The sequence below is a fragment of the Bacillus sp. SDLI1 genome (assembly GCF_001553895.1).
In the GTDB taxonomy this organism is placed as follows: domain Bacteria; phylum Bacillota; class Bacilli; order Bacillales; family Bacillaceae; genus Bacillus; species Bacillus siamensis.
The window spans coordinates 2,866,995-2,924,665 of sequence record NZ_CP013950.1 but is presented as its reverse complement, the minus strand read 5'-3'; the positions used below and the strand labels follow the sequence as shown (position 1 = coordinate 2,924,665).

The window sequence follows — 57,671 nt, the reverse complement described above, 5'->3', positions numbered from 1 at the left end:
TTAGTGCCTGTCGTTTGACCCGGCTGACGGCTGTTCGATTTGAATGAAAAACTCACCATCTAATTCTGCCTCAGCCTTTTTTAATATCCTTAATACATCATCAGCATCCGAACCCAATGCCTTCTGACTGATCTCAAAATTCTTCCACACCAAAGTCAGCGGATATTCGATCCATCCTGTCAGGCAATCCCATAAGGCATTCAGATTTTCACCATAATAGTCCGGGAAATCTAATTTATCTTTTAAGATTCGGTGTAAAGCTTCTGTGCTTGTAATATCTTTTCCGTCTATGATGACAACTATCATTCAAATGGACTCCTTTATTTTCCGGAACACCTTGCCCCATTACCTGGACCCGTTATTATAACTCATCTCACACTTGTTAAGGAAAAATTAACATTCTAGTTATTTACTGTATTATTTATTATTGTTAGAATTTAATTGAATCTTATAAGGAGGGTTATAGATAGATGAAAAAATCTTTTGTTTTTCTATTATCGCTAGTGCTTTTATTTAGCATTTTTCCTATCAGCACTTTAGCCATCACAAAAACGTCAGAAAATGACACGATAACTGTACCAGGAAAAGATGTACAAAACACCGCAGTATTAGTTGATGCTATCAATGAATTAGATGAGAAATTGGATATGAAAAATCTATCATCTAATTCTCCAGAAGAAATAAGTCAACTAAGTTTAGCGGCAAAAAACCTGTATGATACTATTGTAAATTATGAAAATCAAACATCTGCTTCTTTGACAGGAAATGACGCTTTGATCATATTCAAAGAGTATGTTGACGAATTAAATAGAAGTGAAGTTATTAAACCTGTTGAACATATTGTAACAACAATGGGAGTTATAAACTATAAAGAATATAAAATTAGCAACTCACAAATAAAACAATTGAGTGCTGCTGTTGGAATTAATAGTGGATTTTGGGGTACAGCTGCAGCTATAGCTAAAATTTTTGCTAAAAGCCCAACTGCACTTACATTAATGTTAGGTGCGGTACCGCTTCTAGGTATGGGTACTATAAATGCCTGCAATTCTAAAGGAAAAGGCATAATTATTACAAAAATGGGTTCAGGAGCAACGAATACATATAGTTGTAGATCTCAATAAAAAAGTGTGAGCTTTCGGGACTGACCCCCGTTTTTGAGACAGGGATCAAAACACCTTTAAGCAGCCAGCTGTCGGTATGTGACCGGCGGCTGGTTGTTTAGTTTCGTTTGAATACGAATGTTGTTATAATAGTGTATATAGGTTTCGACAGTTTGTTCTACGATGGTCGTCGTAGTGCTTTCCAACCTGTCGAGGTAGAACGTTTCAGACTTTAGTGAGGAATGAAACGATTCGATGGAGGCATTATCAGCGGGCGTCCCTTTGCGGGACATGCTCATGGTAATGCCTTTTGTTTTAACAGCTTTCTGATACTCATAAGATGTATAAACAGAACCTTGGTCACTATGTAACACGCAGTTCTCTGGCAGTGCAGGCAGCTGATCAAGTGTGTGTAAGACAAAGTCTGTGTCCTGTCTATCGCCAATCGTAAAAGCAATCACTTCTCAATTGTATAAATCCAGTATACTGGAAAGATACAATTGTTTCTGCCCATAAGGCAAATATGTGATATCCGTTACTAGCTTTTCCAGAGGGCGATCAGACTGAAAGTTTCGATCCAATATATTCTCGGCCACGGCATATGGCTGCCCATTCTTCTTACGCTTTTTCACCTTAACCCGGCATTGCCACTGATTCTTCTGCATAATGCGCTGAACCGTTTTATGATTCATACGCATTCCCTTTTTTAATATGGCTGTGATTTTCCGATAGCCATATCGATACTTGTGTTCTCGGCACAACGTGCCGATTTGTTTTTCTAAATGGTATTTAGGGTTATCTTTCATCAACTTCTTCTTCCAACGATAATAAGATGCTCGTGAGATACCTAAATGAATACAGATATCCTTTATGGTCATTGTGCCGCGCAATGCTTCTACAAGCTCGACTGGCGTTTCGCTATCAGCTTCCTTTCCAATTCGTTGTACTTTTTTAACACTTCATTCTGTTGTCTCAGATAACGATTTTCTGCCTGCAGTTTCTCTAATTCGGAAGAATACTCTGGACCTTTCCCATAAGAATATTGCTTTCCGACAGGTTGTTCGAATCGATGTGTATCCCCAGCTTTATACCACCTGACCCATGTCTGCACCTGCGTCTTATTCTTTATATTCAATTCCTGCATGATCTCCTTCACAGGCACGCCCGCCAATCTCATTTCTACAGCCTTCTGTTTGACTTCAACCGGATAACTCACTCTTGCCATCATAGAAAAACACCTCCAAGTCTAATTTCGGATAACAACGATCCGTTTTCAAACTTGAAGGTGTTTTTTGTTTGTCTCATATTATGGGGTCAGTCCCTTTCGCTCACACTTTTTTATTTTTTATTTTTCTGATACTTCTTGATATAAATTCACTAACAAAAAAAACTATTAAGCCTGATATTAATAACAAAAGTGAATTTATCTTTAAACCCTTGTTAAAAAAATCAAGGATACTATTTATCAATAAAAAACCTGACCAATAGATGAATGAAGAATAGAAAGCTATATTAGTGCTCTTTTCATCCGTATTTCTACTAGTTTTAAAAAACAATGATCTGCCCTCCCTATTCTTTAATCTTTTCAATCCTTACTATAAATTTTTTCCGCGCTCATCAAAAATACTTATTGGTAGTTAAGTGCTTAATCTTTCGTTTAGGTTGGTACATTGAGCCTTCTTCATCTTACTCATGTCGTCACCTCCCATAAAACAATGATAACATGAATTAATCCTAGTTTATATTGTATGTAATTCCCGAAATAGCTAATACTCTTCACTAACTTCAAGTATAAACCGAAACATTTTCTATGCGGAAAACAATTTCATTTAAAATCTAAACAGAAGAACCATGTACGAGACTGAAGAAAATACTCCGCAATTCAATACTACCTTTCATCTCATTCTGAAAACAGGCAGACAAAGAGCATAGTCATTCTGTTGGCTTTATCTCTATTCTTTACTGTATTTCCTGGACAACTTAATATTTGTCAAAATATGAAAAAGCGGATAATACAAAATGATAAGATAAAGCAAACATACAGCACAGAAAAATCATCTTTTAGATTATCCTTTAAAGTATTGAATAAGTAGTAAGGGAAATTAAAATGTACCGGCAGGAAATTAGATATGAGGAGGTATGGCATTAAAACGAAAGCCATCTTCCTTTCAGCACAAAGGGAGAAAACGAAGAATTTTAAAAAGTGTTGCCAAAATGTTACCGCAGTGCCATCGAAAGCTTTGAAAGCCTTGATAACACTGCGGTTTCGGCGTTATGTATGGAGACGGTGGGAGTCGAACCCACGTCCAGAAACATCGATTACTTAAGCGTCTACGAGCGTAGCCTGCATATTTCGTGTTTCACTCGTCTTCGTGCCTGCGGGCGGGCCTTCCGAGAGCTAGTCTGTCAGTCTCTTCTTACGTTCTCAGACGGGAACGTAAGCGTAGCCTACTTGGATGTGCTCTTCACGGACACATAGGCAATGTCAGGAAGAGCTCGCTGCGTTTATTAGGCAGCTAGTGCTAAGTTTTGGTTAAAACTTTTAGTTTTGCCAGTTATATTTAGGTGCGTGTTAACGAGATCGCCTCTCGGCTCGCAGCTCAAGCTCGATCCATCCCTGTCGAATCCGTAACGTCCCCTTGTTAAGGGTATACGGGAGATTTATCAAGCTCTTGCTCAACTGGCTGTACTGTTATTATATCATGATCACAGACAAATTCAATTGGAAATATCTTCAATAAACAGCCTGTGAATCTGATGTGTGAACAGTATAGCATAGGGCAGTCATCACATCAAGGCTCAGGCATCAGAAGCCTTTTTGTCTGTCTCTGAACGCTCTTTCGATTTCTCTTTTGGCGTCTTTTCGTTTTAAATCTTCGCGTTTATCGTATGTTTTCTTCCCTTTTCCGAGGCCGATTAACACTTTGGCAAAGCCGTTTTTCAAATACAGCTTCAGCGGCACGAGGGAATAGCCTTTTTCTTTCGTCAGGCCGATCAGCTTATTGATTTCTTTCCTGTGCATCAAAAGCTTTCTCGTCCGGAGCGGGTCGTGGTTATAGCGGTTTCCCTGCTCGTACGGGCTGATGTGCATATTGTGGAGGAACACTTCGCCGCGCTCGATTTTCGCAAAGGAATCCTTCATGTTTACGCGGCCGGCGCGGATGGACTTAATCTCCGTCCCCTGCAGCACGATGCCTGTTTCATAGGTTTCTTCTATAAAGTAATCATGGTTTGCTTTTTTGTTTTGTGATAATACTTTGCCTGATCCTTTTGGCATGCCTTATCCTCCTCTCTCCGCAAAAACCGTTCATGTGTGCGATACGCTTTATTTTAGCAAATGGAGCGTTCCGCGACAATGAAAATGCGGCTTGCGAAAGAAAGCAAACAGAGCATTTTGCCCCATTTGCTTTTCGCATTTACTTCTTCTTTTTGCGTTTTTGTTTCGGCGCGTTTTGGAAACCGCGTTTTTTCTTTTTCTTCTTCGGTTTTGTAAACCATTCCCCTTTTTCCTCCGATTTCGGCGGTGAAGCCGGGGTATTGCTGTTTAACACGCGTTTCCGCGCCGGTCTGCCTCGTTTTCTGCGGTCGCCTGTTGTTTCTCTCGGACGGCGGGTGCCTTTCATGCCGACAATTTCAAAGTCGATGTTTCTCTCGTCTTTATTAACGTCGACGACTTTGACCGTGATTTCGTCTCCGATCCGGTAAACGTTGCCCGTGCGTTCGCCGATCATGGCGAAATGCTGCTCGTCAAAACGGTAATAATCATCCGTCATAAAGCTGACGTGCACAAGCCCTTCAATCGTATTCGGCAGCTCGACGAACATTCCGAAGTTCGTGACGGAACTGATCATGCCGTCAAATTCCTCGCCGATTTTATCAAGCATATATTCCGCTTTTTTCAGATCGTCCGTTTCCCGCTCTGCATCAACGGCGCGCCGTTCCATCGTTGACGTATGGTCAGCGATTTCCGGAAGGCGTTCGGCCCACTTTTCCTGAGTCGCTTCGTCCGATTGTCCGTTGATCAAATACGTTCTGATCAGCCTGTGAACGATTAAGTCAGGATAACGGCGGATCGGCGATGTGAAGTGTGTATAAAATTCAGTCGCCAGCCCGAAATGGCCCAAGCTGTGCGGATCGTATTTCGCCTGCTTCATGGAACGGAGCATGACGGTTGAAATCACCGTTTCTTCCGGACGGTCCCGCACTTCGTCAAGAATGCTTTGCAGCGCGCGCGGATGAATGTCTCCGGCTTTCCCTTTGACGATATAACCGAATGTGGTGACGAACTCTAGGAACTTTTGCAGTTTTTCGGCGTTCGGCTCTTCGTGAATCCGGTAAATAAACGGCACGTTCATCCAATGGAAGTGCTCGGCAACCGTTTCGTTTGCCACAAGCATGAATTCTTCAATCAGCTTTTCCGCTACTGAGCGCTCTCTGATGACGACGTCTTTTACGGCGCCTTCCTCATCGACGAGCACCTTCGCCTCTTTGAAATCAAAATCCACGGCGCCGCGGTCCATCCGTTTCGCCCGGAGAATTTCCGCCAGACGTTCCATGTCTTTGAACATCGGGACGAGCGGCTCATACCTTTCTTTCAGCTCGGCGTCGTCTTCTGTGAGAATCCGGTTGACATCTGAATAGGTCATTCTTTCCGTCGTTTTAATGACGCTTTGGAAGATCTCGTGCTCTGTCACCTGTCCCTGCTGGTTGATTGTCATTTCGCAGGAAAGCGTCAGGCGGTCGACCTTCGGATTTAAAGAACAGATTCCGTTAGACAGTCTGTGCGGGATCATCGGAATGACCCGGTCAACCAAGTACACGCTTGTCCCTCTTTCCAGCGCTTCTTTATCAATCGGGGAATTCTCCGTGACGTAATGGCTGACATCGGCAATATGGACGCCGAGCTTGTAGCTGCCGTTATCAAGCTTTGTTACAGTGACGGCGTCATCCAGATCCTTCGCATCCGCCCCGTCAATGGTGACAATGACCTGATCGCGGAGATCACGGCGGTCTTTGATGTCTTTTTCATCGATGGTATCCGGCGTGCTTGTTGCCTGCTCCATCGCTTCAGCCGGAAAATCTCCCGGCAGGCCGTGCTTATGGATGATGGATAAAATATCGATGCCCGGATCATTTTTATGGCCGAGTATTTCAACGATTTCTCCTTCGGCGTTCATTCTGCCTTCAGGGTAGCTTGTCAATTTGACGACGACTTTATGGCCTTCCGCAGCGCCGTTATTGGCATGTTTCGGAATAAAAATATCACTCGTGATTTTCTTATCATCCGGGATGACAAAGCCGAAGCTTTTCGTTTCTGTGTATGTGCCCACAACGCGGTCGATGCTTCTTTCCAGGATGCGGATGACCGTGCCTTCCTGTCTCGATCCGCTTGACTGGGAATTGAGCCGCACCATGACGATATCGCCGTTCATAGCTGTATTCAGCTCATTCGGCGGAATAAACACATCGCTTAAAGAGGTATCCTCCGGCAAGAGAAACGCGAATCCCTTTGCATGCGCGGAAATTTTTCCTTTTACTAAATTCATTTTTTCCGGAAGCCCGTAGCGGTTGCTTCTGGTGCGGACGATCTGTCCGGTCTCCTCGAGCGCCACCAGCGCTTTTACCAGCTCTTTAAATTCTTCGGCTTCCGTGATGTTCAGCATCTCCTCAAGTTCCTGAACGGTAAGGGGCTTGTACGCCTCTTCCTTCATAAACGCGAGAAGACGGTCCATAAACGCTTCTTTTTCCATTATCCGACCTCCTGTTTGTTACCAATCGAGTTTCTCTAAAAATTCGTACACATCCTGATGAACGAGGTCCCGTTCTTTGTCCAGCGTAATGACATGGCCTGACTCTTCATACCATTTCAGCTGTTTGTCGTCCGTTTCCACCTCGTTGTAAATGATGTCTGCACTGTCTGTGTTAATCATATGGTCATGCCGTGCCTGAACCACAAATGTCGGGGAATAGATCATGTCGACGTTTTTGCGCACATCGGCAATCAGCTCCTGAAGCGATTTGAGCGTATTCATCGGCGTTTTTTCAAACTCCTTCATTTCCTTTTCAATCTGCTCCGGCTGTTTTCCTTCGAATTTTTTATAATTGCGCGCGTAGGAGAGAACTCCTTCGTACATAACCTCTTCACTTTTAATGTGCATCGGCGCACACATAGGAACAATTCCCTTTATGGGTACAGTGTAACCCAATTTCAATGAAAAAACCCCGCCAAGCGACAGTCCGCAGGCCGCAATGTTTTCATAGCCTTCAGATTGTAAATATTCATACCCGTCCATGACGTCTTTCCACCAATCTTCAGGCCCCGTATGTACCAGCTCTTCCGGCGGAACGCCGTGCCCTTTATATTGAGGCGCGTGACAAGTGTAGCCGCGCTCATTCAAGTAGCGGCCGAGCATTCTGACGTCTGCCGTATTTCCCGTAAACCCGTGCAGCAGAAGCACCGCCTTGTCTCCGCCTTTAAATGTAAATGGTTTTGGTGTCACAATTTTCATGCTCATAACCCCTTTTTTGCACATTCAATTTAGTTTTCCACAGTTTTGCGAGAAACAAACGCCGTCTCTCAACAAGAAAAAGGCCTGATATTAAATCAGACCTTATACAAACATTGCCTTATACGATATACGCCAGCGAAATCGTCAACACGAAAAACAAGACTGCCAGCACAACGGTTGTGCGGTGAAGAATCAGATCAAGGCCCCTTGCTTTCTGTTTTCCGAAAAGCTGCTCCGCCCCGCCTGAAATCGCACCCGATAAACCGGCGCTTTTGCTGGATTGAAGCAATACGACAATAATAAGTGCAATACTGACGATAACCAATAAGGTAATCAATAAAGTGTGCATCCCATACACCTCCAGACTGACTGGCCTACATTGCTTCTATTTTACATGAAAAGCAAAGGCATGTCACGCCGTATCGGTGCACATCATGTCAGAAAAACGGAAATGCAATTTGAATCTTTCATCACTGTTGACTTTTGTCAACAAAATCGTAGTAAAAAAGATCTTCAAACTTCATGTCAAAGTAATAGAGCATCTTTCCGATGACCAGCTGGCCCGGCCTCCGCTCTCCATTCAGTACACGGCTCAGTGTGGCGGGAGATATTCCGATCTCCAGGGCGAGCTGGTTTAACGAGTAGTCATTATTGACCATATACTGCAGCACATAATCTCTTCTGATCTGTATCTTTTCGACCACTTTCTTCACCTTCCGTTCTGTCAAATACTTTCTTTCTTATACATAAGATACGGCTTTTGTTAACTTTTGTCAATACTTTTCCAGCCTGACTATTCCCTTTAGTCAATAAACATACTAGAATATAAATAGACCGCGGGAGGGGGAGAGACTGTGGAAAGCTTCGGGAAACAATTACGGACATTGCGGGAAAAACGGCATCTGACAGTGAACCAGCTGGCAACGTATTCAGGCGTCAGCGCCGCGGGAATCTCGCGGATTGAAAACGGCAAACGCGGGGTGCCGAAACCTGCAACCATTAAAAAGCTCGCAGATGCGTTAAAAATCCCGTATGAGGAACTGATGCAGACGGCGGGATACATAGAGACCGTTCAGGAAACGAGAGCCCCATACGACACAGGGTGCACCTTGCTGGAAAAAGCCGAAACGTATGAGCTGGATGATTTATCACTTTTGGAGCGGGAGAACTGGCGGCACCTGTCGAAAGAAGACTTGGTTCTGCTTGATAAATACTTTGCGTTCTTGTCAGCTGAAGCCAAAAAAAGAAAAAATGAAGACTCATGACTTTGCACATGTGAGGCGATCTTATTGAATACATTCGGAAAGCAATTAAGAGAGCTGCGCCGCGCCCGGAAGCTTACCGTCAATCAGCTTGCCGTCTATTCCGGCGTCAGCTCGGCGACCATTTCCAGAATTGAAAACGGGCACCGCGGCATTCCTAAACCGGCGACCATCAAGAAATTGGCGGACACATTAAAAATTCCGTACGAAGAGTTAATGGCGCGGGCCGGACACATCAAGGCGTTTCAGGAGGAAATCCGCGAAACATCCGAAAGCTATCAATCCATCCGCGCCATCTATCAGACCGCCGTTGACAGAGGCGCGGAGCATCTGCCGCTGTTTGACAGCAAAAAGTGGCAGCACTTCACAAAGGAAGATATTGAAAGCGTCAGCAAATACTTTGATTTTATCGCGGCTGAAGCGAAAAAGCGCTCCCCGGATTCCTCATCCTCTTTTTGATCCTCCCTCAACTTAACAAGCGCCAGACGTACGTTCCCTCCGATTTTGCGGTATAATAGCAGAAGACGAGGTGAAAAAGCATGAACCAATCAGAAATGTGCCCCAGATTCGAAAAAGCGGTCGACATCCTAAGTAAACGCTGGGTGGCTCTAATCGTCTTTCAGTTATTGAACGGACAGCAGCGATTTAGCGAAATTGAAGCGGCGCTTCCGAATTTAAGCGGAAGAGTCTTGTCAGAACGTCTGAAAGAACTTGAAACAGAAGGTGTCATCAAACGGGATGTTATCCCCGAAACGCCTGTCCGTATTGAGTATTCTTTAACGAAAAAAGGCTGTGCATTAGCCCCTATTTTAGAGGAAATTTCCAAGTGGTCTTCAACATGGATTGATCCTTCCTGATAAACGCTTTTCCGCATAAGCGGCTGATCTCTCAAACGGACAGCCGTTTTTCATTTTGCCTTTCTTAAACAGGAAAACAAGCCCTCATGCCTGCAGGGCTTGTTTTTGTCTGATACCTTCCAGCGGAATTCGGATTTCCGCACGGGCTCCTCCAGACTCTTGATTTTCAAGTATTAATTCGCCGTGGTGAAGATGTACGACATGATGGGCGAATGTAAGCCCCATGCCGTGATGCCCCGCCGAATGTCTGCTTTTATCCTCCGTGTAAAAAAGCTGTGTCGCCCTTTTCAGCGCTTCCTGCGAGAACCCGCTTCCGCTGTCGGATACGGCAATACTGAGTGCGGTATCGGTGCATAGGACGTCCACACGGATTTCTCCTCTTTCCGGCGTATAGTCGACGGCATTCGCCGCGATATTCATAACCGCCCTGCGGAGCAGTTCTTGATCAATCGGCGCTTCTTTTCGGTCAATGCCCCGCTCACTGAGGACGAGGTCAATCTGTTTCGGCCCCGCAAGCGCCGCCGCGTCACGATATATGTTTTGAGCCCACTCTTTGAGATCGGTATACTCCAGATGAACGGCAACTGCCTCCTCCGCTTTAGAAAGCTGAATCAGCTGCCCGACATATTGCTCGATTTTGTTTCCGGCATCAAGGATATACTGCGTGTATTCCGTCTGCTCCTCATCTGGTTCTGTTAACTGAAGCAGCTCGGCATTTCCTTTAATGATCGTTGCCGGAATTTTAATATCATGCGCAAGCGCGCCGATCTGTTCCTTCTTTATCCGCTCCGCCTCCCATTGCGCCGCCAGAGATGCCTGAAGCGCGTCTTTCATTTTCAGCAGAGAGTCAATGACATCGTCAAATTCCTTGATGCGCGGCCTTTTTGGATTGATATTTAAATTCTGTTTTTGAATGCTTGCCGTAATGGAGCTGAGTGTGCTGAAATGCCGTCTCAGCTGATTGGCGAATCGCGTCGTCACGATAAACACGGTTAAAAGAAGCAAAGTGATCAGAACCGCAAGACCCGTCCATTCATAATTCGGCAGATAGCGCCTTAGCAGCGGCGACTGAAATTCCGACCTGAGTGAATATTGAAGAACGCCGTATTCATTTTTCCGATCAACCACCATGAAACCTTTTTGAGCATAATTAAAATACGGCTGGTGCTGGATCTTTTTTCTGGCGTTGGCCGCGTCTTTTTCCGTCATCGTTCCTTTCGTCATCCGCTTTGTTTTTTTATCAAAAACGGCGTATGTCATACCGTCGGGGATCATGTCTTCTGTTATCTTTTCCGCCGATTTCAGGCGGGGCTTGATCTGTTCCGCCTCATGCTCGCTGTAATTTGCCGGCAGGATCGCTCCGGCATTCAGGGCAATGGCATTTAAGGCGACGCATAATGCCGCCACCCCCATCGTGCTCAGACACAGCGTGATGGTAAATTTGACAAGCTCTTTGCGGATGCTGGATTTTCCTTTTGCTATTCCCATTTGTATCCGACACCCCACACCGTTTTGATCGGATCAGCCCCGTGTTCTTTACATTTTTTCCGGATGGTTCTGATAAACTCCGTAATGGTTGAATAGAGCGCATCGCCGTCCAAGCCGTACACTTCCTCGTAAATCTGCTCCCGTGAGAATGTTCTGTTTTTATGCTGTGCCAGAAATTCTACGATTTTATATTCGTTTTTCGTAAGAGGCAGCTTCCGGTCATCAAACCATACTTCTTTATTGTCAAAATCAAACATGAAGCCTGATATCAGACGTTTTGTCTGACGCTTTTCCCGCTGTTCCCTTCTGACATGCGCGTTTACCCTTGCCATCAATTCCTGTACGCCGAACGGCTTTGTGATGTAATCATCAGCGCCTGTCATGAGGCCTTTCACAATGGATTCTTCGTCAGATTTTGCCGTTAAAAACAGGATCGGGCTGTCCACCAGCGGCCGAATCCTCCGGCAGAGTTCAATCCCGTCGGTTCCGGGCATCATGACATCAAGAAGAATCAAATCATAGCCTTGAAAAAAATCCAATGACTGATCTTCCGCTTTTTCCAGAATCGTTACTGTATGCTGATCACGCTGTAAAATGTTTCTGATCAGAACGAGAATATCTTTTTCATCATCTACCGCTAAAATGTTTGCCACCGGCCGAATCGCTCCTTGCCTTTATTCATATGAACGCCGCCCTTCCCATCTTCTGCACCAATGGAGGCCGGCCAGACATAATATCACTATAGAAAAATATAACATTATTTCTCCGAATCTCATATCGTATCTCACATATGGGAGGAACTCTTTTTTGACTTTGTCAAAATGCAGCAGTCCTGCAAGGCCCGACAGCCGCACGCTCCATGCCCACGGGAAAAAACGCCAGATGACATCGCCCAATCCTGTATTCATCAGCGCCGCCATTAATAAACCCGCTCCCCCTAAAAGCCCGGACGGTCCCATGCCGTACTTTATACCGACAAAAAAAGACATCATATAAAGCGGAATACTGCCGGCAATCAGCCACGCCCCTCCCTTTAAAAAGAGAAAGTACGGAAGGTCATTGATGTGAAGAATACATTTCATCCCCGCCAAATAAAGACAGATGGCAAGACCTATCGATAACACATTCAACAGCAGCAATAGAAGCAGCTTGCCCGCAAAACTGACGATTTTCGAATGCGGAACCGCCAGCATCATCTGAAAATAACCCGCCTGTTCCTCGACGGAGGCAGACATGCCGCAGACAATACTGATGATTAAAGGGTATAAAACGGCAATCACGTTGAAGAAGACGCTGTACAGCACATAAGGCTCCTGAATCCTTCCATACATCATATATAACAGGAAAAATCCCGCGCATACGGCCGGCGCTGCAACATGCATCCATATGAACGGCGTGCGCTTCATTTTTAATACATCGGCCCACATATATCGTAAAAGCACGGTCATGACCGGTTTCCCCCTTTTGCAAAAGGCACGGCGGAAATCAAACTTATTGCGATAAAAGAAAGGATAGAAAGAATAATAGCCGGAAAGATCACATTTCCGTTTAATAAGCCGCTGTCTGCGGGAAGCGGAATTCCGTTCGGATGGATCCCGAGAATCGGTGACATCACCCGGACTGACCAGCTCCATGGACTCAGCCACCACAATGAACCGGACGCCGGCACAATACCCAAAACAAAGGCGGCGATCATATTCACGAGAATAACTGCCGTAAACCCGAACTGTCTGGCAATCCATAAGCACAATGGGATTTCCCAAAGCGTCGTCAGCCATAAAAGGGAGCCTGCTTCAACGCCTTTCAGCTGCAGCGCAGCAATTCCCGGAAAAACAAGGCCTAGTAAAAATATGATGATGAAAAAGACGATTTGCGACAGAAGTGAATACAGCGCGATCAAGCTTATTTTTGAGAGCCATATGCTTTTTAAGTCTGCCGGCAATGAGTACACCGCGCGGTCGTTCGCAGATTTTTTCTCTTTTTTAACAGATAAACCGCACATTAGAGCAATCATGAGCGGCATAAAAATAACCGCCCACCAATTGAACGTGCCCGTCATAAAATAGGCCGTATTCAGCAGAAAAGAAAAAGCTGTGTTCAGAAGCGGAATCAGAATGATCAGCTTTCTGATAAATGTTCTTTTAGATGTAAGGTGTTCCGCCTGCATGTACTGAATCATTTTCCTGTCCCCGCTTTCTCCCGTGTTGATTTGACTACCTCCAGAAACAGCTGCTCCAGATCGTCTTCCCGGCTGATTTCTCCTTGATATCCCAAAACACCGTCACTGATGATTCCGATATGGTCTGCGATCTGCTCGACTTCAGATAACAGGTGGCTTGATAAAATCACCGTCATTCCCTGTCCGGGCAGGGAGCGGATAAATTCCCGCAAATCCTGAATCCCCATCGGGTCCAATCCGTTTGTCGGCTCGTCAAGAATTAAGAGCGACGGACGGTTGACTAATGCCAACGCAATGCCGAGACGCTGTTTCATTCCCATGGAAAATTGGCTGGCGCGCTTTTTTCCGGTTCCCGTTAATCCCGTGATTTCCAGCACCTCCGCAATTCTTGAATCAGGAAGCCCGAGCATCACGCAGCGGACTTTCAGATTTTCAGCGGCTGTCAGGTTGCTGTAAAGCGGCGGCGCTTCAATCAGGGAACTGATCTTTTTCAAATCTTCGCGCTTCCATGGATGCCCGTCGAACAAAACCTCGCCGGATGTTTGCTGCAAGATGCCGGTCAATATTTTAAGAGTCGTTGATTTTCCGGCGCCGTTCGGACCGAGCAGGCCGTATATACTGTTGCGCTTAACCGATAGAGACACATCAGCCACTGCCTGTTGTCTGCCGAATGATTTTTGCAGCTGTCTCGTTTCTAAGATGTTGCTCATATGATTACCCCTCTGCTTTGTTATTTGATATGTAAGACTTTACAGCGCAGTTATCAAAATTTAATCAAGAAATCAAAAAAAGCATTCTTCACGCGGAAGAATGCTTTTTTTTATGAGGCTGAGCGTACGATCAGCTTTCTTTTTTGTTTTTTCACAGGGCTGAGGGCTCGTTCCAGCCACGCCATCAGCAGGTCTGCGGCTACCGCCATCAGCGCGGTCGGAATGGCGCCCGAAAGAATAATGGCGGTTCCGTTTGTCGCGTTCGAGCCTCTGACGATCATATCCCCGAGGCCGCCTGCGCCGACGAAGGTGCCGATTGCCGTGATGCCGATCGCAATGACGAGCGCCGTTCGAAGACCCGCCATAATGACGGAAAGCGCAAGCGGCAGCTCCACCATGCGAAGCACTTGATATTTCGTCATGCCCATCGCTTTTCCCGACTCAAGATAAGCGTGCTCAATATTAATAATGCCCGTGTGCGTATTCCTGAGAATCGGCAGCAGTGAATACAGAAACAAAGCCGTGATGACCGTATTGGCGCCAAGTCCCATGACAAGCATCAGGACGGCGAGCATCGCAAGCGCCGGAACGGTTTGAATCACGTTCGCCACAGCAAACACCCAGCTTGAAAGACGCCCGTGCCTCGCTGTCACAATGCCGGCCGGAATGGCGAAAACGGCGGCGAAAACGACGCCGTACGCCGACATGAGAAAATGCCGCCAGCACTCATACAGAACATAGCTGCCGTTTTGAGCGTAATACGTAAACAGCTCTTTCAGCGTGTCCATCCGCATATCTCCTTTCCGTTATTCAAAGTAATGATGCTTTTCTAAAAATTCCTTTGCCACGACGGAAGGCTCTTTTAATTGGCCGTCGACTTCGTAATTCATTTTCTGCATCATCTTTGTATCAATCGCGCCGATCATTTGATTGATCACGCCTTCCAGCTCAGGATGCTCGTTTAATACACGTTTCGGAACGACGGGTGAACAGTCGTACGGAGGAAAGAACCGCTTATCATCCTTCAGTGTTTTCAGTCCGTAAGCAATGATTCTTCCGTCGGTGGAATAAGCGAGCGCGATATCCATCTTTCTGCTTTTCAGCGCGTCGTAAACGAGGCCGATCTGCATCGGATACGTGCCTTCAAATGACATTCCGTATGTGTTCATAAAATCCTGATATCCGTTGCCTCTGAGCTTCATCCAATAGTTATCAACGCCGAATTTCAGATGAGACGCTTCTTTTTTGACATCGGATACCGTTTCTAAATGGTATTTGCGGGCAAGCTGTCCGGAAACGGTAAAGACGTATGTATTATCAAAGCCGTAAGAATCAAACCATTTCATGTCATATCTGTTTTGAAATTCACGCTGAACGAGCCGCAGCGCTTTGTCCGGGTCTTTTTTCGGCTCCATGCGAAGCGTGCCCGTCAGCGCGTCCCCCGTATAGCGCGTCGCGGCGATATCAATATCACCGTTGATCAAGGATTGCTGCTGTACGGCGTTGGAGCCGAGATTTTTAATAACGGTTGTTTTCAAATCGCTGTGATGTTCAATCATCTGTCCGAGCATGCTCGCGATGATTTCTGATTCGGTCATGCTTTGCGCGCCGATTTTGATGGTATCCTCCGATGCAGCGCTCAATCCCGGAAGCGAACAGCCGCCAAGGAGCAGCATGCCGATACAGGCGAATGCGAGCAGCCGTTTTTTGCATCTATTCCCCACGAGAGACCTCCTCCTTATGAAGCGTTTTTTATGTCTTTCAGCCCGTCAGGCGTGACTTTCCGTTCTGTCATCCCGAGCATGCAGTCGACGGCGGCCGCTAACATCGTGACCGGAACGGCGCCGGCGATAATATACTCCGGCTGATAAAGGTTCAAGCCGATAAAAATGTAATCCCCCAGTCCGCCTCCGCCGATAAAGGAGGCAAGCGTCGCCCAGCCGATCAAATAAATCGAAGACGTCCGGATGCCCGCCATGATGACCGGGGCGGCAAGCGGGAGCTCTACAAGCCTGATCTGCTCCCATGCGGTCATGCCGATCCCTTTTCCCGATTCAAGAAGATGCCGGTTGACGCCGAGGATGCCCGTATATGTGTTTCTGAGAATCGGCAGCACGGAATAAAAAAACAGCGCCGCAATGGCCGGGACCTTTCCCACGCCTAAAAGCGGAATGAAAAATGCGAGAATGGCAAGGCTCGGCAAAGTTTGAATGATATTGACGATGCCGATGACTGTGCCGGCGCCTCTTTTCATCCTCGTGAGCAGGACGCCGAGCGGAGCGGAACGGCGGCGAGAATGCCCGCCATGACGGCGATTAATGAGATGTACAAGTGCTCCCATGTTTTATAAAGCAGTTCCGCACCGTTTGTCTGTAAAAATTGCATGGTCTGATTCATATCAATTGAAGCCTCCTCATGACATCACCGCGAGCTCTTTCTCTTCTCCCCAAATGGAGTCATAGACGATGTCAACGAGGCTTGCCCTTGTCACGATTCCCGTTAAACGGCCGGCTTCATCAATGACGGGCACAAATTTCATGCCTCTTTTTAAAATTTTATGGACGGCGTCGCGAAGCAGGGTGCCGCTTCTGACCGTGTATAGATCGCGCTCAAGCACTTCCGCGACGGTTGCCGCCTGTCTTCGTTTGCGGTCAATCATTTCCACATCGACATAACCTTGGAGAATATTCTTCTCATCGATGACGAGCAGCGAATCCACCCGCTCGGCGCGCATCAGCTGAATGGCGGCTGACAACGTTTTCTCAGGTGTTACCGTCACAGGAGCGGAATTCATGATCTGCTCCACCCGTTTAATATCAGGGCTGGATGATTGAATCAGCCGTTCTTTGCCGATAAACTCCTCGACAAATTCATTCGCCGGAAATCTGAGAATGTCATCAGGCGTTCCGGCTTGGACGATTTCTCCCGCTTTCAGAATGACGATTCTGTCCGCAAGTTTGATGGCTTCGTCCATATCATGGGTAACAAATACGATGGTTTTATGTAAGGTTTTTTGCAGTTTTTTAAATTCTTCCTGAAGGGAATCCCTCGTAATCGGGTCAAGCGCCCCGAACGGTTCATCCATTAAGATAAGCGGCGGCTCTGCGGCAAGTGCCCGTAATACACCTATTCGCTGCTGCTGTCCTCCGCTCAGTTCATGAGGGTAACGGTCTAAATATTCAGGCCCCATATCAACGAGCTTTAAAAGCTCCCGCGCCCGTTCCTTCCGTTCTTTTGCAGGATGTTTTAAAAGTTTCGGAACGAGGGTAATGTTCTGCTGAATGGTCATATGCGGAAACAGCCCGATCTGCTGAATGACATAGCCGATGCTTCTTCTGAGTTCCACCGGGTCTTGTTCCATAATGTTTCGGCCCTCTATCAGGATTCTGCCTTCCGTCGGTTCAATTAAGCGGTTGATCATTTTCATCGTCGTCGTTTTCCCGCAGCCGCTCGGTCCGATAAAACAAATAAATTCGCCCTTAGCGATATTCAGGTTGATGCTGTTGACGGCTTTTTTTCCGCCTTTATACGTTTTCGAGACATTTTCTAATGTCAGCAAACACTCACACCTCCATGATTAAGTTTATTCAATTCGTTAAATTTGTATTTAACTTTTCAGACAATTGAATGTTTCCCATTATAAATTAAACTTTATAAATAAAAAAGTTTACAATTTGTCCATATTATATATAAAGGTTGTGTAAGCACTGATTTACCCGTATTGACCGGCAAAGTTCTTCTTATTGCTCCGAATTACTGCCAAATTCTCTCGGAAGAGCATTTCCGCCGGTTTAAAAATATGGTATATTGACATCGGAATTGCTGACTGAAAGGATTGAAACTGTTGGAGAAAGATCCGTTACACGTAATCGAACAAGCCGAAGATCATTTAATAGAACGAATCGCTGAAAATATGCATACATTCGGGATGCCCGCGACGGTGGGACGCATTTTAGGCATTATTTATATGAACCGCAAGCCGATGACCTTAACTGAATTATCAGAAGCGACCGGCATGAGCAAAACGAGAATGAGCCAGGCCGTCCGTGAAATGCTTGACGTCAATCTGGCGGAAAAAGTGTTTGAAAAAGGCGTCCGCAAAGATTTATACGACGTCGAGCAGGATTATTACCAAACCTTTATTACGCTGTTTACGGCCACATGGAGCAAGGTCGTCAGCAAAAATAAGATGATGCATAAAAAGCTGAACCGCGAACTGACGGCCGTTCTTGAAAACGGCGTGCCGGAGGAAGCTGAGGAAAAAATCAATGAACTGCTGAAAGAATTAAAGGATTGGCTTGATTACTACAATTGGATCAGCCGCCTGATCGAGTTTTTCGAAAGCGAAGAAATTTTCAAGCATGTTCCGAAGCCATAAGAAAAAACGCCCTGACCCGCAAGGCGTTTTTTTCATGCCGCATTTGGCGCTTTGGATCGTTTTTTCTTTCTCCCCGGACTCAGCGCCCGCTCCAGCCACGCCATCACAAGATCTGCGATAACGGCCATCAGCGCTGTCGGGATAGCGCCGGCTAAAATAATCGCGGTTCCGTTCGTGGCGTTTGAGCCCCTGACAATAATGTCACCGAGTCCGCCGGCGCCGACAAACGTACCGATTGCCGTAATGCCGATTGCGATGACGAGCGCCGTCCGCAGCCCCGCCATAATGACGGAGAGCGCAAGCGGCAATTCCACCATGCGAAGCACTTGAAATTTGGTCATGCCCATCGCTTTTCCCGATTCAAGATAAGCATGTTCAATGCTGGCGATTCCCGTGTACGTATTCCGGATGATCGGAAGAAGCGAATATAAAAACAGCGACAAAATCACCGTATTGGCGCCGAGCCCCATGACAAGCATCAGCACCGCGAGCATCGCAAGCGCCGGCACGGTCTGAATCACGTTTGTCACCGCGAATACCCAGCCGCTTAATGTTCTGTATCTGGCAATGAAGATGCCGAGCGGAATCCCAACGATCGCCGCAAATAAAACGCCGTATACCGACATGAGAAAATGGCGGTAAAACTCCTGAAGCACATAGGCGCCGTTTTGAGAATAATAAGTGCCGAGCTGCTGCAGCACTTCCATTTGCCCCACCTCATTTCTTATTCAAAATAATGATGTTTCTCCAAAAATTCTTTAGCGACGACGGACGGTTCTTTCAGCTTGCCGTCCACCTCGTAATTCAATTCCTGCATCGTTTGCGTATCAATTTTGCCGATCAGTTTATTCACAATGCCTTTCAGTTCCGGATGCTGTTTCAGCACGCTGTCGGGGATGACCGGTGAACAGTCATACGGCGGGAAAAACTGCTTGTCGTCTTTTAAAATTTTCAGATCGTATGCTTTAATCCGTCCGTCCGTTGAATAAGCGAGGACGGCATCCATTTTCCCGTTTTTCACGGCATCGTATACAAGTCCGATCTGCATCGGATAGGTTGTGCCGAATTCAAAGCCGTACGTATCGGTGAAGCCCTTATAGCCGTCGCCTTTTCGTTTCAGCCACGCATTATCTACACCGAGCTTAAATTGATCCGCATACTTCTTAATATCTGATACTTTGTCTAAATGGTCTTTTTCCGCAAGCTCTTTCGTGACGGTAAAAGCGTATGTGTTTTCAAACCCGTAAGAATCAAACCATTTGTAATGGAAGCGTTTCTCAAATTCTTTCTGCACGATGGATAATGCTTTTTTCGGATCTTTTTCCGCTTCCATGCCGAGGGTGCTCGTTAAGTCAGTTCCCGAGTAGCGCGTCGCGGCGATATCGATTTCACCGCCGAGCATCGCCTGCTGCTGGACATAGTTTGATCCGAGGTTTTTAATTAATGCCGTATTCAAATCTGTATTGTGCTCAATCATCTGTGCGAGCATATTGGCGATAATTTCTGATTCCGTCATGCTTTGCGCCCCGATTTTAATCGTATCATCGGAAGCCCCGCTCAGCCCGGGAAGGGAACAGCCGCCTACAAGCAGAGCAGCCGACAGCGCCAGCGCGCACATCCATCTCTTTAGGTTTCTTTTCAAAACAGCCAACTCCTTATGATACTTCCTTCAGTCCTTTCAGCCCTTTCGGCGTCACCTTCCGTTCCGTCGCCGCTAGCAGATAATCAATGATAATGGCTAAAATGGTGACAGGCACGGCGCCGCCGATAATATATTCAGGCTGATAGAGGTTCAGGCCGATAAAAATATAGTCTCCGAGCCCGCCGCCCCCGATAAAAGAAGCAAGCGTCGCCCAGCCGATCAGATAAATGGTGGATGTGCGGATGCCCGCCATGATCACCGGAACCGCAAGCGGCAGTTCCACAAGCCTGATCTGCTCCCAGACCGTCATCCCGATGCCTTTTCCCGATTCCAGCAGATTTTTGTTTACGCCTTGAATGCCGGTGTACGTGTTCCGGAGAATCGGCAGCACTGAATAGAAAAACAGCGCGACGATCGCCGGCAGCTTTCCCACCCCTAACAGCGGGATAAAGAATGCCAGTATCGCGAGGCTCGGCAAGGTCTGCACAATGTTGACGGCGCCGATGACGGCGCCTGCGCCCTTTTTCATTCTCGCCAGCGCCACTCCGAGCGGAACGGCGACGAGAATGCCTAATATGACGGCGATGATTGAAATATATAAATGCTCCCACGTTTTATATAACAGCTCTCCGCCGTTCGTCTGCAAAAACTTGATCATTTCATTCATTGTAAGCGTTCCTCCCCTTGTCAGCCTGTCACCAGCTGGTCTTCCTCGCCCCAGATTGAATCGTAAACGATGTCGACAAGGCTCGCTCTCGTGACAATCCCGACCAAATGCCTTTGTTCATCAACGACGGGTACGTATTTCATTCCGCGCTTTAAAATTTTGCGTACGGTATCGCGGAGCAGCGTCCCCTGTTCGACCGTATACAGATCAGAGCGGAGCACGTCGCCGACGAGGCTCGCTTTTTTCCGGTTCTGATCAATGATTTCGACATCCACATATCCTTGCAGCACATTCAGGTCATCAACGACAAGCAGGGAATCGACACGGTGCTCCCGCATCACCTGTATCGCCTGCGAAAGCGTTTTGTCCGCCGTAACGGTGACAGGCTTTTTGTTCATCATCTGCTCGACGCGTTCAATGTCAGGTCTTGATTGCAATAACCGTTCTTTGCCGATAAATTCTTCGACAAACTCATTAGCCGGATTTCGGAGGATGTCATCAGGAGTGCCGGCCTGAACGATCTCTCCCGCTTTTAAAATGACGATCCGGTCAGCCAGCTTAATGGCTTCATCCATGTCGTGGGTTACAAACACAATCGTTTTATTCAGTGTTCTTTGCAGTTTTTTGAATTCTTCCTGAAGCGAATCACGCGTAATCGGATCAAGCGCTCCGAACGGTTCATCCATGAGAATAAGGGGAGGTTCCGCTGCCAGGGCGCGCAGCACGCCGATTCTCTGCTGCTGTCCGCCGCTCAGCTCATGAGGATAGCGGTCTAAATATTCCGGGCCCATATCGACGAGCTTCAAAAGCTCCCGCGCCCGTTCCTTCCGCTTTTGTTCCGGCCATTTCAGCAGTTTCGGCACGAGGGAAATGTTCTGCTGAATGGTCATGTGGGGGAAAAGTCCGATCTGCTGAATGACGTAGCCGATTTTCCGTCTCAGCTCCACGGGGTCCTGCTCCATGATATTTTCGCCATCGATAAAAATCTTTCCTGATGACGGCTCAATCAGTCTGTTAATCATTTTCATCGTCGTTGTTTTTCCGCAGCCGCTCGGCCCGATAAAACAAATAAACTCGCCTTTTTCGATATTTAAATCAATGCTGTTGACGGCTTTTTTTCCGCCTTTATAGATTTTTGATACATTTTCTAATCTCAGCAATCCGTGCACCTCCGAAGGATTCCGTTATTTTTCTGAAAAGTATAATCTTTATTATAAGATGAAGTTTATAAAATAAAAAGTTTACAATGTGTTGAAATTACATATAATATACGTATTATTTGATGTTATCCCGCTGACAACGGGGACGTTCTTACAATCGCTCCGGATAGCTCGCATATCCTGCCGCATCATCTTTTTCAACAACTGTAAAAAATATGATATATTGTCAGCATGAAAAGCCAGTGAAGGGATGATCAGCCGTGGAAAAAAACGCTCTTGATATCATCGGTCAAGCTGAAGAGCATCTCATTGAGAGAATCGCCGAGAATATGCATACATTCGGAATGCCGGCCACACTGGGGCGTGTGCTCGGTATTATTTATATGAACCGAAAGCCGATGACGTTAAATGAGCTGTCAGAGGCGACCGGCATGAGCAAAACGAGGATGAGCCAGGTGGTCCGCGAGATGACCGATGCCAATCTGGCTAAAAAAGTGTTTGAAAAAGGCGTTCGGAAAGACCTTTACGACGTGGAGCGTGATTATTACCAGACGTTCATCTCCCTGTTTACGGCAAATTGGACAAAGGCGGTCAGCAAAAATAAAATGCTGTATAAGAAGCTGAACCGTGAGCTGACTGAGCTTCTGGAATCGGAAAACCTCAGTCCCGAAATTGAAGAAAAAGCCCGTCAGCTTTTGGACGAACTGACGGACTGGCTCCATTATTATGACTGGCTGAGCCGTTTGATAGAATTTTTTGAGAGTGAAGAAGTGTTTCAGCATGTGCCGAAAATAGAAAAAAGCAGCGCCCGCAGATAACCGGGCGCTGCTTTTTTTAAATCAGGATACCAATATCGGGAACATGCCTTTCAGACCGGCGCCGATCATGCCGATCGCCACTACCGCCAAAATCAAACCCATCAGCCGGGTAATCACGTTCATTTCGGTTTTCCCGAGCCTATTGCTGATGAAAGAAGAATAGTGAAAGAAGATGAACGTCATCGCGATGACGGCCGCAATACCGATCAGCACGCTGATGTAATGAAAGATGCCGCCGTGTCCGGCCGACAGACTCATTACCGTCGCAATCGTTCCGGGACCGGCGATAATCGGGATCGACAGAGGCGTCACGGAAATATCCGCTTTCTCCTTGCTTTCCCCTTTCTCTTCATGATGAAGGGACTGCACATGTGATTGTTTCGCGTTCAAAAGATTATAAGCGATGCCGAAAATAAAAATGCCGCCCGCGATACGCAAGGCATGAATATTAATGTCAAACAGTTTAAAGATCAGATGGCCGAAGATTAAAAATGCCGCCAAGATGATAAACGACAGCACGGACGCCTTGCGTGCGATCGCTGTCCGTTCTTTCTCCGGGTAGCCCTCTGTCAGTGAAAGAAAAATCGGCACGTTTCCGATGGGGTTGGACACTGCAAACAGGGAAATGAAGACATGAATGATAAATGAAAACATGCGTACCTCCTTATGACTTGCCGTTGTGATTTATGTTTTGTTTTCCGCTGTTTCTTATGCATGATTTTTACCCCGGTGCCTGCTTCTTGTAACCTCAGCCTGCCGATCCGGAAACAGAAAAAAACCGTCCTGTAAGGGCGGTCAGCTTGTAGAGAAAACGATGTTTTTTCTACAAGCTTTTTTGTTTTATACAGTTTCTTTAGATATTCATCAGGTTTCAGATGCAGAAAAAGAGCTCCCACATGCCTAGCCTTGTTTGGCTAGGTATGTGGCAATCTTCTTCATATTCTGGCATGCGGCTGTGAGGAGGACTTGCTCGCTCACATTCCGCTTTCCCCTCAACCTGCAATAGCGAAGCCCATGCAGCTGTTTTGAATCTGCAAAGCTTCGCTCTATTTTTTCTTTTCTTTTTTTGTAGAGGTTTTTTCCTGAAACAGACAAGCGATTTTGTCTGACCCTTTCTTTATGGTCCTCCCATACATGCCGGGTGATGACCTTTTGGCGGTTCTTTGATTTTGTGCATTGTGCAAGCAATGGGCATGCGGAACAGATTTCAGGATTTGATTTATATGACCGGTAGCCTTTTCGGTCAGTTGTTGAGTATGTAAGTGTTTGGTGATTTGGACAAATGTATCTATCTTGTTCACTGTCATAATGAAATTTCCATTTTGGAAACAAGCCTCTGGCAGGGTGATATCGTCTATAGGCAATAACGCCAAAAATATGGCGGTCAGCTAATCCTTTACAGATCGGGGTCGTTAAATAACCAGAATCAAGAGCGACGGCTTCTACATCAAAATCAAATCGTGCGATTTGGTGATCCAATCGGTCAAGATAAGGTACAGAATCATGGACATTTCCGGGCGTGACATAGGCGTCGGTGATAATGTTATGTTTCATATCCGTTGTTCGGTGATCTAAATAAAAGAAACCCTCCGGTTTATTTTCACGATACATATATCCACTTTCCGGATCAGTTGTACTGTGGCGGATCTCTTTTTCAGCTTTCACCTCCTCTTTGACTTTTAACGGCTTTTTTCCGTGTTCCTCCCGATCCTCTTGTATGGCTTCATTTAAATCCTTGATATAGTTTTGGGTATCCTGCGCAATTGTTTTTCTTGTGTATTTATGCTTGTTGGCATTGGCTTTCAGATGAGTTGAATCAGTGAATAGGACACGTCCGCCCACCATGTCATGATTGATGGCCTGAAGAACGATCTCATCAAAGATGTCTTGGAAGATGGTTGTATCTTTAAAGCGTGTGCGTCTGTTCCAGCTGATGGTGGAGTGATGCGGAACTGGATCATTTATGTTCAATCCGAGAAACCATCTGTATGCCATATTGTAGTAAATTTCTTTTTCGAGCTGTCTTTCTGAACGGATACCGTAGAGGTAGCCGATAAACATCATTTTGAATAAAATCAGCGGATCGAGTGAAGGGCGGCCTTTGTTTTCGCTGTAGTAAGGCTTAACCTTTTCAATGATAAAAGAGAAGTCTATGTGTTTATCAATTTTTCGAAGCAGATGATCTTCTTCGACGAGTTGGTCAAGCAAAACAAATTCGGCTGTGTTTTGAGAAGAGTTTCTTGTGTGGAACATGAGAAAGACACCGTCCTTTTTAGTCTTTCTTTTATTTTAATACAGGAGAATGGATATTTTAAGGAAAAATAAAGGCTGTCGAGATTTTCTCGACAGCCTGACCGTCCTGTAAGGGCGGTTTTTTTCTGTTTGCTATCTCCATAAGCCTTTTCCGAATTTCAACAGCCGATAAAGCATTTTTAATTTTTTTAGCATCTGTTAATTTCCTCTATCACCCTGAATCAATACTCTCGTTAAAAATTCTACCATAATGGGTACTTTTTCTCTATTATCAAATAATAGAGAAAGTGAATTGTATATCTTTAGAAATCTCCGTTACATCCGTCCTATTTTCTTTTATAATGTAAATATTGAACAAAATCCCTATATTACATGTAAAAGGAGTTTTAGAATGTATTGTCCTCAATGCGGCCATCATACAGATGGCGGAAAGTTTTGTGAAAAGTGCGGTGCGCCCCAGCCCAACCAGACCGGTTCAAGCCAAATGCAGGCCGGCGCTGCTGCTAAACAGGCTTCAAAGCAATTTGCCTTATTCGTGCTTAATGTGTTAAAGAAACCGTATCAGACATGCAAAACGACAGGCGGTGAACAGCTTGTCAGCAGCATAATCAACATGGTGCTTTTCTGTCTGGTGACGCCGATTATGATGTATATTCTCTTATCAGACGGCTTTCGTGACGTCAGTTTTACCGCGGTTGTGATCAAACCGGCGCTTACCTTTGCCATATGTGTATTCTGCCTGTATCTCTTGATTTTTATCGCGTTGAAGGCCGGCGGCGCGCAGGTGTCATTTAAAGATTCGCTGTCCAGATTCGGGGCGTTTTTGATTCCGTTTACGGCTATTTTGCTTCTTGCACTCATTTTTATGCTGATGCACACAACCGTTTGCTTTACCATCCTGGCTGTCGGTCTATTAGGAGCGGCGTTTGCCGTACCTCCGCTCATGCTGGCGAGCTACCAGCACCAGCTCACGGCTAAAGCGGATATCACTTATGCTGTTATCGTCATCTATTTCATCATTTGCATAACGTTTCAATTCACGATCAAGCATTACACAAAAGAACTTATGAATTATTTTTTCTTTTAAAAACGAAAACCCCCGCCGCCTGGTTGGCGCGGGGATTTTTTTATTGAATGGATGTTAAATAAATTCTTCCGTCTTTCACAACGCCGCCATACGTCCAATTGTATGTTCTGAGCTTCGGACTGCCGCCGGCTTTCGTAATATAAAACTCCTCATACGTATGAATCGTCAGATGGGAGCCGTTCTGCGAAAAGCTTTTGACATTCACTTCATTAAATACTTCTGTCGTTCCCTCGCCGTATAGTTTTTTAACCAGTTTTTGCTGATCAGCATACAAAGGGCTTCCCTCTTCCAAATTGCCCGCCATGATGGCGAAATTGTTCAGGCTGACGGCGCTTGATTGGTTTGTCAGGTAATCAACCATAAACGATGTGACTTGTTCATTCGTGAGGCTGCCTGAAGCTGCCTTTCCTTTGGATGACGCCCATGCGGATGTGTAGGTTTTCGGCTGGTCGTTTTTTATTTTTTTCACATTTGCCCCAGAAGAATCTGAGGCTGGATCAGCTTTTTCAAAAACCCATTTTTTATGCTTTGGATCATATGACAGTACATAATGAAAGCTCGGTTCAGCCTCTTCCATATCTGGATTCGTATTCCTGTCGAAATAAGCAGACTCATGAAGCTCTTTACCTGTAACAGTTACTTGCCAGCGGCCGTTCTCTTGTGAAATCGCAAATGAGTCCAGATCAAAGCTTGTCTCTTTATACTGATCCTTCAAAAAAGTGCCGGAACTCTTCATGCCGGAAACCACTTCTTTCGTCTGCTCCTTCCACGCTGAACCAGCCTCGGTCATTTGATCAGTATCACCGTCTGCCATGGCTTTTGTATACTGCTTCGTTGTTTTGACAATCGTGTCCATGATTGTTTTTTGTGTATCTTGATCGGGAATTAGCGTTAGTTCCATGTCAGTGCCATTGATCGGAACATCGGCAGTTTTTGTTTCCCCCCAAGGAAAATCAGCCTCCACGGCGGCTGTCATGGAGCCGTCAGTTAAGAGCGGACCGTATGTAACGGACTTAAAAGGGTCTTTATGGACGGACTTGCCGTTTATCAGCAGATCGCCTTTCGCGTTTTTGAAGCTGTCTGCCGGAGTGAACGTCACATCCTCGGCGTCTAACGGCAGGTCAAACTCAACATTCCGGCTGCCGGCCGCCTCCTCCTCTTGTTTTTTGACAACGTCAACCGTGTCATTTTGAAGCTTGGCTTCCGCCGTATAGACACCGGGTGCATACGGACCGAATGTTTGGGCTTCATCGGCTTTTTTGACCGTACCGGTTTTCTCGCTGTTGATATAAAGATCGGCGCCTTTATAATTACTTGTGATGCGGAAATAAACCGGATCGACTTTCAGTTCATAATGGTCGAACAAGAGAAGGGTTTTTCCCTCTTTTTTGACGTATACCGCATCTTTTTCAGATGAATTGCTGCGAAGCGATTCCAGCAGTTCACCGTGTTTCTTTGCGTATGCAAGGAGCGGTTTGACATTGGTCTCATTCAGCTTCATTTTTTTGTCTGAAGAGGTGAGAAGGGCTGCGAGCTTTTTCGTATCCCCGTCATGAACCGCCTGTTCGAATTGATCCGTGAGCCTTTTTTCAGATGTCAGCCAGGCTCCGGTTTTATATGCGGCAATCAATAAGATCAGCGCTGCGGCGATGCCTCCCCATAGGAAGAGCGTTTTTTTAGGGATCGGTTTTCTCGGCTGTGATGCGGATTCAGCCGCCTGCCGCTCCAGCCGGCTTCCTTTCCCGATCGGCTTTCCGCATTCTTTACAGAAATGCGCCTCTTCATTATTCTGTCGGCCGCAATATTTACAAAAAAACATGACTTTCCCCCTATTCAATCTGCAAAACTTGTATAACTTTTCCTATGTTTCATATTTTATAATAAAGTAGAATGATTTTGGAGTTATTTTGAAAAAATAGCTGCTGATCACAATGAAGGAGGAGAAACGGACATGCAAAAACTGAGCATCCGAAAAGCGGCAGAGCGGGATGAAGCGCTGTATGAATTATTGCTGCTGGCCGATCCGTCAAGGGAAATTGTCGATGATTATCTTGCCAGAGGCGAATGCTATACGGCTTGGACGTCAGACGAGCTTGCAGGGGTTTACGTCCTTTTAAAAACAAGACCAAAAACGGTGGAAATCGTCAATATTGCGGTAAACGAATCAATGCAGAATAACGGCATCGGGAGAAGGCTCATAGAAGAAGCCATGAATAAGGCAAAACAAATGGGAGCAGCGACTATTGAAATCGGAACGGGCAACTCCAGTATAGGCCAGCTTGCCCTTTACCAAAAATGCGGCTTCAGACTCCAAGCCATCGACCATGATTTTTTCATCAGGCATTATGAAGAGGAGATTTTCGAAAACGGGATACAGTGCCGCGATATGGTAAGGCTTTATGCAGACATATAAAAAAACCTCCCCAAGGGGAGGTTTTTTCGATTACTTATTCAAGTTATAGAAAGAGTTGATACCGTGGTATTGAGCAGTTTCAGCCAACTGATCTTCGATGCGAAGAAGCTGGTTGTATTTCGCAACACGGTCCGTACGAGACGGAGCACCTGTTTTGATTTGTCCTGCGTTCGTTGCCACAGCGATGTCAGCGATTGTGCTGTCTTCAGTTTCACCAGAACGGTGAGAGATAACAGCAGTGTAGCCTGCGCGTTTCGCCATTTCGATCGCATCGAATGTTTCAGTCAATGTACCGATTTGGTTTACTTTGATCAGGATAGAGTTGCCTACGCCGTTTTTAATACCTTCAGCAAGTTTTTTCGTGTTTGTAACGAAGAGGTCGTCACCGACAAGCTGAACTTTTTTGCCAAGACGCTCAGTAAGAAGCTTGTGGCCTTCCCAGTCGTTTTCGTCAAGTCCGTCTTCGATAGAGATGATTGGATATTTAGAAACCATTTCTTCATACCAGTCAACCATTTCAGCAGATGTTTTCACAACGCCTTCGCCAGACAGATGGTATTTGCCGTCTTCTTTGTTGTAGAACTCAGAAGATGCAGCATCCATAGCAAGTTTCACTTCTTCGCCAGGTTTGAAGCCGGCTTTTTCGATTGCTTCAACGATTGTTTGAAGCGCTTCTTCGTTAGAACCAAGGTTCGGAGCGAATCCGCCTTCGTCACCTACAGCTGTGTTCATGCCTTTAGCAGAAAGAACTGATTTCAGGCTGTGGAAGATTTGAGCGCCCATGCGAAGCGCTTCACGGAAGTTAGGCGCGCCTACAGGCATAATCATGAATTCTTGAATGTCTACGTTGTTGTCAGCATGCTCTCCGCCGTTTACGATGTTCATCATCGGTACAGGAAGCGTTTTTGAGTTGAAGCCTCCAAGGTACTGATAAAGAGGGATCTGTAAGAAATCAGCAGCTGCGCGCGCACAAGCCATAGATACGCCAAGGATTGCGTTCGCACCGAGTTTGCCTTTGTTTTCAGTTCCGTCAAGCTCGATTAAAAGCTGATCGATTGCGTTTTGTTCTGTTACGTCAAAGCCGAGAAGCTCTGGAGAAATGATTTCGTTTACGTTGTTAACAGCAGTTAACACGCCTTTTCCAAGATAACGGTCTTTGTCGCCGTCACGAAGCTCAACTGCTTCGTATTCGCCTGTAGAAGCTCCGCTTGGCACTAATGCGCGGCCGAAAGCTCCTGTTTCTGTATATACTTCAACTTCAACTGTCGGGTTGCCGCGGGAGTCAAGGACTTCGCGTGCATAAACATCAACAATGTATGGCATGTGTTTTGTCTCTCCTTTTGATTTACGCTTATTTTTGAATTAAAGATGTTCCTGTCATTTCTTTCGGTTTTTCAACACCGAGAAGGTCTAATAACGTTGGTGCGAGGTCGCCTAGGATTCCGCCTTCGCGCAGCGTCACGCCTTCTTTCGTCACAATGACAGGGACTGGGTTTGTCGTATGGGCAGTGTGCGGTTCGCCTGATTCTGTAATCAGAATGTCTGCATTACCGTGATCAGCGGTAATGATGGCATGCCCGCCTTTGGCAATGATGGCGTCAACCACTTCGCCTAAGCACTCGTCCACTGCTTCAATTGCTTTAATCGTCGGTTCGACCATTCCGGAGTGGCCGACCATGTCAGGGTTTGCAAAGTTCAGGATGATCGCGTCATGCTTGTCAGCCGCGATTTCTTTTACAAGAGCATCCTTCACTTCATACGCACTCATTTCAGGCTTCAGGTCATATGTCGCGACCTTCGGCGAGTTAATGAGGATGCGCTCTTCGCCCGGGAATTCTTCTTCGCGGCCGCCGCTCATAAAGAACGTAACGTGCGGATACTTTTCAGTTTCTGCAATGCGAAGCTGTTTTAACCCGTGCTGTGCTAATACTTCACCAACCGTATTGTCAAGGTTTACCGGTTTAAAAGCCACATATCCGTCAACAGATTCACTGAAGTGAGTCAGGCAGACGAAATACAGGTTTTTCGGATGATGTTCACCGCGGTCGAAATCGCGGAAATCTTTGTTGGTAAACGTGTTCGAAATCTGGATGGCGCGGTCAGGTCTGAAATTATAGAAAATCACAGAATCGCCGTCATGAATTTTCGCAACGGGTTCACCGTTTTCTTTTGTGATGACGGACGGAATGACGAATTCATCATGAATGCCGTTCGCATAAGAATCGTCGACGACATCCATCGCGCTGCGGTAAGACGGGCCTTCACCGTAAGCCATTGCGCGGTACGCTTTTTCTACACGATCCCAGCGTTTGTCGCGGTCCATAGAGTAGTAGCGTCCGGAAATGCTGGCGATTTCGCCGACGCCGATTTCTTCGATCTGCTCATTCAGCTGCTGAATGTAAGTTTTCGCCGTTTGCGGACCTACATCGCGGCCGTCGAGGAAACCGTGGATATACACCTTCGTCAGCCCTTCACTTTTCGCAAGCTTGAGCAGCGCGAATAAATGATTGATGTGACTGTGTACGCCCCCGTCAGAAAGAAGACCGAACAGGTGCAGCGCTTTGCCGTTGTCTTTCGCGTTTTTGATGGCGTCAAGGAACGTTTGATTGCGTTCGAATTCGCCTTCGCGGATGGCAACGTTCACGCGTGTTAAGCTTTGGTACACAATACGTCCTGCGCCGATATTCAAATGTCCGACCTCAGAGTTCCCCATCTGTCCTTCAGGCAGTCCGACTGCTTCGCCTGATGCCGTCAGCGTCTGATGAGGGTATTGGTTCCAATAACGGTCGAAATTCGGTTTTTTCGCTTGTGCGACTGCGTTTCCGACTGTTTCATTGCGTAATCCGAACCCATCAAGAATGATGAGTGCAGCTGGTTTTTTACTCATATTGACCTTCCTCCAATAATTGAACGAATGACTGCGGTTCAAGGCTTGCGCCGCCGACCAAAGCACCGTCAATATCGGACTCTGCCATATATTCTTTAATATTTGCAGGTTTTACGCTGCCGCCGTATTGAATGCGGAGCTTGTCAGCAGTTTCCTGGCTGAAGCTTTCAGCAACGACTTTACGGATATGCGCGCAGACGTCGTTAGCGTCTTTCGCTGTAGAAGATTTGCCTGTTCCGATTGCCCAGATTGGCTCGTACGCAATAACGGAAGCAGCAACTTGCTCTTCAGAAAGACCCGCAAGACCTTTTTTCACTTGATCGGCAACAAGATCATTTGTTTTTCCGGCTTCGCGCTCTTCAAGCGTTTCACCTACGCAAATGATCGGCACAATGCCGTGTTTGAAAGCGGCATGCGCTTTTTTGTTAACAGTTTCATCTGTTTCAGCGAACATTTCACGGCGCTCAGAGTGGCCGATGACGCAGTAATCCACGCCAAGGTCTTTCAGAGCGACCGGGCTGATTTCGCCTGTGAACGCACCGTTTTCTTCAAAATGCATGTTTTGGGCGCCGACTTTTAAGTCAGTTCCTTTAACAGCAGAAGTCAGCTTTTCTAAGAAAAGTGCTGGTGCGCAAACAACGGCTTCCGCTTTGTCTGCTGCTGGAATGGAAGATTTCACTTCTTCAACGAAGCTGACAGCCTCGCCGAGTGTTTTGTTCATTTTCCAGTTACCGGCTATAATTGGTTTTCTCATCTGTTCCACTTCCTTATAGCAGTTTTATTTATCGTTCAGTGCAGCTACCCCTGGAAGCTCTTTGCCTTCCATGAATTCAAGGGATGCGCCGCCGCCTGTTGAGATGTGGCTCATTTTGTCAGCAAGACCGAATTTTTCAACGGCTGCCGCAGAGTCTCCTCCGCCGATGACAGAGTATGTATCATTCGCCTCTGCCAATGCTTCTGCAACCGCTTTTGTGCCTTGAGCGAACAAGTCGATTTCGAATACGCCCATCGGTCCGTTCCACACGACAAGTTTGCTGTTTTTGATAACGTCAGCATACGTTTCGCGTGTTTTCGTACCAATGTCGATGGCTTCTAAATCACTTGGAATCTCAGAGATCGGCACGATTTGAACATTTGCATCGTTAGAGAAATCATCAGCAACGAGAACGTCTTCCGGCATATAGAATTTAACGCCTTTTTCTTTCGCGCGGTCCATGAATGATTTTGCAAGCTCGACTTTATCTTCTTCAAGAAGAGATTTACCGACTTCATAGCCAAGTGCTTTAACGAATGTGTAAGCAAGACCTCCGCCGATGATCAAGTTGTCCACTTTATCAAGCAGACTTTCGATGACGCCGATTTTGTCTTTTACTTTCGCTCCGCCGATGATTGCCGTGAACGGGCGGTCAGGGTTAGACACCGCTTTTCCAAGTACATCAAGCTCTTTTTCCATCAGGAATCCTGCAACCGCCGGCAGATGCTCGGCAATTCCGGCTGTAGATGCGTGAGCACGGTGGGCAGCACCGAATGCGTCATTGACATATACATCCGCAAGCTCAGCAAATGCTTTAGCAAGCTCAGGATCATTTTTCTCTTCGCCAGGGTAGAAACGTACGTTTTCCAATACAAGAACGTCTCCGTCCTTCATATCAGAAATTTGTGCTTTTACAGCATCACCGTAAGCTTCATCTGCTTTTTTCACTTCTTTGCCAAGCAGTTCGCCTAAGCGTGCAGCGACAGGAGTTAAACGAAGCTCCTCAACCACTTCGCCTTTCGGGCGGCCTAAGTGGCTCGCAAGAAGGACTTTCGCGCCTTGGTCTGCAAGGTGTTTGATTGTCGGAAGCGCAGCGCGGATACGAGTATCGTCTGTTACTTCCCCGTCTTTCATTGGAACGTTAAAGTCAACGCGGCAGAATACGACTTTGCCTTTTACGTCGATGTCTTTTACTGTTTTTTTATTCATGCCTTAGGAGATCCTCCTTCAAAATGGTTTGCATAGCACGAAAAACGTGAAACGTGAAACCGCCTTATGATGCTTCCGCCGCGGGGCAGATTGCAGCTTCCGGGCACGGGGCAGATCGTCTTCTGAGCCAGGGCAGGCGGCTAGGAAAACGAAAGTGCCGCTGAAACTGCAAAACGCGGACGTTCTGCAGCAATCAGGCGCTTTCTGAAAGCCGGTTCTCATGGAAAAAGGGAAAGGGAGTCCGTCCCCTTCCCTTGTCCGCTTTCATTATAGCGTTTCTGTCCGAAAGAACCAAGTCCGGCCCTTTCCGGGAGCTATGAATTAAAGACCTTGTTTTGCGATGTAAGCTGCAAGGTCAACAACGCGGTTAGAGTAGCCGCTTTCGTTATCGTACCAAGAGATTACTTTTACCATGCTGCCTTCCATAACCATTGTAGAAAGAGCATCGATTGTAGAAGAGTTAGCATTGCCGTTGTAGTCTCCGGATACTAATGGCTCTTCGCTGTAGCCAAGGATTCCTTTAAGATCGCCTTCAGCCGCTTCTTTAAGAGCTGCGTTTACGTCTTCAACCGTTACGTCTTTGTTAAGTTCAGCAACTAAGTCAACAAGAGAAACGTTTGGAGTCGGCACACGCATAGCTCCGCCGTTCAGTTTGCCTTTCAGTTCAGGAAGAACAAGGGAAACTGCTTTAGCAGCACCAGTTGATGTTGGGATGATGTTTTCAGCTGCTGCACGCGCACGACGGTAGTCTTTGTGCGGAAGATCAAGGATTTGCTGATCATTTGTGTAAGAGTGAACAGTTGTCATCATACCGCGTTTGATGCCGAATTTGTCGTTAAGTACTTTTGCAAACGGCGCAAGGCAGTTTGTTGTGCAAGATGCGTTAGAGATAACATCGTGGTTAGCCGCATCGTATTTATCTTCGTTAACACCCATAACGATTGTGATATCTTCTTCGTTAGCAGGTGCAGAGATGATGACTTTTTTCGCGCCGGCTTCTAAATGTTTCGCAGCGTCTGCGCGTTTTGTGAAGAAACCAGTAGATTCAACTACGATTTCAACGCCTTGTTTGCCCCAGCTGAGTTTCGCAGGATCGCGCTCAGCAGAAACTTCGATTGTTTTGCCGTTAACAACAAGGTTGCTGCCGTCAACTTTAACTTCTGCGTCTAATTTTCCGTGTACGGAATCATATTGTAAAAGATGAGCAAGCATGTTAGCGTCTGTTAAATCGTTAACCGCCACTACCTCAACTTCAGGATTGTTTAATGCTGCGCGGAATACATTACGTCCAATACGACCAAAACCGTTAATACCGACTTTTACTGCCATGATTATTTCCTCCTTTTAATAAGTGAGAGATATTTATATTGAGGGACTGTTATCCCTTAATAACTTCTTTGCGGCTCCTTCGTCCGTGACGAGAACCGTGTTTCGCTGCTTTTTAAAATAAGCTTCGATTGCTTCTGCTTTTGATGATCCGCCCGCTACCGCGATAATGTCGGGAATGGCATCGAGGTCATCGAGCTGCATTCCGACTGAATGCACCTTGTGAACGACTTCTCCGTCCGCATTAAAGTAGTAGCCGAATGCCTCTGTCACCGCATGATTGTCATCTATTTTCTTCAAATCTTCCAAAGGCGTGTTTCTTCGCTCCGCCATTGTTCTAGCCTCGCCGATTCCGTGAATGAGCATACTCGCTGATTTAATCGTCTGAAGCACCTCTTTTACGGAAGGCTCTTCAATAATAGATGAATAGGCGCCTTGTGACAGCTGTCCGGGAACAAACAAAAGCCGGTAAGTGCCTGAAGCCTTTTCCGCCATATGCGCGCATATGGTGTTCGCCTGGTTTTTCACGTCTTCGCCTAAACCGCCTCTTGCAGGCACAAACAAAAGCTCACGGTTTTTAGAATCCGGCGTCATCATATCGGCGACGGCTTCGATTGTCGTACCGCCGGTTACAGCGACGATATTTTTGCCTGAAAATCTCTTTTTCATACACGCAACGGCCGCTCTCCCTAATTCTTTTTTGACCCAAGGAGATTGGTCGCTGTCTCCGGAGACGATAATGGCGTCTTTCAGATTAAGCCGCTCTTTTAATGTCTTTTCCAAAAGCGTCAATCCTAAAACATCCTTCATCGTATCTTCCAGAATCGAAAGCAGTGAATAGCCTTCTTCCGTCATTGTCATGCCGTTTGTTTTAATATCAATGAGATTCTGTTCTTTCAAAAACTGAACCTCGCTTCTGAGAACGCGCTCGGTCAATCCGAGACTGGCTGCGAGACTTCTGCGGCCGATCGGTTCGGTAAGCCTGATATACTGCAAGATTTCAAATCTTTTCTGCATGACAAGCAAAAGATCAGGCAATAATTTTTTTTGAGCTTGTATTAACTGGTTCATGACTCAAACGTTCCTTCCTATTCATACTGGACAGAAAATGTCCCGCTATGACAAAAAACGTCCCATCATAGCCAAAAAAAATTATGTCTGCTTTCTTTAATTATTTTAACAGGATGACTTTGTTAATTCAACTGTTAAAGGTCAATTCCTCGACATTCTTCGCAGGATTTACCAGTATCTCCTTGATACAGTCATTATATACAGAAACAGACTGAAGGTGACAGACAAAAGCCCGCCGGAGCGGACTTTTGTCGTAAAACGCTTTCATTTTATCCAGAGTTTTTCTATTTCCTCTAATGATTTATTTTTCGTCTCAGGGCAGATCGTCACGACAAACAAGAAACAGAGAATATTAATGACGGCGAATATCCAGAAAGTGTACGCGAGACCCAGCCCGCTGATCATCATCGGCACGAATTGGCCGATCGCCCAGTTCGCCCCCCACAGGAATATCGTCGCGATACCGGCGGCGCGTGCGCGGAGGTGGTTCGGAAAGATTTCTGAAATCATGATCCACGTAATCGGCCCGACTGAAACGCAGAAAGCGGCGACGAATCCCAATATAATGACGACTAAAGCCGGCCCGCTTGCCAGCTGAAAATAAAAGGATGCCCCGATTAAGATCATAAACAGCGCCATAAAGGCTGATCCGACCCCCATCAGCTTTTTCCGGCCTACTTTATCGACTAAAAGAACCGCAATAATGGTGAAAATCACTTCGACGACACCGACGATGCATGTCGTGACAAACCCCGCATTCTGCCCGAAGCCCATCATTTTGAAGATTTCCGGCCCGTAATACGTAATCGCGTTCATGCCGATGACCTGATTGAACAAAGCCAGCAGAATTCCGATCACAAGCGCTTTTCTCAGCCCCGGTTTAAACAGCTGAGACAATGATCCCATTTTTTCTAATTGTAAAGACGTTTCGATTTGTTTGATTTCTTCTTTCGCGGTCTGCTCGCCGTTAATGCGCGTCAGCACGGCGAGAGCTTCATTCCTGCGCCCCGCTTTTGCAAGCCAGCGAGGACTTTCCGGCACGATAAGCAGCACGATAAAAAAGATGACGGACGGAATCATGCCGTAAGCGAGCATCCACCGCCAGCCGGTGTGCACCCCCCATTCATATGAGCCGGACTGCTGGACGGCGAGGTTAATAAAATAAGTGCCGGAGATCCCTAATATCGTAAACAGCTGATACAGTGAGGAAAGACTGCCGCGTATGGCCGGCGGAGCGGCTTCGGTAATATAGGTGACAGAAAGCGAGGAGCCCATTCCGATTCCCAGACCGCCGATGATTCTGGCGATAATTAAGGAAGACACACTTTGAGAAAGCGCAGAGACAACCGCTGACACCGCAAACAAAAGGGCCGCTGCCATCAGAACCTTTCTCCGTCCGAAACGGTCACTCAAAAATCCTGAAATCCCGACGCCGAAAACACCGCCGATCATAATGCTTGAAATCACAAGCCCTTCCATAAAAGGACTTAAACGGTACAAGTCTTTCAGAAAACCGATGGCGCCGGAAATAACCGCCGTGTCATAACCGTACAAAAGCCCTCCCAGTCCGGCCGCGCATGAGATAAGAATGACAAACCACTTCGAATGCTGCCGAGTGACAGGTACATTTGAGCCAATTGGTGCCGGGTGATTCTTCATGAATTTTACCCTCCCGCGAATAGTGGAATAAAAACGCTTACAAAACAGTGCGCTGTTACATTTGTACGTACTTATAAAGAATTTTATCTAAAAATAAGGAAAATTAGTACGTACAAATAAAGAATAAGCAGTTTTTCAGAATCTGTCAATTGTTTTTGCGACTTGATGAAAGGGCTTACTATGTTATACTGGAATTTGTCCGTATACATTTTGGAGGAATTGATATGCTACCGAAATATGCTCAAGTAAAAGAAGAAATTTGTTCATGGCTGAATCAAGGGAAAATACAGCCTGACCAAAAGCTGCCTACGGAAAATGAGCTGATGCAGCAGTTCGGCGTCAGCCGCCATACCATCAGAAAAGCGATCGGGGATTTAGTCTCGCAGGGGCTGCTGTACAGCGTTCAGGGCGGAGGCACCTTTGTCGCTTCACGCACGGCGAAATCAGCTATGCATTCAAACAAAACGATCGGCGTCATTACAACGTACATATCAGACTATATTTTCCCGAGCATCATCAGGGGAATCGAATCTTATTTAAGCGAACAAGGCTATTCCATGCTGCTGACGAGCACCAACAACAATACAGAAAGTGAACGACGGGGCCTTGAAAACCTGCTGTCTAAAAATATAGACGGGCTGATTGTCGAGCCTACGAAAAGCGCGCTGCAGACGCCCAACATCGGCTATTATCTCAATCTGGAGAAAAACGGCATTCCGTTTGCCATGATTAACGCTTCTTATGCGGAGCTGGCCGCACCGAGCTTTTCCGTCAATGATGTCAAAGGCGGCATGATGGCTTGCGAATACGTCATGTCCCTCGGGCACACGCACATTATGGGAATTTTTAAAGCGGATGACACGCAGGGCGTCAAACGGATGAACGGCTATCTGCAGGCGCATCGGGAGCGCGGAATCTTCCCGTCTCCGGACATGATCGTAACCTACACGACTGAAGAAAAAGAAACCGTGCTTCTCCAAAAGATTAAGGATACCCTTGAGCAAAACAGCGGGTCATACCCGACGGCCATTCTTTGTTATAATGATGAAATTGCGCTGAAGACGATTAATCTTCTCAGAGAATTCGGCTTAAAGGTGCCTGATGACGTGTCAGTCATGGGCTATGATGATTCACATTTCGCCCAGATTTCCGAGGTGAAGCTCACCTCTGTTAAGCACCCGAAATCCATTATGGGGAAAGCGGCGGCAAAATACGTCATCGACTGCTTAGAACATAAAAAACCGAAGCAAGATGACGTCGTGTATGAACCGGAACTCGTCATCCGGAATTCCGTCAGGCGGATCGGCGAATGAAAAAAGCAATGTGCTGTGCACATTGCTTTTTTTTGATCAGCTGTTTTTTAATTCGGCGATGATTTCAAACGACCGCATTCTGTCGGCATGCTCAAAGCTTTCTGAATTCACCATGATTTCATCCGCCTGTGTTGTCCGGATGAAGCTTTCCAGCTTTTCCTTCACACGCTCCGGTCCGCCGACGATCGTTGAACTGAGCTGTTCATTGACCATCGCTTTTTCATACGGCGACCAGATTTGATCCATGTCTTCAACAGGGGGCTTCAGCTGGTTCGGCGTGCCGCGGACGAGGTCTAAAAATCTTTGATAGTGCGATGTCGCCAGATGCTCCGCCTTTTCATCCGTGTCTGCGGCAATGACGGTGACGCCGACCATCGCGTACGGTTTATCCAGCACGTCTGACGGACGGAAGGAGCTTCGGTATAACTCAAGAGCCGGCACGGTGTTTTTCGGTGAGAAGTGAGCCGCAAAGGCGAACGGAAGCCCGAGCTCTCCGGCAAGGCGTGCGCTGAAGCCGCTTGAGCCCAGAAGCCAGATCGGCACGTCCAGCCCTTCGCCCGGAATGGCGCGGACTTGATTGCGCACATTGCCTGTCGGTTTGAAGTAATTTCTCAATTCTTCAAGCTGCTCCGGGAAATCCTCCCCGCTGTTTATGTTTCTTCTTAAGGCTCTCGCCGTTAATTGGTCGGTTCCCGGCGCGCGTCCGAGCCCGAGGTCAATCCGCCCCGGATATAACGTTTCAAGGGTTCCGAATTGCTCCGCGATTATAAGTGACGAATGATTCGGCAGCATAATGCCGCCTGAACCGACGCGGATTTTTTTCGTGCCGCCGGCGATGTGGCCGATCAGCACTGACGTTGCCGAACTGGCGACGCCTTCTATATTATGATGCTCCGCCAGCCAATAGCGGTTATAGCCCCACTCCTCGGCACGGCGCGCTAAATCCATGCTGTTGCGGAACGATTCAGCAACCGTTCCCCCCTGTACGACCGGCGATAAATTCAATACGGAAAACGCAGTATCTTTCAATGTATGTTCAGCCATCGTTTTCTCCTTTATGGTTTAGTGTAAGCAGATCTTAAACAAGGTCTCTACCACCCACCTTACCACAGCTTTTCACGTGAGTTAAACAATTTGATTCGATGATCTTCGAACAATCAATCAGCGGTTATTACTGGTGAACTCTGTATGAATGAATCTATAACATTCAGATATGAAGAGCCTAGAATGATATAAAAATGAAAAGATATCATTGAAAGAACAGAACCAATAATGTTAACATATGTAATATATTGAATAGGAAGGAAGTCATTCTATATGCGTAAAAAACTCTTAATGGCACTCACAACAGCTTTACTGGCAGCAATCTTTTTTACAGGAAACACCGATAAGGCATACGCTGCAGACTTTTATGACGGCACTCAGCAGCATTTAAATGTAAGCGGATCTACCGATGCCTCCTACTACACGAAAAAAGCGAAAACTGTCGATTTTACTCTCAGTACAGCGTATCCGTCAAATCGAACCTTTAAAGGAAACCTATACTTACAGCGAAAGTCCGGAAAGAAATGGACGACTTGCCAAAAAACAACCTTCTCTTTCTCAGTAAGGGTGACTAAGTCATTCTCTTTAAAAGGATGCAAGACAGGTTATTATCGTGTCAAAGCCACGTTCAGCGGTTCAAAACTTGTCAATACGACAAACTCTTTTAAAATTAACCGATAAGATTCAGGACCCTAAGATGATTAGGGTCTTTTATTCATTCTTTGTGAGTTCCTGCGCGATTTGAATAAAAAGTTTTGCCGCCAATGAAGCTTCCTTTATGGAAGGAACGGCAAGCAGAACATCGCGGTACACCGCCTGATTCAATTCTCTCGTCACGACATTGTCCGGCAGCGATATTCCCGACATAGACATTTGTGACAATATCGCGATTCCCAGCCCTTCTTTAATCATGCTGATGGACGTATTGACGTTGTAAACAGTGAATGCGGCAGTCAGCACAGATCCTGCCTCCCTAAACATATCAATAAGCGGTGATTCGTATCCTCCGTCACAGATGATCATCGGCTGGCAGTCAAGATCTTTCAGAGAAATTGCCTCACAGCTGCAAAGCGGATGATCATTTCTAAGCACGACGGCCATTTTATCTTTTTTCAGCGGCAGATATTCCATGTCTTCCGTAGGAAAAAGAGTAATACCTACGTCTATTACCCGGGAGCGGAGCCATTCCTTTACTTCGTTGACCGTTCCTTCATGAAGCACCAATTCAAGCTTCGGATATCGCTTTTTAAACATGCTGATCAGCTTTGGAATGAAATAAGCGGAAGCGGCCGGAAATGTGCCGACGTGAATCGTTCCCTGTTCAAGCCCTCTTTCCGCGGCCGCCAGCTGCTCGGCTTTTTCTATGCCTTTGAGCACCTCTCTGATATGGACGAGAATTTTTCCGCCCGTGTCCGTGAGCCTTACGCCGTTGCGGCGCTCGCGGATGATCAGCTTAATGCCGAGCTCTGACTCAAGCGCAGAAATGGCATGGCTGACGGCGGGCTGCGTCATATTCAGCGCCTGCCCCGCTTTCGTAAAACTTCCCGTTTCAGCGATTTGAACAAAAACCCGCAGTTGTGTAATCGTCATAACGTTTTACTTATGCTCCTTATAAAAAAGATTCATTTTATTTATCTTGCTGATTACCGTATCATATGATGGAATTGTTCTACAAGGAGTGAACGACGTGAAACAGCTTTCGAAAATACAGACAGCTCTCATGCTGGCGTTTTTAGTTACGGTATGGGGGATTAACTGGCCGCTGACAAAGGCCGCGCTCGCCTATTCGCCGCCACTTCTGTTTGCCGGAATCCGCACGCTGATCGGCGGACTTCTATTATTAATGGTGGCGCTGCCCCGTTTTAAAAAGCTGCGTTTTAAAGAAACGTGGCCGATCTATCTTATTTCTGCTATTTTAAATATTACTTTATTTTACGGCCTGCAAACGGTCGGCTTGAATTACCTGCCTGCCGGCTTATTTTCAGCCATCGTGTTTTTCCAGCCGGTTTTAATGGGTGTTTTTTCTTGGCTGTGGCTCGGCGAATCGATGTATCCTTTGAAAATCGCCGGGCTTATTCTGGGCTTTGCCGGTGTCGCCGTCATCAGCTCAGCCGGTTTCGGAGGTCATATTTCCATCGCCGGCATTCTTTTGGCCTTAGGCTCCGCAGTCAGCTGGGCGCTCGGCACGGTATATGTGAAAAGAACGGGCGGACGCGCGGACGCGATCTGGATGGTCGCTCTTCAGCTTCTGATCGGCGGCGTGCTGCTTGTCAGCTCCGGCAGTTTTTCGGAAAGCTTTTCAGCGATTCAATGGAAAGCTCCGTTCATTCTCAGCCTTCTGTTTATTTCAGTATTTGTCATCGCGCTCGGCTGGCTCGCCTTTTTTACGCTTGTCGGTTCAGGGGAAGCAAGCAAGGTTGCCTCTTACACCTTCCTGATCCCGCTCATATCCATTGTCGTCAGCTCGATATTCCTGCATGAGCCGCTGACCGTCAGCCTTTTAGCCGGACTGCTTCTGATTGTCACAAGCATCTGTTTGGTGAATATAACACCGAAGAGACTGAAAACACCTGCTTTGGCCGCAGAAAAAAAGGCCGCTCATTAAAAGGGACTGACCCCCGTTTTTGAGACAGGGATCAAAACACCTTTAAGCAGCCAGCTGTCGGTATGTGACCGGCGGCTGGTTGTTTAGTTTCGTTTGAATACGAATGTTGTTATAATAGTGTATATAGGTTTCGACAGTTTGTTCTACGATGGTCGTCGTAGTGCTTTCCAACCTGTCGAGGTAGAACGTTTCAGACTTTAGTGAGGAATGAAACGATTCGATGGAGGCATTATCAGCGGGCGTCCCTTTGCGGGACATGCTCATGGTAATGCCTTTTGTTTTAACAGCTTTCTGATACTCATAAGATGTATAAACAGAACCTTGGTCACTATGTAACACGCAGTTCTCTGGCAGTGCGGGCAGCTGATCAAGTGTGTGTAAGACAAAGTCTGTGTCCTGTCTATCGCTAATCGTAAAAGCAATCACTTCTCCATTGTATAAATCCAATATACTGGAAAGATACAATTGTTTCTGCCCATAAGGCAAATATGTGATATCCGTTACTAGCTTTTCCAGAGGGCGATCAGACTGAAAGTTCCGATCCAATATATTCTCGGCCACGGCATATGGCTGCCCATTCTTCTTGCGCTTTTTCACCTTAACCCGGCATTGCCACTGATTCTTCTGCATAATGCGCTGAACCGTTTTATGATTTATACGCATTCCCTTTTTTAATATGGCTGTGATTTTCCGATAGCCATATCGATACTTGTGTTCTCGGCACAACGTGCCGATTTGTTTTTCTAAATGGTATTTAGGGTTATCTTTCATCAGATTCTTCTTCCAACGATAATAAGATGCTCGTGAGATACCTAAATGAATACAGATATCCTTTATGGTCATTGTGCCGCGCAATGCTTCTACAAGCTCGACTGGCGTTTCGCTATCAGCTTCCTTTCCAATTCGTTGTACTTTTTTAACACTTCATTCTGTTGTCTCAGATAACGATTTTCTGCCTGCAGTTTCTCTAATTCGGAAGAATACTCTGGACCTTTTCCATAAGAATATTGCTTTCCGACAGGTTGTTGGAATCGATGTGTATCCCCAGCTTTATACCACCTGACCCATGTCTGAATCTGCGTCTTATTCTTTATATTCAATTCCTGCATGATCTCCTTCACAGGCACGCCCGCGAATCTCATTTCTACAGCCTTCTGTTTGACTTCAACCGGATAACTCACTCTTGCCTTCATAGAAAAACACCTCCAAGTCTAATTTCGGATAACAACGATCCGTTTTCAAACTTGAAGGTGTTTTTTGTTTGTCTCATATTATGGGGTCAGCCCCCGGGGCAAGAGTTTTTTATTTATCGACGTCTCCCTTTCACGAGATACGCAGCCGTAATAAGCAGGTAGATGGCCGCGGTGATGCATGTGATGACCATGGATGTCGTCGCAATTACGCCGATCAGGATGGCCAAAAGCGCAAGAACCGCGAACCATGTCGTGTACGGGAACCATTTGACGTAATAAGCCGGCTGTTCTGTTGAATGTTTTCTTGATTTCAAATGGGCGAATCCGATAATCAGCCAGATGAACAGCACGGTATAGCCGAGTGAACCCATCAAATAATTAAACGTCTGGCTTCCTGCAAATAAAGAAATCAGGACGCCTACATATAAAAATGACGTACAAGTCAGAATCGCATAGACGGGAACCTTTTTCTTCGATAGTTTTGAAAAGATTTTCGGCACCCGGCCGTCAGAAGCCTGCGTAAATAAGACGCGGGATGATCCGTACAATCCCGAGTTCATGGACGAGATAATCGCAAGAAGAATGACGGCATTCATAATATGGTCGGCACCCGGAATTCCGATCATCTTAAATACTATGACAAACGGGCTTTCAGGAACGCTGTTGACTTGATTCCAAGGAATCAGGCTGACGATGATGAAAAACGGCAGCAAGTAAAAAGCGACAATCCGCGTTAACGTGCTTCGGACAGCTTTCGGAATCACCTTTTCGGGATTTTTTGTCTCCGCCAGTGTGACGCCGATGATTTCCGTTCCGCCGTATGAGTAGATCACGACGAGCATCGCCGTGATGACGCCCCCCGCTCCATGCGGGAAAAACCCTCCGTGATCCGTTAAATGAGACAGCCCCGGCGCCGTGTGATTGCCGAATGAGAAAAATAAAAGCAGAATTCCGCATAAAATAAAGATGACAATCACTGTAATTTTAATGAGCGCGAGCCAGTACTCTGTCTCGGCAAACAGCTTCACAGAAAGCATGTTTACGACCGTTACCACGATAGAAATAATCAAAGCGAGTATCCATATCGGACATTCCGGCAGCCAATATTGAATGAAAATGGCGGCTACGACCGCCTCCGCGGCAATATTGAGCACCCACATTTTCCAATAGATCCAGTCTAAAAAGTATGCAGCGTACGATCCGAGAGACTGCTCAACCAAATCACGGAACGTCCTTGCATGTTTGTTTCTGACGGCCATTTCAGCCAGCCCCTGCATAATAAACAGCAGAATGATTCCGCCGAGGAGGTAGGCCAGCAGCACGGAAGGCCCGGCTTCATCAATCGCCGTGCTGCTGCCTTTAAAGAGCCCGGCCCCGATTGCGCCTCCAAGCGCCATCATCATAATGTGTCTGGACGACATCGTCCGTTTTAATGTTTGCTTGTCCTTTTCCATCTATCACACGCCCTCTCGCAAAAAGTGTTCATCACATAAAAAAGCACGCCGCCTCTTTTTAGAAAAGAGACGGCGTGCCTCAGGCAGCCGCGGTACCACTCTTGTTGATCCCGAATATCCGGAATCCAGCTTAAAAACCTTTTAACGAAGGTCAGCCGTTAGGACATAGGGAATATTCCGACAATTCCGTTCCGCCCTGCCACTTCCGGGCGAGTTCAAAGAACAATCAGTCCGCGTTGCACCACCCCGCGGCTCTCTTCTTCTGACTGGATTCTTTTACTGCTCCCGTTCACAGTGTTTTATGTTAAATGAATCTCTTGAGTTTTTATTTTCTGAATATAGTAACATAATATACAGTCTTCTAATTTTAAAGTCAATACTAATTTTTGCCGTCTATTGTCCTTCCCGGTCATTCGAAAATCTCAGCTGAAATCCGGAAACAAGGCTTTGCTTTCCGGGTGCCGCGCTTTCCGCTTTCACCTTAGTGTTTGCGTATAAAAACAGCGCAAGCGCAATGCCGAAGGATATGACAAGAATCCATGCTTTTTTCATCCAGATGCCTCCTCACTTTCTATCATCGGCGGCCTTTCTCTTTTTTTTATACGCCAAATCGAAAAAACAATTTTAAAATTCTGTTTTCCTTATATTGAAACTTGCTTTATCATAAAAGTATGCGTTTACATTCGAATAGGGAGGTTATAGCATGACCCCTGTCAATTCAAGCAGTATCGGGAAGATTCAGGCAGCCAGCAAAGGCTTGTCGCCAAAATTGAGAGCGATTGCAGACCATATCGTGAAGGAACCGAAAGACGTGGTTCATCTCTCTATCATTCAGCTGGCGGAAAAAACGAAAAGCTCTGAAGCGACGATTTTCAGGCTGTGCAAGCGGCTCGGTTTTTCCGGCTATCAGGATTTGAAAATCGCGCTTGCTCAGGAAATCGTTCAGGAGCCTGTGCAGCACATTCATGAAGAAATGAGCCCTGATGACGATACCGAAGTCATCATCCAAAAAGTTTTCCGCGCAAATATTTCCGGCCTGACCGATACGTTTCAGTTGTTAGATCCGGCCGATGTTGAAAAAGCGGCAGAGATGATTCACGGCGCAGACAGAATCGAATTTTACGGAAACGGCGGCTCCGGGCTGATCGCCACAGATGCGTATCATAAGTTTATGCGCACGGGCATAAACTGCATCGCTCACACGGACTCTCACTTCCAGGCGATGTCAGCGGGTCTTCTCGGTCCCGGAAGCGCAGTCATCGGGATTTCTCACTCGGGGAGCAACAAGGATGTGCTCGACGCGGTAAAAACGGCCAAATCGCTCGGCGCGGGCACGATCGGCATTACAAGCTACCAAAAGTCGCCGCTCACCCAGATTTCTGACGTTGTGCTGTATACATCAACAAGAGAGACGGCCTTTCGAACGGAAGCGATGTCCGCAAGACTCGCCCAGCTGACGGTCATTGATACACTTTATTTCGCAACGGCACGTCTGCGGCAGGAGAAAACGCTCGCCAACTTGCAGCAAATCAGAAAAATGATTGCGCACAAACGTTTGTAACCGTTTTCTGAATATTTATTTTTCAAAGAGAAAAGCCGATACAGCGGGAATTGAGGCAATTTTGTGAAAAAAATTTTCTTCTCTATCGTTGATTTATAAAAAAATTATTCCTATAATTGACTTTGTAAGGGCATACATTATCAATCTATCTTATTATTCAATTAGAGTAGGCGGGATATATATGAAGGAAACCCAAGCTGTTATCGGTCTGGATATCGGCACGACCAGCACGAAAGCCGTTCTGTTCGGACCAAGAGGCAAAGTGCTATCCAAACATTCGGTTCACTATGATTTAATACAACAGAAGCCGGCATGGGCCGAGCAGGATCCCGAGCACATTTTGGAAGCTGTTATCGCGAGCATCAGAGGCGCCGTCACAAAGGCCGGACTGAGCCCGGACAACCTGCTGGCAATCGGTATCAGCACCGCCATGCACTCATTGATTGCTGTCGATCAAAACGGCGGCTTGCTGACCAAAAGCATCATTTGGGCGGACAACCGAAGCGCCGAGCAATCAAAACGGATTTTAAAAGAAATGAACGGTTTCGATATTTATAAAAGAACGGGCACACCGATTCACCCGATGTCTCCCCTTTCCAAAATTGTGTGGATGAGAGAACAGGATAAGGAGACTTTCGCGAAAGCCGCCAAATTCATCAGTATTAAGGAATATATTTTGCACGAGTTTTTCGGAACTTATGTCGTTGATTATTCGATTGCTTCGGCAACGGGGCTGTTCCGTTTAGAGACGCTTTCATGGGATGAAGAAGCGCTCCGGATTGCCGGAATCCGGGAAGATCAGCTGTCGGACCTCGTGCCGACCACTCACCAGCTATGCGGCCTTGCACCGGAAATCGCGGCACGGATGGGCATTCATGCGGATACTCCGTTTATTATCGGCGCAAATGACGGCGTGCTCGCCAATCTGGGAGTAGGCGCGATCGGCAAAGGCGAGGTAGCCGTTACGATCGGAACAAGCGGAGCCGTACGTTCGGTGACGGATAAGCCGGTGACGGATGAGAAAGCGCGGACGTTCTGTTATGCGCTTACTGACAAGCATTGGGTCATCGGAGGACCGACGAATAACGGAGGCATTATGCTGCGCTGGCTTCGTGATGAGTTCGCTTCTCCTGAGGTCGAAACGGCGAAGCGGCTTGGCATTGATCCGTACGATTTAATGATTGATATCGCGGATAAAGTGCCCGCAGGCTCTGATGGTCTGCTGTTTCTGCCGTTTTTATCAGGAGAGCGCGCGCCGTTTTGGAATCCGAATGCCCGCGGAACGTTTTTCGGCATCAGCCTCCGCCATAAACGGGAGCATTTTATCAGAGCGGTGCTGGAAGGCGTCATCATGAGCGTCTTTTCGATCGGTGTCGCACTGAGAGATTTGGCGGGCCCCGCAAAAGATGTGCGGGCATCCGGAGGGTTTGCGAGATCGCCGCTGTGGAGGCAGATTTTGTCCGATACGATGGGACGGGAAGTCCTCGTTCCGGAAAGTTATGAGGCATCGGCGCTCGGAGCTGCCGTCCTCGCTTTACACAGCATTGGCGAAATGGAACAGATTGAGGATGTTCAGGACTGGATCAGAATTTCTCACCGTCATGAACCGAATGTCAAAAACAGCGAAACATATATTGAGCTGTTTTACTTATACGAGCGGCTGTATGACAAGCTCAAAGATGAATTTGACGTCATCAGTGAATTTCAGCTCAAACAAAGCCGATAATTCTTCTTTGAAAGGGTGAAAAGGTCATGTTACTGTTTATAGTCATTGCCGCTATTATCGTTTTACTCTTATTGATTACGGTCGCTAAGTTAAATCCTTTTATCAGTCTTTTGATTACATCCATTCTTGTCGGTTTTGCAGCGGGCATGAAGCTGCCGGACATTGTCACTTCGATGAAAACCGGGCTCGGCAATACACTGTCTCTGCTTGCGATCGTGCTGGCCCTCGGTACGATGCTCGGAAAAATGATGGCTGAATCAGGCGGTGCGGAGCGGATCGCCCACACCCTGATCGGCCGTTTCGGCAAAAAGAAAGTGCATTGGGCGATGGTGGCCGTCGCTTTTATCGTCGGCATCCCGGTCTTTTTCCAGGTCGGCTTCGTCCTGCTCGTCCCGCTTCTGTTTACGATTGCGATTGAAACCGGTGTTTCATTAGTGACGATCGGAATTCCGCTCCTTGCGGGACTTTCCGTCGTGCACGGATTGGTTCCGCCCCACCCGGCGGCGATGGCAGCTGTCGGCATTTATCACGCCAATGTCGGAAAAACGATTGTGTATTCTTTAATCGTCGGCATTCCGACTGCTATCATCGCAGGGCCGCTTTACGGAAAATGGATCGGTAAGCGCATTCACAAACCCGTCCCCGAACTGTTGAAAAAACAATTTATTGAACGGAATGAAAAACGCAAGCTTCCGGGATTCGCAAATACATTGTTTACGATATTAGTACCGGTGATTCTGATGCTTATGGCAACGCTTGCCGAAATTGCGCTTCCGGAAAAAAGCACGCTCTATGACACTTTTAAATTTATCGGCGACCCTGTCACAGCGCTTTTGATCGCCACGGTTTACTCCTTTTTCAGCCTTGGATTTTATCAGGGCTTTAACAGAGAAAGCATTTTAAAATTCAGCAATGACTGTCTGGGACCGATCGCCTCCATTCTGCTCGTGATCGGAGCCGGCGGCGCTTTTAACAACGTTCTGATTGATTCAGGCGTCGGCACGTATATCGCAGACATGGCGAAGCATTCGAGCTTCTCTCCCGTTCTTTTAAGTTGGACGATCGCGGCGGTCATCCGTGTCGCGACAGGTTCAGCGACTGTCGCCATGATGACGGCGGCCGGTATTGTTGCACCGATTGCATCTGTCATGCCGGGGGTCAGCAGCGAGCTTCTTGTTTTGGCAACGGGAGCGGGCTCTTTGATTCTGTCTCACGTCAACGACTCCGGTTTCTGGCTCATTAAAGAGTATTTCGGAATGACCGTGAAAGAAACGTTCCTGACATGGACGGCGATGGAAACGATTATTTCTGTCAGTGCGATTTGTTTTATTATGATCATTAACGCGTTTATATAAAAACAACCCCCGGCCAAAACCGGGGGTTGTTTTTTATCGGTCATTAACAAGGATATAAGCGGCTTTCACGGGTCCGTGGACGCCGACAACCAAGTCCATTTCGATATCGGCCGAGTTGCTCGGTCCGGTAATATAGTTGATGCAGGAAGGAACGGTGACGCCGTCTCTGATCTGCTGTTTCAATATATCGCTGGCCTGCGTCATTCTCGGCACAATGGAAGATTTCGGGATGATTGCGATATAGGTTTTCGGAAGCAGGCTGACTGATCGGCCGGCATGCTCTGAGGCATACAAAACGACGGTGGCTGATTCAGCGAGCGTGATCTCGCTGAATGTAATGCCTACATTCGCTTGTTCCGCTTTTTCAATATTTTTCGCTCCTTGCTCCGCATCCCATTCCCAAACCGGAATGCCTTCATCCGGCCACTCTTCCGACATAAGAGTCTGCAGGCCGTACGTTTCAAACCGGCTGTCGTTCGGAATGATGACAGGCCCTCCTTCAAAACGGTCCACCTGCGTGCGCAAAGCGGCGTACAGCCCGGCGGCATCCGTTTCGATCAGCTCGGTATGAATGTTGACGCAGTGGTCTTTCAGCATCGTGACAAGATCATCTTCCGTACAGCCCGCATGCGTTTCATATTGAGGCTGGTACTTCCATTCAGGCAGGGACACGCCTGCTTTTCTGCGCTCTCTGCCCAGACGTCCGGCGATCCGGTTTAAAAAGGATTCCTGATGTTTAACCGTCCCTTTCATCATCATTCTTCCCCCTTTTGTTTTTCCCGGTCAAAAAACCAATCTCTGAATCTCGATTTATGCGGCGCCGGGAAGTCCCGGACTGCGGTCCATCCCTTTAACGGCCCCGGCCCTTTTGATATTTTGTCATCTTCCGTAAACGGCGTCATGGCTGCAGGCGCCCATTTTGATCCCATTTTATAAAGGGACGGGGATGACGAGCCGATCCCGAAGGCTTTCATGGCCAGCTTTTCGCCAAACGGCGCTTTGCCCTCTTTTTCCACGATGTTCTGCCGATGCTTGAGCAGCAGCTCGTGCAGCGGAATTTTAACAGGACACGCTTCCGTACAGGCCGCGCATAAGGAAGATGCGTACGGGAGCTCCTTATACTCATCGTATCCGCCGAGAAGGGGCGATAAGACGGCGCCGATCGGTCCCGAATAGATGGACCCGTACGAGTGTCCGCCGACATGCCGGTATACGGGACAGACGTTGATGCAGGCGGCGCAGCGGATACATTGCAGCACTGATTGAAATTCCGTGCCGAGTATGCGGGAACGACCGTTGTCCACGACCACGAGGTGGAATTCCTCCGGCCCGTCTGCTTCTCCCTCCTGCCGGGGGCCCGTCAGCGCCGTAATGTAACTTGTAAGCCGCTGGCCGACCGCACTTCTCGTCAGCATGCTGACAAGCACTTCAAACTCAGAAAATGAAGGAACGATCCGCTCCATTCCCATCACGGTGATCTGCGTCTTCGGCAGCGCGGACACAAGGCGGCCGTTTCCTTCATTTGTCACGAGACTGACCGATCCCGTATCTGCGATTGCAAAGTTGCAGCCCGTGATGCCGACATCCGCTTCGAGAAATTTTTTCCGGAGGACGCTGCGCGCGTGCATGACGAGCTCTTCCGGTTTTTCGGTCTGTTTGTATTCGAGTCTCTCTTTAAACACGTCACGAATCTGCTCTTTGTTTTTGTGAAGAGCGGGAGCAACGATATGTGACGGCGGATCGTGATCGTCAATCTGGAGAATATATTCGCCGAGATCCGTTTCTGTGACTTCACAGCCCTCTTCTTCAAGCACTTCGTTCATATTGATTTCTTCTGTCACCATGGATTTGGATTTTACGATTTTTTTGGCATTTTTCTGCCGGATGACATCGCGGATATAGGAGGACGCTTCTTCCGCCGTTTCGGCGAAAAATACGTGTCCCCCTCTTTTGGCGACGTTTTCGGCGAGCTGTTCTAAATAGAAATCAAGATTGTCCAGCACATGCTGCCTGATTTCCTCCGCATGGGAACGCCAATCCTCCCAGTTTCCCAATTCCTCTGCCGCCTGAAGCCTTCTCGTCCTGAGCCGTTCCTGCGCTCCGGAGACGGCTCCTCTCATAAACTCATTATCTATTCCTTCTGATACCCGCTCTTTAAAAGCCGCGGTACCGATTTTCATCGCCATGATTTTACCCCCTTGTGGTTTCTCGTGTTATCTGCTGTTCAGCACTTCGGCGATGTGCATGACTCTGACGTTTTTATCCTTACGATCAAGACGCCCGCCGATATTCATCAGACAGCCGCAATCCGCCCCGATCAGCACCTCGGCTTCCGTGTCTTCCACGCAGGCGACCTTTTCATCCACCATTTGCTCAGAGATTTGCGCCATTTTCACTGAAAACGTTCCTCCGAATCCGCAGCATTGATGTTTTCCGGGAAGCGGAGTAAAATCAAGCCCCTTTACATGGCGCAAAAGCTTCATCGGCTCCTCCGACACGCCGAGCAGCCTTGTCATGTGGCACGACGTATGTAATGTCGCTTTTTTATGCAGCACCGCCCCGACATCCTCCACCCCGAGAACATTGACGATAAAATCTGTTAACTCATACGTTTTATCCGCAAGCTGCTGCGCTTTTTCCGCCCACTTCGGATCGTCCTGAAACAGATGCGGATATTCACGGAACATCGTCGTACAGGAACCTGACGGACTGACGACGTACTCCGCTTCCTCAAACGCGGCAATCATCTGCTTCATCGCTTTTTTTGCGTCCGTCACATACCCGCTGTTGTATGCGGGCTGCCCGCAGCAAATCTGACCCTCGGGAAAATCCACCTCACACCCGAGCCGTTCCAGCACCTCAACCGTCGCCTTTCCGACATTGGTCTGGAACATATCCACAAGGCACGTGACAAATAATGAGACTTTCATGATGAACCCCTCTTTCATCCTCAATATGTAATCTGGTCATCTGATGACCTGATTTTGGAAAGCTCTATAAATATCCTACACTATTCTGAATATGGATTGGAAGGTTTTTCTGAAAATCCTTTTGTCCGATGCGCTAAGAGCAAAAAAAAAAAAGAGAAGCCCGCAAGCTTCTTTACACCTTATTTTCCAGCAGGCGTCCCAGCCGTTGGACCCCCTCTTTTAGCGCGGCTTTCCCTGCGTAACTGAACGACAGGCGGAGATATTCTGCGCCGTCTTCCTGATTCTGAAAAAAATATTTACCGGGTACATAGGAAACACCGTGAGAAAGAGCCCGCTCCAGAAGTGCGGACGTATCCGCCCCCGGCACTTTCACCCAGACAAAATAACCGCCGTCCGGCACGTGCCAGGATGCGGACTCCGGCAGATATTGCTTTAATGCGGCGATCAAAACGTCACGTTTGCTCCGGTATGCTTTACGCAAGGCGGCGAGCCGTTCTTCAACATTTGTTTGTTCCAAATAGACGGCGGTCACCGCTTGAGAAAATGGATGATCCAAGTCTTTTTTAAACCAAGACAATGCCTTGATGAATGCAGCGTCCCCTGCAATCCAGCCGATTCTCAGACCCGGGGCGATGACTTTTGAAAATGAACCGGCGTACAGAACCCGGCCGTTCTGATCCATGGCTTTCAATGACAGCGGGATATCCGTGAATCCGAGCTCGCCGTATGCGTCATCCTCCAAGATGAGAAAATTATATGTGTCGGCAAGCTGAAGCAGGCGGGTTCTCCGCTTCGCTGACATCACGGTTCCCGCAGGATTCTGAAAAGCGGGTATCGTGTAAAGAAGACGCGGAAGCACAAGCCCTTTTCGTTTTCTTTCCTCAAGCATGAAGGCTAATGTTTCTGTTTGCAGACCGTCTTGATCTGCCGGAATGCTCATCATATGCGGTGTGTAATTTTTAAAAATCTCAAGCGCTTCCATGTAAGCCGGAGCTTCTGCGGCAACGGCGGTTTGTTCATCGAGGAAAACCCGGGCTGCCAGATCTATCGCCTGACAGGCGCCGGAGGTCACGAGCAGCTCATCGTCACGGCAGCGAATGCCGCGGAAGGATAACCGTTCTTGAATCTGCTTTTTCAAAACGGCCGGCTTCGGGCTTCCCATATAATGCAGCGGCAGATCGCGCTCCTCATCCAGAAGGCGGGACGCGGCTTCTTTCAGCTCCTTAGCAGGAACGAGCGCGGGATCGGGATAGCCGGAATGCAGAGGGATGCACGCTTTTGGAACAGCCGGCATCCACTCCCCGGGAGGATCGTTTGTCAAAGCTTTCTTTACATGGTCAGAAAAAAAAGATTCGGCCTGCATGTGATCATATCCCCTTTCACAAGTCAGCTTCTATACATTTTCTTCAAAATAAGCCCCCAGCACTTCTTCCACATTCGTCAGGTGCGCGGTCATCGCAGCTTCCGCTTCATCCGCGTCTCCGGCGGCGACGGCGCTGTATATGCGTTCATGCTCTTCATACAATCGCTGCACGCTCGTTCGTTTAGAAAACAGCCAGATTCTTCTCGTTTCTCTCATCGTTTCCAAAAGAAGCGCAGAGACATGATTCATGAGATGCTTGAGCAGGCCGTTTTGTGATGCTTCCGCCAGCGCCATGTGAAAGGAGAAATCTGCTTTTTCGCCCAATTCTTCGTCTCCGTCGATGTCTTTCATCTCCATGAGGGCCTGGCGGATTTTTTGTAAATCCTCTTCGGTGCGTTTTTCAGCGGCCATGGCGGCGACGCCGAGTTCAAGCAGCTTTCTGACTTCGAGCAGCTGTTTGACATCCTCTTTTTTCATTAAGAGAGCGGAAGAAAGCGGCTGGGAAATATGGGACGGCTCAAATTCTCTTATGTATGTGCCTTCTCCCTGCTTCATGTCGACAAGCCCCATCGCTTTTAAAGCTGACAGCGCTTCTCTGACCGCCGAGCGGCTGACCTGAAAGCTCTCGGAAAGCGCCTGAACGGAATCAAGCTTTTCACCCGGCTTAAGCTCGCCCGCTTTTATCTTCTCCAGCAATGCATCAGCGATTTCTTCGTAGATTTTTTTCGTTTTAATTTGTTTATATTTCAACGCGATCACCCCGTCACTTGTGAATCTTGATGTTTATCGTCTATTATACTTCTTTTTTCGCACCGCCGACAGGTTCAGACAATTTGTTCAAGAAAAGGATTGTATTTTCAAAACTTTCAAAATATAATGCTAATTAACCCGGTCATCAGATGACCTTATCATAAAAGTAATCGCTTGCATGACATAAGGAGGGGTTTTTTAGGGATGCAATGGACACAGGGGTATGCTCCATTAGGGGGAAATTTGCTTTTATCGGCAGCTTGCGCGCTCGTGCCGATGATCTTCTTTTTTTGGGCGCTTGCGGTGAAACGGATGAAGGGGTACATAGCGGGGCTTTTGACGTTAGCCATTTCGCTTTTAATCGCTGTATTTGTGTACGGCATGCCGGCGGAAAAAGCGGTGCTGTCGGCTTCGCAGGGAGCGGTGTACGGTCTGCTTCCGATCGGCTGGATTATCGTCACATCGGTCTTTTTGTATAAAATCACCGTGAAAACGGGACAATTTGAGATTATCCGGAGTTCAGTGCTGTCCATTACAGATGACCGGCGTTTGCAGGCGCTGCTCATCGCCTTTTCTTTCGGGGCGTTTTTAGAGGGCGCCGCCGGTTTCGGCGCTCCCGTCGCAATCTCGGCCGCTTTGCTTGTCGGACTTGGTTTTCAGCCGCTTTATGCGGCGGGGATTTGCCTGATTGCCAATACGGCGCCTGTTGCCTTTGGGGCGATCGGCATTCCGATTACCGCCGTCGAAGGTCCGACCGGGATACCGGCTATGGACATTTCCCAAATGGTCGGCCGGCAGCTGCCGTTTTTATCCGTGTTTATACCGCTTTATTTAATCATTTTGATGAGCGGGTTTAAAAAGGCTTTTGAAGTATGGCCGGCCATTCTTGTTTCCGGCGTCTCCTTTGCGGCCGTGCAGTACGCAAGCTCGAACTTTTTAGGGCCTGAACTGCCGGATGTGCTGTCAGCGCTGGTTTCCATGGCCGCGCTCGCTGTGTTTTTAAAGTTTTGGAAACCGAAAACGGCATTTCATTTCGCGGCAGAACGGGAATCAGCAGCGTCCATCGACGGGGTGCCGGCCGTGTACGGAGGCGCTCAAATATTTAAAGCGTGGTCTCCTTTTCTTCTTCTGACGGCCATGATATCCGTTTGGGGGATTCCCGGCGTGAAGGCCGCCCTGACCGGCCATTATGAAGGAACGTCCATTTGGCTTTCCTGGCTGAATGCAGCCGGGCGTGCATTGACTTTCACGCCTCCCGTCCCATTTGTAAATCAGCAAATTCTTCAGGCGGACGGCACGCCGATTGAAGCGGTGTACAAGCTTGAGCTTCTCGGTTCAGCGGGCACGGCGATTCTGATTGCCGCCGTCATCTCCAAGTTCGCACTCGGCATGTCGTGGAAGGCATGGGGCGGGGCGTTTATAGAAACGGTGAAAGAATTGACGCTTCCGATCGTCACCATCGTTTCTGTTGTCGGCTTTGCTTATGTGACGAATGCTTCCGGCATGAGCACGACACTCGGTCTTGCGCTTGCCATGACGGGCGCGATGTTTACCTTTTTTTCGCCGGTGCTCGGCTGGCTCGGCGTGTTTATTACCGGCTCTGATACGTCGGCCAATCTGTTATTCGGCGGATTGCAAAAGGTGACGGCGCTCTCCGTCGGGATGGAACCGGTTCTCTCCGTCGCCGCCAATTCATCAGGCGGTGTCACCGGAAAAATGATTTCTCCGCAATCCATTGCGGTTGCCTGTGCCGCTGTCGGTCTGGCGGGCAAGGAATCAGACCTTTTCCGCTTTACGATTAAGCACAGTCTGTTTTTGCTTTTTCTCGTCTGTCTCATGACATTTTTACAGCATCATCTGTTTTCATGGATGATCCCGTAACACGGAGAACCTCCCCGGGTATGGCTCGGGGAGGTTTCAGCTGTACCGTTTTCGCGCAGATGACGGCGGGATATTTAATTGGTCACGGTATTTGGCGACGGTGCGTCTGGAGATTCGGATGTCATGTTGTTCGTGCAGCAGATCGGCAAGCTTTTGGTCTGAAAAAGGTTTCTTTTTATCTTCTTTACGGACCAATGCTTCCAGATGGACTTTTACGGCATAATTGGAGGCGCCGCCGTCTCCCGATGATTCAGCTTTCGCCGAGAAAAATGTTTTCATTTCATACAGTCCGTACGGCGTCTGAACGTACTTCCCTTTAATGGCCCGGCTGATCGTTGATTCGTGGAGCTCCAGCGTTTCCGCCACCTCTCTTAAGGTCAGCGGCTGCATTCCGCTTTTTCCTGTGAGAAAAAAGGATGCCTGCCGTTCAGTCAGGACGCCGATGATTCTCGTGATGGTTTGTTTTCTTTGCGATAACGCCCGGTTCAGCCAGCGCCATTCCTGATATTTCGCCGACAGATAATTTTTCGTATCACGGCATCCGGCGGCTGACAATAGCGGCTGGTAATGGGCATGAAGCTGGATGTCAGGGAACGAACGGCTGTTGAGCCGCGCTTGAATGGTGCCGTTTTTCACCGTGATGAAAATATCCGGTTCCACGTAAAAACCCGGCTCCTCATGCGCATAACGGAGCCCCGGCCTCGGATCAAGCGCGCTGATCATGTCAAAGATGTCCTGAATGTCTTTCAGCGGAATGCCCGTCTTCATTGTAAGCGCTTTCCAGTTCTTTCTTGCAAATAGCTCAAAATAGGCGCCAGCAATCCATTCCGCCTGTTCGTTCCGCTCAGGCAGACGGCGGAGCTGAAGAAGGATGCATTCCTGCAAAGACCTAGCGCCGATTCCCGCGGGCTCAAGCGATTGAAGCTTTGCGAGAACCGCTTCCGTCTCCTCCAATGATGCGGATACATGGTCGGCAGCAGCTTGTATGTCCTCATTTAAATATCCGTTTGAATCCAAAGAATATATCAGATAATTAAAAATTTTCTTCTCATCATCGGACAGCT

General features: G+C 47.3%; 54 protein-coding genes, 1 other RNA gene, 2 pseudogenes and 1 other annotated feature (1 of these 58 only partly in view). Of the genes and pseudogenes, 15 read left to right on the top strand and 42 right to left on the bottom strand.

All coding sequences use genetic code 11. The features are described 5' to 3' along the window. Window positions 1-306, bottom strand: coding sequence for a barstar family protein (locus AUL54_RS14160; RefSeq protein ID WP_060964256.1), 306 nt, complete (start codon window positions 304-306; stop codon window positions 1-3). A 164-nt stretch (window positions 307-470) separates the two neighbouring features. On the opposite strand from AUL54_RS14160, the gene AUL54_RS14155 reads away from it, so the two are divergent. Beyond that, window positions 471-1,124, top strand: coding sequence for a hypothetical protein (locus tag AUL54_RS14155; protein WP_060964255.1), 654 nt, complete (start codon window positions 471-473; stop codon window positions 1,122-1,124). 56 nt (window positions 1,125-1,180) lie between these two features. Here the strand turns inward: AUL54_RS14155 and AUL54_RS14150 are convergent. The 7 genes and pseudogenes from AUL54_RS14150 to AUL54_RS14110 form a co-directional block, all read right to left on the bottom strand. Beyond that, window positions 1,181-2,331 (bottom strand): annotated as a pseudogene (locus AUL54_RS14150) (IS3 family transposase). Window positions 2,332-3,379: 1,048 nt separating this feature from the next. Continuing rightward, window positions 3,380-3,742: a transfer-messenger RNA gene (ssrA, locus tag AUL54_RS14135) on the bottom strand. A 167-nt stretch (window positions 3,743-3,909) separates the two neighbouring features. Continuing rightward, on the bottom strand, window positions 3,910-4,380 hold the full coding sequence (smpB, locus tag AUL54_RS14130) for an SsrA-binding protein (protein WP_003151688.1): 471 nt from the start codon (window positions 4,378-4,380) through the stop codon (window positions 3,910-3,912). A 139-nt stretch (window positions 4,381-4,519) separates the two neighbouring features. Beyond that, window positions 4,520-6,853 (bottom strand): ribonuclease R, encoded by a 2,334-nt coding sequence (rnr, locus tag AUL54_RS14125; RefSeq protein WP_060964252.1) that lies wholly within the window; start codon window positions 6,851-6,853, stop codon window positions 4,520-4,522. Window positions 6,854-6,871: 18 nt separating this feature from the next. Beyond that, window positions 6,872-7,612, bottom strand: a complete 741-nt coding sequence (locus AUL54_RS14120; RefSeq protein WP_016937913.1) for an alpha/beta hydrolase — start codon at window positions 7,610-7,612, stop codon at window positions 6,872-6,874. Window positions 7,613-7,730: 118 nt separating this feature from the next. Then, a complete protein-coding gene (gene secG / locus AUL54_RS14115; RefSeq protein ID WP_013353627.1) occupies window positions 7,731-7,961 on the bottom strand; it encodes a preprotein translocase subunit SecG in 231 nt (76 codons plus the stop codon). Between the two features lie 121 nt (window positions 7,962-8,082). Further along, window positions 8,083-8,271, bottom strand: a complete 189-nt coding sequence (locus tag AUL54_RS14110; protein ID WP_101605598.1) for a helix-turn-helix domain-containing protein — start codon at window positions 8,269-8,271, stop codon at window positions 8,083-8,085. A 195-nt stretch (window positions 8,272-8,466) separates the two neighbouring features. On the opposite strand from AUL54_RS14110, the gene AUL54_RS14105 reads away from it, so the two are divergent. The 3 genes from AUL54_RS14105 (at window position 8,467) to AUL54_RS14095 (ending at window position 9,731) form a co-directional block, all read left to right on the top strand. Then, on the top strand, window positions 8,467-8,877 hold the full coding sequence (locus AUL54_RS14105; protein WP_016937911.1) for a transcriptional repressor RghR: 411 nt from the start codon (window positions 8,467-8,469) through the stop codon (window positions 8,875-8,877). 24 nt (window positions 8,878-8,901) lie between these two features. Next, window positions 8,902-9,333 (top strand): helix-turn-helix domain-containing protein, encoded by a 432-nt coding sequence (locus AUL54_RS14100; RefSeq protein WP_016937910.1) that lies wholly within the window; start codon window positions 8,902-8,904, stop codon window positions 9,331-9,333. A gap of 80 nt (window positions 9,334-9,413) precedes the next feature. After that, window positions 9,414-9,731: a catDE operon transcriptional regulator CatR gene (locus tag AUL54_RS14095; RefSeq protein WP_016937909.1), complete on the top strand. Its 318-nt coding sequence runs from the start codon at window positions 9,414-9,416 to the stop codon at window positions 9,729-9,731. A gap of 84 nt (window positions 9,732-9,815) precedes the next feature. Here AUL54_RS14095 and AUL54_RS14090 read toward each other — a convergent pair whose 3' ends face one another. From AUL54_RS14090 to AUL54_RS14050, 9 genes and pseudogenes are all read right to left on the bottom strand, one after another. Further along, window positions 9,816-11,219 (bottom strand): sensor histidine kinase, encoded by a 1,404-nt coding sequence (locus AUL54_RS14090; RefSeq protein ID WP_060964251.1) that lies wholly within the window; start codon window positions 11,217-11,219, stop codon window positions 9,816-9,818. Then, entirely contained in the window at window positions 11,210-11,872 is a 663-nt protein-coding gene (locus tag AUL54_RS14085; protein WP_016937907.1) for a response regulator transcription factor, read from the bottom strand. Before AUL54_RS14085 ends, AUL54_RS14090 begins: the two co-directional genes overlap by 10 nt. Before the next feature lie 21 nt (window positions 11,873-11,893). Further along, window positions 11,894-12,667, bottom strand: a complete 774-nt coding sequence (locus AUL54_RS14080) for a lantibiotic immunity ABC transporter MutG family permease subunit (protein ID WP_060964250.1) — start codon at window positions 12,665-12,667, stop codon at window positions 11,894-11,896. Further along, window positions 12,664-13,398, bottom strand: a complete 735-nt coding sequence (locus tag AUL54_RS14075; protein ID WP_060964249.1) for a lantibiotic immunity ABC transporter MutE/EpiE family permease subunit — start codon at window positions 13,396-13,398, stop codon at window positions 12,664-12,666. Before AUL54_RS14075 ends, AUL54_RS14080 begins: the two co-directional genes overlap by 4 nt. Continuing rightward, entirely contained in the window at window positions 13,395-14,108 is a 714-nt protein-coding gene (locus AUL54_RS14070; RefSeq protein WP_060964248.1) for a lantibiotic protection ABC transporter ATP-binding protein, read from the bottom strand. The genes AUL54_RS14075 and AUL54_RS14070 overlap by 4 nt, the downstream gene beginning before the upstream one ends. A 110-nt stretch (window positions 14,109-14,218) precedes the next feature. Then, window positions 14,219-14,896: an ABC transporter permease gene (locus tag AUL54_RS14065; protein WP_045925945.1), complete on the bottom strand. Its 678-nt coding sequence runs from the start codon at window positions 14,894-14,896 to the stop codon at window positions 14,219-14,221. Window positions 14,897-14,914: 18 nt separating this feature from the next. Continuing rightward, complete coding sequence (locus tag AUL54_RS14060) at window positions 14,915-15,784, bottom strand: osmoprotectant ABC transporter substrate-binding protein (RefSeq protein WP_201025266.1); 870 nt, start codon at window positions 15,782-15,784, stop codon at window positions 14,915-14,917. Between the two features lie 62 nt (window positions 15,785-15,846). Beyond that, window positions 15,847-16,505: pseudogene (locus AUL54_RS14055) on the bottom strand (ABC transporter permease). 16 nt (window positions 16,506-16,521) lie between these two features. Continuing rightward, complete coding sequence (locus AUL54_RS14050) at window positions 16,522-17,667, bottom strand: betaine/proline/choline family ABC transporter ATP-binding protein (protein ID WP_060964246.1); 1,146 nt, start codon at window positions 17,665-17,667, stop codon at window positions 16,522-16,524. Window positions 17,668-17,952: 285 nt separating this feature from the next. Between AUL54_RS14050 and AUL54_RS14045 the strand changes: the two genes are divergently transcribed. Continuing rightward, complete coding sequence (locus tag AUL54_RS14045; RefSeq protein ID WP_003151660.1) at window positions 17,953-18,486, top strand: GbsR/MarR family transcriptional regulator; 534 nt, start codon at window positions 17,953-17,955, stop codon at window positions 18,484-18,486. A 32-nt stretch (window positions 18,487-18,518) separates the two neighbouring features. Here AUL54_RS14045 and opuCD read toward each other — a convergent pair whose 3' ends face one another. Genes opuCD through opuCA form a run of 4 tightly spaced genes read right to left on the bottom strand, consistent with a single transcriptional unit; the run spans window position 18,519 to window position 21,955 of the window. Then, a complete protein-coding gene (gene opuCD / locus AUL54_RS14040) occupies window positions 18,519-19,193 on the bottom strand; it encodes a glycine betaine/carnitine/choline/choline sulfate ABC transporter permease OpuCD (RefSeq protein WP_060964245.1) in 675 nt (224 codons plus the stop codon). Window positions 19,194-19,210: 17 nt separating this feature from the next. Further along, on the bottom strand, window positions 19,211-20,104 hold the full coding sequence (opuCC, locus tag AUL54_RS14035) for an osmoprotectant ABC transporter substrate-binding lipoprotein OpuCC (RefSeq protein WP_060965105.1): 894 nt from the start codon (window positions 20,102-20,104) through the stop codon (window positions 19,211-19,213). Between the two features lie 37 nt (window positions 20,105-20,141). Continuing rightward, window positions 20,142-20,795, bottom strand: coding sequence for an ABC transporter permease (locus tag AUL54_RS14030; protein ID WP_060964244.1), 654 nt, complete (start codon window positions 20,793-20,795; stop codon window positions 20,142-20,144). A 20-nt stretch (window positions 20,796-20,815) separates the two neighbouring features. Continuing rightward, window positions 20,816-21,955 (bottom strand): osmoprotectant ABC transporter ATP-binding protein OpuCA, encoded by a 1,140-nt coding sequence (opuCA, locus tag AUL54_RS14025; protein WP_016937896.1) that lies wholly within the window; start codon window positions 21,953-21,955, stop codon window positions 20,816-20,818. A gap of 260 nt (window positions 21,956-22,215) precedes the next feature. Here opuCA and AUL54_RS14020 point away from each other — a divergent pair, with 260 nt between their 5' ends. Further along, a complete protein-coding gene (locus tag AUL54_RS14020) occupies window positions 22,216-22,773 on the top strand; it encodes a GbsR/MarR family transcriptional regulator (RefSeq protein ID WP_060964243.1) in 558 nt (185 codons plus the stop codon). A gap of 21 nt (window positions 22,774-22,794) precedes the next feature. Here the strand turns inward: AUL54_RS14020 and AUL54_RS14015 are convergent, their stop codons facing one another. Beyond that, a complete protein-coding gene (locus AUL54_RS14015) occupies window positions 22,795-23,427 on the bottom strand; it encodes an NAAT family transporter (protein ID WP_060964242.1) in 633 nt (210 codons plus the stop codon). Window positions 23,428-23,673: 246 nt separating this feature from the next. Continuing rightward, a complete protein-coding gene (locus tag AUL54_RS14010) occupies window positions 23,674-25,026 on the bottom strand; it encodes an IS1182 family transposase (RefSeq protein ID WP_060963187.1) in 1,353 nt (450 codons plus the stop codon). A gap of 391 nt (window positions 25,027-25,417) precedes the next feature. Between AUL54_RS14010 and AUL54_RS14005 the strand changes: the two genes are divergently transcribed. Continuing rightward, a complete protein-coding gene (locus AUL54_RS14005) occupies window positions 25,418-26,113 on the top strand; it encodes a zinc ribbon domain-containing protein (protein ID WP_060964241.1) in 696 nt (231 codons plus the stop codon). 40 nt (window positions 26,114-26,153) lie between these two features. Here the strand turns inward: AUL54_RS14005 and AUL54_RS14000 are convergent, their stop codons facing one another. Further along, window positions 26,154-27,932 (bottom strand): zinc ribbon domain-containing protein, encoded by a 1,779-nt coding sequence (locus AUL54_RS14000; RefSeq protein ID WP_060964240.1) that lies wholly within the window; start codon window positions 27,930-27,932, stop codon window positions 26,154-26,156. Between the two features lie 132 nt (window positions 27,933-28,064). Here AUL54_RS14000 and AUL54_RS13995 point away from each other — a divergent pair, with 132 nt between their 5' ends. After that, window positions 28,065-28,526: a GNAT family N-acetyltransferase gene (locus AUL54_RS13995; RefSeq protein ID WP_060964239.1), complete on the top strand. Its 462-nt coding sequence runs from the start codon at window positions 28,065-28,067 to the stop codon at window positions 28,524-28,526. Window positions 28,527-28,556: 30 nt separating this feature from the next. Here the strand turns inward: AUL54_RS13995 and eno are convergent, their stop codons facing one another. The 7 genes from eno to AUL54_RS13960 form a co-directional block, all read right to left on the bottom strand. Continuing rightward, a complete protein-coding gene (gene eno / locus AUL54_RS13990) occupies window positions 28,557-29,849 on the bottom strand; it encodes a phosphopyruvate hydratase (protein WP_007409956.1) in 1,293 nt (430 codons plus the stop codon). A 28-nt stretch (window positions 29,850-29,877) separates the two neighbouring features. Then, window positions 29,878-31,413 carry a 2,3-bisphosphoglycerate-independent phosphoglycerate mutase gene (gene gpmI / locus AUL54_RS13985; RefSeq protein WP_060964238.1) on the bottom strand — a complete coding sequence of 512 codons (1,536 nt, stop codon included), beginning with the start codon at window positions 31,411-31,413 and terminating at the stop codon, window positions 29,878-29,880. Next, complete coding sequence (gene tpiA, locus AUL54_RS13980) at window positions 31,406-32,167, bottom strand: triose-phosphate isomerase (RefSeq protein WP_003151618.1); 762 nt, start codon at window positions 32,165-32,167, stop codon at window positions 31,406-31,408. Before tpiA ends, gpmI begins: the two co-directional genes overlap by 8 nt. Window positions 32,168-32,191: 24 nt before the next feature. After that, window positions 32,192-33,376 (bottom strand): phosphoglycerate kinase, encoded by a 1,185-nt coding sequence (locus AUL54_RS13975; protein ID WP_060964237.1) that lies wholly within the window; start codon window positions 33,374-33,376, stop codon window positions 32,192-32,194. 321 nt (window positions 33,377-33,697) lie between these two features. Next, window positions 33,698-34,705 carry a type I glyceraldehyde-3-phosphate dehydrogenase gene (gene gap / locus AUL54_RS13970; RefSeq protein WP_016937887.1) on the bottom strand — a complete coding sequence of 336 codons (1,008 nt, stop codon included), beginning with the start codon at window positions 34,703-34,705 and terminating at the stop codon, window positions 33,698-33,700. Window positions 34,706-34,738: 33 nt separating this feature from the next. Further along, entirely contained in the window at window positions 34,739-35,773 is a 1,035-nt protein-coding gene (gene cggR / locus AUL54_RS13965; RefSeq protein WP_016937886.1) for a gapA transcriptional regulator CggR, read from the bottom strand. Window positions 35,774-36,037: 264 nt separating this feature from the next. After that, window positions 36,038-37,432, bottom strand: coding sequence for an arabinose-proton symporter AraE (locus AUL54_RS13960; protein ID WP_060964236.1), 1,395 nt, complete (start codon window positions 37,430-37,432; stop codon window positions 36,038-36,040). A gap of 224 nt (window positions 37,433-37,656) precedes the next feature. On the opposite strand from AUL54_RS13960, the gene AUL54_RS13955 reads away from it, so the two are divergent. Then, on the top strand, window positions 37,657-38,745 hold the full coding sequence (locus AUL54_RS13955) for an arabinose utilization transcriptional regulator AraR (protein WP_049627429.1): 1,089 nt from the start codon (window positions 37,657-37,659) through the stop codon (window positions 38,743-38,745). Window positions 38,746-38,781: 36 nt separating this feature from the next. Here the strand turns inward: AUL54_RS13955 and AUL54_RS13950 are convergent, their stop codons facing one another. Then, window positions 38,782-39,789, bottom strand: coding sequence for an LLM class flavin-dependent oxidoreductase (locus AUL54_RS13950; RefSeq protein ID WP_016937883.1), 1,008 nt, complete (start codon window positions 39,787-39,789; stop codon window positions 38,782-38,784). Window positions 39,790-40,062: 273 nt separating this feature from the next. Between AUL54_RS13950 and AUL54_RS13945 the strand changes: the two genes are divergently transcribed. Beyond that, the gene (locus AUL54_RS13945) at window positions 40,063-40,470 is read left to right on the top strand and encodes a hypothetical protein (RefSeq protein WP_060964235.1); all 408 of its coding nucleotides are present in this window, start codon (window positions 40,063-40,065) and stop codon (window positions 40,468-40,470) included. A gap of 30 nt (window positions 40,471-40,500) precedes the next feature. Here the strand turns inward: AUL54_RS13945 and AUL54_RS13940 are convergent, their stop codons facing one another. Continuing rightward, a complete protein-coding gene (locus AUL54_RS13940) occupies window positions 40,501-41,379 on the bottom strand; it encodes a LysR family transcriptional regulator (RefSeq protein ID WP_060964234.1) in 879 nt (292 codons plus the stop codon). A gap of 97 nt (window positions 41,380-41,476) precedes the next feature. On the opposite strand from AUL54_RS13940, the gene AUL54_RS13935 reads away from it, so the two are divergent. Continuing rightward, the gene (locus AUL54_RS13935; protein ID WP_060964233.1) at window positions 41,477-42,394 is read left to right on the top strand and encodes a DMT family transporter; all 918 of its coding nucleotides are present in this window, start codon (window positions 41,477-41,479) and stop codon (window positions 42,392-42,394) included. A 42-nt stretch (window positions 42,395-42,436) separates the two neighbouring features. On the opposite strand, the gene AUL54_RS13930 is transcribed toward AUL54_RS13935, so the two are convergent. The 3 genes from AUL54_RS13930 to AUL54_RS21515 form a co-directional block, all read right to left on the bottom strand. Beyond that, window positions 42,437-43,587 (bottom strand): IS3 family transposase gene (locus tag AUL54_RS13930; protein WP_101605368.1). Its coding sequence is split into 2 segments (ribosomal slippage): window positions 42,437-43,314 and window positions 43,314-43,587, totalling 1,152 coding nucleotides; the frame shifts between segments, so codons are not numbered across the junction. Window positions 43,588-43,700: 113 nt separating this feature from the next. Continuing rightward, window positions 43,701-45,041, bottom strand: coding sequence for an amino acid permease (locus AUL54_RS13920; protein WP_060964230.1), 1,341 nt, complete (start codon window positions 45,039-45,041; stop codon window positions 43,701-43,703). Window positions 45,042-45,103: 62 nt separating this feature from the next. Then, window positions 45,104-45,343 (bottom strand) — a binding site (T-box leader). Window positions 45,344-45,434: 91 nt separating this feature from the next. Next, window positions 45,435-45,593: a hypothetical protein gene (locus AUL54_RS21515; RefSeq protein WP_016937878.1), complete on the bottom strand. Its 159-nt coding sequence runs from the start codon at window positions 45,591-45,593 to the stop codon at window positions 45,435-45,437. A gap of 151 nt (window positions 45,594-45,744) precedes the next feature. Between AUL54_RS21515 and AUL54_RS13915 the strand changes: the two genes are divergently transcribed. The 3 genes from AUL54_RS13915 (at window position 45,745) to AUL54_RS13905 (ending at window position 49,683) form a co-directional block, all read left to right on the top strand. Beyond that, window positions 45,745-46,602 carry a MurR/RpiR family transcriptional regulator gene (locus AUL54_RS13915; protein WP_060964229.1) on the top strand — a complete coding sequence of 286 codons (858 nt, stop codon included), beginning with the start codon at window positions 45,745-45,747 and terminating at the stop codon, window positions 46,600-46,602. 181 nt (window positions 46,603-46,783) lie between these two features. Further along, window positions 46,784-48,328: a gluconokinase gene (gene gntK / locus AUL54_RS13910; RefSeq protein WP_060964228.1), complete on the top strand. Its 1,545-nt coding sequence runs from the start codon at window positions 46,784-46,786 to the stop codon at window positions 48,326-48,328. Between the two features lie 26 nt (window positions 48,329-48,354). Beyond that, window positions 48,355-49,683 carry a GntP family permease gene (locus AUL54_RS13905; RefSeq protein WP_060964227.1) on the top strand — a complete coding sequence of 443 codons (1,329 nt, stop codon included), beginning with the start codon at window positions 48,355-48,357 and terminating at the stop codon, window positions 49,681-49,683. 33 nt (window positions 49,684-49,716) lie between these two features. On the opposite strand, the gene AUL54_RS13900 is transcribed toward AUL54_RS13905, so the two are convergent. The 5 genes from AUL54_RS13900 to AUL54_RS13880 all read right to left on the bottom strand — a co-directional run bounded on the left by AUL54_RS13900 (window position 49,717) and on the right by AUL54_RS13880 (window position 54,726). Then, a complete protein-coding gene (locus AUL54_RS13900) occupies window positions 49,717-50,439 on the bottom strand; it encodes a LutC/YkgG family protein (protein WP_060964226.1) in 723 nt (240 codons plus the stop codon). Next, window positions 50,439-51,869 carry a LutB/LldF family L-lactate oxidation iron-sulfur protein gene (locus AUL54_RS13895; RefSeq protein ID WP_060964225.1) on the bottom strand — a complete coding sequence of 477 codons (1,431 nt, stop codon included), beginning with the start codon at window positions 51,867-51,869 and terminating at the stop codon, window positions 50,439-50,441. The genes AUL54_RS13900 and AUL54_RS13895 overlap by 1 nt, the downstream gene beginning before the upstream one ends. Window positions 51,870-51,896: 27 nt before the next feature. After that, window positions 51,897-52,613 (bottom strand): (Fe-S)-binding protein, encoded by a 717-nt coding sequence (locus AUL54_RS13890; RefSeq protein WP_060964224.1) that lies wholly within the window; start codon window positions 52,611-52,613, stop codon window positions 51,897-51,899. Window positions 52,614-52,785: 172 nt separating this feature from the next. After that, window positions 52,786-53,976 (bottom strand): aminotransferase-like domain-containing protein, encoded by a 1,191-nt coding sequence (locus AUL54_RS13885; RefSeq protein WP_060964223.1) that lies wholly within the window; start codon window positions 53,974-53,976, stop codon window positions 52,786-52,788. A 30-nt stretch (window positions 53,977-54,006) separates the two neighbouring features. After that, a complete protein-coding gene (locus AUL54_RS13880; RefSeq protein ID WP_060964222.1) occupies window positions 54,007-54,726 on the bottom strand; it encodes an L-lactate utilization/bacilysin biosynthesis transcriptional regulator LutR in 720 nt (239 codons plus the stop codon). A gap of 204 nt (window positions 54,727-54,930) precedes the next feature. On the opposite strand from AUL54_RS13880, the gene lutP reads away from it, so the two are divergent. Further along, a complete protein-coding gene (gene lutP, locus AUL54_RS13875; protein WP_060964221.1) occupies window positions 54,931-56,607 on the top strand; it encodes an L-lactate permease LutP in 1,677 nt (558 codons plus the stop codon). Window positions 56,608-56,643: 36 nt separating this feature from the next. Here lutP and rpoN read toward each other — a convergent pair whose 3' ends face one another. After that, window positions 56,644-57,671: the 3' portion of an RNA polymerase factor sigma-54 gene (gene rpoN / locus AUL54_RS13870; protein ID WP_060965104.1), read on the bottom strand. It continues 283 nt past the right edge of the window; 1,028 of the gene's 1,311 nt are visible here — the last part of the coding sequence; its start codon lies beyond the right edge, outside the window — the gene reads right to left on this strand; the stop codon is at window positions 56,644-56,646.

Bases quoted from the DNA above. Each gene is read 5' to 3' on its own strand.
- AUL54_RS14160 (WP_060964256.1), bottom strand. From the start codon at position 306: ATGATAGTTGTCATCATAGACGGAAAAGATATTACAAGCACAGAAGCT.
- AUL54_RS14155 (WP_060964255.1), top strand. From the start codon at position 471: ATGAAAAAATCTTTTGTTTTTCTATTATCGCTAGTGCTTTTATTTAGC.
- smpB (WP_003151688.1), bottom strand. From the start codon at position 4,380: ATGCCAAAAGGATCAGGCAAAGTATTATCACAAAACAAAAAAGCAAAC.
- rnr (WP_060964252.1), bottom strand. From the start codon at position 6,853: ATGGAAAAAGAAGCGTTTATGGACCGTCTTCTCGCGTTTATGAAGGAA.
- AUL54_RS14120 (WP_016937913.1), bottom strand. From the start codon at position 7,612: ATGAAAATTGTGACACCAAAACCATTTACATTTAAAGGCGGAGACAAG.
- secG (WP_013353627.1), bottom strand. From the start codon at position 7,961: ATGCACACTTTATTGATTACCTTATTGGTTATCGTCAGTATTGCACTT.
- AUL54_RS14110 (WP_101605598.1), bottom strand. From the start codon at position 8,271: ATGGTCAATAATGACTACTCGTTAAACCAGCTCGCCCTGGAGATCGGA.
- AUL54_RS14095 (WP_016937909.1), top strand. From the start codon at position 9,414: ATGAACCAATCAGAAATGTGCCCCAGATTCGAAAAAGCGGTCGACATC.
- AUL54_RS14090 (WP_060964251.1), bottom strand. From the start codon at position 11,219: ATGGGAATAGCAAAAGGAAAATCCAGCATCCGCAAAGAGCTTGTCAAA.
- AUL54_RS14080 (WP_060964250.1), bottom strand. From the start codon at position 12,667: ATGACCGTGCTTTTACGATATATGTGGGCCGATGTATTAAAAATGAAG.
- AUL54_RS14075 (WP_060964249.1), bottom strand. From the start codon at position 13,398: ATGATTCAGTACATGCAGGCGGAACACCTTACATCTAAAAGAACATTT.
- AUL54_RS14070 (WP_060964248.1), bottom strand. From the start codon at position 14,108: ATGAGCAACATCTTAGAAACGAGACAGCTGCAAAAATCATTCGGCAGA.
- AUL54_RS14065 (WP_045925945.1), bottom strand. From the start codon at position 14,896: ATGGACACGCTGAAAGAGCTGTTTACGTATTACGCTCAAAACGGCAGC.
- AUL54_RS14060 (WP_201025266.1), bottom strand. From the start codon at position 15,784: ATGCTGCTCCTTGGCGGCTGTTCGCTTCCGGGATTGAGCGCTGCATCG.
- opuCD (WP_060964245.1), bottom strand. From the start codon at position 19,193: ATGGAAGTGCTGCAGCAGCTCGGCACTTATTATTCTCAAAACGGCGCC.
- opuCC (WP_060965105.1), bottom strand. From the start codon at position 20,104: ATGTGCGCGCTGGCGCTGTCGGCTGCTCTGCTTGTAGGCGGCTGTTCC.
- AUL54_RS14030 (WP_060964244.1), bottom strand. From the start codon at position 20,795: ATGAATGAAATGATCAAGTTTTTGCAGACGAACGGCGGAGAGCTGTTA.
- AUL54_RS14015 (WP_060964242.1), bottom strand. From the start codon at position 23,427: ATGTTTTCATTTATCATTCATGTCTTCATTTCCCTGTTTGCAGTGTCC.
- AUL54_RS14010 (WP_060963187.1), bottom strand. From the start codon at position 25,026: ATGTTCCACACAAGAAACTCTTCTCAAAACACAGCCGAATTTGTTTTG.
- AUL54_RS14005 (WP_060964241.1), top strand. From the start codon at position 25,418: ATGTATTGTCCTCAATGCGGCCATCATACAGATGGCGGAAAGTTTTGT.
- AUL54_RS14000 (WP_060964240.1), bottom strand. From the start codon at position 27,932: ATGTTTTTTTGTAAATATTGCGGCCGACAGAATAATGAAGAGGCGCAT.
- AUL54_RS13995 (WP_060964239.1), top strand. From the start codon at position 28,065: ATGCAAAAACTGAGCATCCGAAAAGCGGCAGAGCGGGATGAAGCGCTG.
- eno (WP_007409956.1), bottom strand. From the start codon at position 29,849: ATGCCATACATTGTTGATGTTTATGCACGCGAAGTCCTTGACTCCCGC.
- gpmI (WP_060964238.1), bottom strand. From the start codon at position 31,413: ATGAGTAAAAAACCAGCTGCACTCATCATTCTTGATGGGTTCGGATTA.
- tpiA (WP_003151618.1), bottom strand. From the start codon at position 32,167: ATGAGAAAACCAATTATAGCCGGTAACTGGAAAATGAACAAAACACTC.
- AUL54_RS13975 (WP_060964237.1), bottom strand. From the start codon at position 33,376: ATGAATAAAAAAACAGTAAAAGACATCGACGTAAAAGGCAAAGTCGTA.
- gap (WP_016937887.1), bottom strand. From the start codon at position 34,705: ATGGCAGTAAAAGTCGGTATTAACGGTTTTGGTCGTATTGGACGTAAT.
- cggR (WP_016937886.1), bottom strand. From the start codon at position 35,773: ATGAACCAGTTAATACAAGCTCAAAAAAAATTATTGCCTGATCTTTTG.
- AUL54_RS13960 (WP_060964236.1), bottom strand. From the start codon at position 37,432: ATGAAGAATCACCCGGCACCAATTGGCTCAAATGTACCTGTCACTCGG.
- AUL54_RS13955 (WP_049627429.1), top strand. From the start codon at position 37,657: ATGCTACCGAAATATGCTCAAGTAAAAGAAGAAATTTGTTCATGGCTG.
- AUL54_RS13950 (WP_016937883.1), bottom strand. From the start codon at position 39,789: ATGGCTGAACATACATTGAAAGATACTGCGTTTTCCGTATTGAATTTA.
- AUL54_RS13945 (WP_060964235.1), top strand. From the start codon at position 40,063: ATGCGTAAAAAACTCTTAATGGCACTCACAACAGCTTTACTGGCAGCA.
- AUL54_RS13940 (WP_060964234.1), bottom strand. From the start codon at position 41,379: ATGACGATTACACAACTGCGGGTTTTTGTTCAAATCGCTGAAACGGGA.
- AUL54_RS13920 (WP_060964230.1), bottom strand. From the start codon at position 45,041: ATGGAAAAGGACAAGCAAACATTAAAACGGACGATGTCGTCCAGACAC.
- AUL54_RS21515 (WP_016937878.1), bottom strand. From the start codon at position 45,593: ATGAAAAAAGCATGGATTCTTGTCATATCCTTCGGCATTGCGCTTGCG.
- AUL54_RS13915 (WP_060964229.1), top strand. From the start codon at position 45,745: ATGACCCCTGTCAATTCAAGCAGTATCGGGAAGATTCAGGCAGCCAGC.
- gntK (WP_060964228.1), top strand. From the start codon at position 46,784: ATGAAGGAAACCCAAGCTGTTATCGGTCTGGATATCGGCACGACCAGC.
- AUL54_RS13905 (WP_060964227.1), top strand. From the start codon at position 48,355: ATGTTACTGTTTATAGTCATTGCCGCTATTATCGTTTTACTCTTATTG.
- AUL54_RS13900 (WP_060964226.1), bottom strand. From the start codon at position 50,439: ATGATGAAAGGGACGGTTAAACATCAGGAATCCTTTTTAAACCGGATC.
- AUL54_RS13895 (WP_060964225.1), bottom strand. From the start codon at position 51,869: ATGGCGATGAAAATCGGTACCGCGGCTTTTAAAGAGCGGGTATCAGAA.
- AUL54_RS13890 (WP_060964224.1), bottom strand. From the start codon at position 52,613: ATGAAAGTCTCATTATTTGTCACGTGCCTTGTGGATATGTTCCAGACC.
- AUL54_RS13885 (WP_060964223.1), bottom strand. From the start codon at position 53,976: ATGCAGGCCGAATCTTTTTTTTCTGACCATGTAAAGAAAGCTTTGACA.
- lutP (WP_060964221.1), top strand. From the start codon at position 54,931: ATGCAATGGACACAGGGGTATGCTCCATTAGGGGGAAATTTGCTTTTA.